54 protein-coding genes (1 of these 54 running past the window's edge) are annotated in these 56,603 nt (G+C 67.2%); 37 read left to right on the forward strand and 17 right to left on the reverse strand.

The genetic code is table 11. The annotated features are described in order from the left end of the window. The coding region (locus DIE21_RS28070; RefSeq protein ID WP_185640711.1) for a 2-oxo acid dehydrogenase subunit E2 at positions 1-240 on the forward strand (240 nt) is incomplete at its 5' end. A 282-nt stretch (positions 241-522) separates the two neighbouring features. Further along, positions 523-2,289: a dihydrolipoyl dehydrogenase gene (gene lpdA / locus DIE21_RS28080; RefSeq protein ID WP_124500734.1), complete on the forward strand. Its 1,767-nt coding sequence runs from the start codon at positions 523-525 to the stop codon at positions 2,287-2,289. 172 nt (positions 2,290-2,461) lie between these two features. Here the strand turns inward: lpdA and DIE21_RS28085 are convergent, their stop codons facing one another. Further along, on the reverse strand, positions 2,462-3,028 hold the full coding sequence (locus DIE21_RS28085) for a phasin family protein (protein WP_124500735.1): 567 nt from the start codon (positions 3,026-3,028) through the stop codon (positions 2,462-2,464). Positions 3,029-3,680: 652 nt separating this feature from the next. Between DIE21_RS28085 and pbpG the strand changes: the two genes are divergently transcribed. Next, on the forward strand, positions 3,681-4,829 hold the full coding sequence (pbpG, locus tag DIE21_RS28090) for a D-alanyl-D-alanine endopeptidase (RefSeq protein ID WP_124500736.1): 1,149 nt from the start codon (positions 3,681-3,683) through the stop codon (positions 4,827-4,829). A 103-nt stretch (positions 4,830-4,932) separates the two neighbouring features. Here pbpG and DIE21_RS28095 read toward each other — a convergent pair whose 3' ends face one another. After that, positions 4,933-5,742, reverse strand: coding sequence for an IclR family transcriptional regulator (locus tag DIE21_RS28095; protein WP_057925430.1), 810 nt, complete (start codon positions 5,740-5,742; stop codon positions 4,933-4,935). Between the two features lie 182 nt (positions 5,743-5,924). Between DIE21_RS28095 and DIE21_RS28100 the strand changes: the two genes are divergently transcribed. From DIE21_RS28100 to iscX, 12 genes are all read left to right on the forward strand, one after another. Further along, positions 5,925-6,647: a (Fe-S)-binding protein gene (locus tag DIE21_RS28100; RefSeq protein WP_124500737.1), complete on the forward strand. Its 723-nt coding sequence runs from the start codon at positions 5,925-5,927 to the stop codon at positions 6,645-6,647. Between the two features lie 34 nt (positions 6,648-6,681). Further along, the gene (locus DIE21_RS28105) at positions 6,682-8,094 is read left to right on the forward strand and encodes a lactate utilization protein B (RefSeq protein WP_124500738.1); all 1,413 of its coding nucleotides are present in this window, start codon (positions 6,682-6,684) and stop codon (positions 8,092-8,094) included. Positions 8,095-8,221: 127 nt separating this feature from the next. Beyond that, positions 8,222-8,449, forward strand: a complete 228-nt coding sequence (locus tag DIE21_RS28110) for a hypothetical protein (RefSeq protein ID WP_124500739.1) — start codon at positions 8,222-8,224, stop codon at positions 8,447-8,449. Positions 8,450-8,550: 101 nt separating this feature from the next. Further along, on the forward strand, positions 8,551-9,033 hold the full coding sequence (locus DIE21_RS28115; RefSeq protein WP_124500740.1) for a low molecular weight protein-tyrosine-phosphatase: 483 nt from the start codon (positions 8,551-8,553) through the stop codon (positions 9,031-9,033). Between the two features lie 117 nt (positions 9,034-9,150). Then, on the forward strand, positions 9,151-9,690 hold the full coding sequence (gene iscR / locus DIE21_RS28120) for a Fe-S cluster assembly transcriptional regulator IscR (RefSeq protein WP_009691731.1): 540 nt from the start codon (positions 9,151-9,153) through the stop codon (positions 9,688-9,690). A 63-nt stretch (positions 9,691-9,753) separates the two neighbouring features. After that, on the forward strand, positions 9,754-10,977 hold the full coding sequence (locus DIE21_RS28125) for an IscS subfamily cysteine desulfurase (RefSeq protein WP_124500741.1): 1,224 nt from the start codon (positions 9,754-9,756) through the stop codon (positions 10,975-10,977). A gap of 68 nt (positions 10,978-11,045) precedes the next feature. Next, positions 11,046-11,453 (forward strand): Fe-S cluster assembly scaffold IscU, encoded by a 408-nt coding sequence (iscU, locus tag DIE21_RS28130; protein WP_009691729.1) that lies wholly within the window; start codon positions 11,046-11,048, stop codon positions 11,451-11,453. A gap of 64 nt (positions 11,454-11,517) precedes the next feature. Beyond that, positions 11,518-11,841 (forward strand): iron-sulfur cluster assembly protein IscA, encoded by a 324-nt coding sequence (gene iscA / locus DIE21_RS28135; protein WP_011885413.1) that lies wholly within the window; start codon positions 11,518-11,520, stop codon positions 11,839-11,841. A 94-nt stretch (positions 11,842-11,935) separates the two neighbouring features. Next, positions 11,936-12,463, forward strand: coding sequence for a Fe-S protein assembly co-chaperone HscB (hscB, locus tag DIE21_RS28140; protein ID WP_034176899.1), 528 nt, complete (start codon positions 11,936-11,938; stop codon positions 12,461-12,463). Positions 12,464-12,517: 54 nt separating this feature from the next. Next, positions 12,518-14,386, forward strand: a complete 1,869-nt coding sequence (hscA, locus tag DIE21_RS28145) for a Fe-S protein assembly chaperone HscA (RefSeq protein ID WP_124500742.1) — start codon at positions 12,518-12,520, stop codon at positions 14,384-14,386. 88 nt (positions 14,387-14,474) lie between these two features. Continuing rightward, complete coding sequence (fdx, locus tag DIE21_RS28150; protein ID WP_124500743.1) at positions 14,475-14,816, forward strand: ISC system 2Fe-2S type ferredoxin; 342 nt, start codon at positions 14,475-14,477, stop codon at positions 14,814-14,816. A 77-nt stretch (positions 14,817-14,893) separates the two neighbouring features. After that, a complete protein-coding gene (iscX, locus tag DIE21_RS28155; RefSeq protein ID WP_124500744.1) occupies positions 14,894-15,103 on the forward strand; it encodes a Fe-S cluster assembly protein IscX in 210 nt (69 codons plus the stop codon). 128 nt (positions 15,104-15,231) lie between these two features. Here iscX and DIE21_RS28160 read toward each other — a convergent pair whose 3' ends face one another. The 5 genes from DIE21_RS28160 to DIE21_RS28180 all read right to left on the reverse strand — a co-directional run bounded on the left by DIE21_RS28160 (position 15,232) and on the right by DIE21_RS28180 (position 21,974). Then, entirely contained in the window at positions 15,232-15,975 is a 744-nt protein-coding gene (locus DIE21_RS28160; RefSeq protein WP_124500745.1) for a glycine zipper 2TM domain-containing protein, read from the reverse strand. A gap of 349 nt (positions 15,976-16,324) precedes the next feature. Further along, positions 16,325-17,851 (reverse strand): lysine--tRNA ligase, encoded by a 1,527-nt coding sequence (gene lysS / locus DIE21_RS28165; protein ID WP_124500746.1) that lies wholly within the window; start codon positions 17,849-17,851, stop codon positions 16,325-16,327. 75 nt (positions 17,852-17,926) lie between these two features. Beyond that, a protein-coding gene (prfB, locus tag DIE21_RS28170) for a peptide chain release factor 2 (protein WP_124500747.1) occupies positions 17,927-19,031 on the reverse strand; the annotation gives its coding sequence in 2 pieces (ribosomal slippage) (positions 17,927-18,949 and positions 18,951-19,031; 1,104 coding nt in all). 161 nt (positions 19,032-19,192) lie between these two features. Then, positions 19,193-20,890: a single-stranded-DNA-specific exonuclease RecJ gene (recJ, locus tag DIE21_RS28175; protein WP_124500748.1), complete on the reverse strand. Its 1,698-nt coding sequence runs from the start codon at positions 20,888-20,890 to the stop codon at positions 19,193-19,195. Between the two features lie 10 nt (positions 20,891-20,900). Beyond that, positions 20,901-21,974: a regulator gene (locus DIE21_RS28180; protein WP_185642857.1), complete on the reverse strand. Its 1,074-nt coding sequence runs from the start codon at positions 21,972-21,974 to the stop codon at positions 20,901-20,903. Positions 21,975-22,146: 172 nt separating this feature from the next. Here DIE21_RS28180 and DIE21_RS28185 point away from each other — a divergent pair, with 172 nt between their 5' ends. From DIE21_RS28185 to ftsB, 9 genes are all read left to right on the forward strand, one after another. Continuing rightward, on the forward strand, positions 22,147-23,400 hold the full coding sequence (locus tag DIE21_RS28185) for a lipoprotein-releasing ABC transporter permease subunit (RefSeq protein WP_124500750.1): 1,254 nt from the start codon (positions 22,147-22,149) through the stop codon (positions 23,398-23,400). Beyond that, complete coding sequence (lolD, locus tag DIE21_RS28190) at positions 23,393-24,151, forward strand: lipoprotein-releasing ABC transporter ATP-binding protein LolD (protein WP_409364655.1); 759 nt, start codon at positions 23,393-23,395, stop codon at positions 24,149-24,151. Before DIE21_RS28185 ends, lolD begins: the two co-directional genes overlap by 8 nt. 65 nt (positions 24,152-24,216) lie before the next feature. Next, a complete protein-coding gene (locus tag DIE21_RS28195; protein ID WP_124500752.1) occupies positions 24,217-25,005 on the forward strand; it encodes a TatD family hydrolase in 789 nt (262 codons plus the stop codon). A 57-nt stretch (positions 25,006-25,062) separates the two neighbouring features. Then, positions 25,063-27,552, forward strand: a complete 2,490-nt coding sequence (locus DIE21_RS28200; protein ID WP_124500753.1) for a DNA internalization-related competence protein ComEC/Rec2 — start codon at positions 25,063-25,065, stop codon at positions 27,550-27,552. A 229-nt stretch (positions 27,553-27,781) separates the two neighbouring features. Beyond that, on the forward strand, positions 27,782-28,627 hold the full coding sequence (locus DIE21_RS28215; RefSeq protein ID WP_124500754.1) for an alpha/beta fold hydrolase: 846 nt from the start codon (positions 27,782-27,784) through the stop codon (positions 28,625-28,627). A gap of 182 nt (positions 28,628-28,809) precedes the next feature. Continuing rightward, positions 28,810-30,468: a CTP synthase gene (locus DIE21_RS28225; protein WP_124500755.1), complete on the forward strand. Its 1,659-nt coding sequence runs from the start codon at positions 28,810-28,812 to the stop codon at positions 30,466-30,468. Continuing rightward, positions 30,465-31,319: a 3-deoxy-8-phosphooctulonate synthase gene (gene kdsA / locus DIE21_RS28230; protein WP_124500756.1), complete on the forward strand. Its 855-nt coding sequence runs from the start codon at positions 30,465-30,467 to the stop codon at positions 31,317-31,319. Before DIE21_RS28225 ends, kdsA begins: the two co-directional genes overlap by 4 nt. 106 nt (positions 31,320-31,425) lie before the next feature. Continuing rightward, a complete protein-coding gene (eno, locus tag DIE21_RS28235; protein ID WP_124500757.1) occupies positions 31,426-32,709 on the forward strand; it encodes a phosphopyruvate hydratase in 1,284 nt (427 codons plus the stop codon). Positions 32,710-32,791: 82 nt separating this feature from the next. After that, a complete protein-coding gene (gene ftsB / locus DIE21_RS28240) occupies positions 32,792-33,220 on the forward strand; it encodes a cell division protein FtsB (RefSeq protein ID WP_124500758.1) in 429 nt (142 codons plus the stop codon). Positions 33,221-33,314: 94 nt separating this feature from the next. Here the strand turns inward: ftsB and DIE21_RS28245 are convergent, their stop codons facing one another. The 3 genes from DIE21_RS28245 to DIE21_RS28255 form a co-directional block, all read right to left on the reverse strand. Next, on the reverse strand, positions 33,315-33,668 hold the full coding sequence (locus tag DIE21_RS28245) for a hypothetical protein (RefSeq protein ID WP_124500759.1): 354 nt from the start codon (positions 33,666-33,668) through the stop codon (positions 33,315-33,317). 140 nt (positions 33,669-33,808) lie between these two features. Next, positions 33,809-34,759, reverse strand: coding sequence for an Hsp33 family molecular chaperone HslO (gene hslO / locus DIE21_RS28250; RefSeq protein WP_124500760.1), 951 nt, complete (start codon positions 34,757-34,759; stop codon positions 33,809-33,811). Between the two features lie 25 nt (positions 34,760-34,784). Then, a complete protein-coding gene (locus tag DIE21_RS28255; protein WP_124500761.1) occupies positions 34,785-35,309 on the reverse strand; it encodes a gamma carbonic anhydrase family protein in 525 nt (174 codons plus the stop codon). 150 nt (positions 35,310-35,459) lie between these two features. Here DIE21_RS28255 and DIE21_RS28260 point away from each other — a divergent pair, with 150 nt between their 5' ends. From DIE21_RS28260 to DIE21_RS28305, 10 genes are all read left to right on the forward strand, one after another. Next, a complete protein-coding gene (locus tag DIE21_RS28260) occupies positions 35,460-36,311 on the forward strand; it encodes a ferritin-like domain-containing protein (RefSeq protein ID WP_124500762.1) in 852 nt (283 codons plus the stop codon). 184 nt (positions 36,312-36,495) lie between these two features. Continuing rightward, on the forward strand, positions 36,496-37,386 hold the full coding sequence (locus DIE21_RS28265; protein ID WP_124500763.1) for an alpha/beta fold hydrolase: 891 nt from the start codon (positions 36,496-36,498) through the stop codon (positions 37,384-37,386). 79 nt (positions 37,387-37,465) lie between these two features. Next, on the forward strand, positions 37,466-38,296 hold the full coding sequence (locus DIE21_RS28270; RefSeq protein ID WP_124500764.1) for a 3',5'-nucleoside bisphosphate phosphatase: 831 nt from the start codon (positions 37,466-37,468) through the stop codon (positions 38,294-38,296). Positions 38,297-38,366: 70 nt separating this feature from the next. Next, positions 38,367-38,999 (forward strand): L-threonylcarbamoyladenylate synthase, encoded by a 633-nt coding sequence (locus DIE21_RS28275; RefSeq protein WP_124500765.1) that lies wholly within the window; start codon positions 38,367-38,369, stop codon positions 38,997-38,999. Between the two features lie 45 nt (positions 39,000-39,044). Beyond that, entirely contained in the window at positions 39,045-39,707 is a 663-nt protein-coding gene (locus tag DIE21_RS28280) for a site-2 protease family protein (protein ID WP_124500766.1), read from the forward strand. Between the two features lie 8 nt (positions 39,708-39,715). After that, positions 39,716-40,918 carry a tryptophan--tRNA ligase gene (locus DIE21_RS28285; protein ID WP_124500767.1) on the forward strand — a complete coding sequence of 401 codons (1,203 nt, stop codon included), beginning with the start codon at positions 39,716-39,718 and terminating at the stop codon, positions 40,916-40,918. 9 nt (positions 40,919-40,927) lie between these two features. Continuing rightward, on the forward strand, positions 40,928-41,530 hold the full coding sequence (locus tag DIE21_RS28290) for a bifunctional 2-polyprenyl-6-hydroxyphenol methylase/3-demethylubiquinol 3-O-methyltransferase UbiG (RefSeq protein ID WP_124500768.1): 603 nt from the start codon (positions 40,928-40,930) through the stop codon (positions 41,528-41,530). A gap of 47 nt (positions 41,531-41,577) precedes the next feature. Next, positions 41,578-42,483 carry a 4-hydroxy-tetrahydrodipicolinate synthase gene (gene dapA / locus DIE21_RS28295; protein ID WP_124500769.1) on the forward strand — a complete coding sequence of 302 codons (906 nt, stop codon included), beginning with the start codon at positions 41,578-41,580 and terminating at the stop codon, positions 42,481-42,483. Between the two features lie 106 nt (positions 42,484-42,589). Continuing rightward, a complete protein-coding gene (gene bamC / locus DIE21_RS28300) occupies positions 42,590-43,735 on the forward strand; it encodes an outer membrane protein assembly factor BamC (protein WP_124500770.1) in 1,146 nt (381 codons plus the stop codon). Between the two features lie 4 nt (positions 43,736-43,739). Continuing rightward, positions 43,740-44,516, forward strand: coding sequence for an MBL fold metallo-hydrolase (locus DIE21_RS28305; RefSeq protein ID WP_124500771.1), 777 nt, complete (start codon positions 43,740-43,742; stop codon positions 44,514-44,516). Between the two features lie 309 nt (positions 44,517-44,825). Here the strand turns inward: DIE21_RS28305 and DIE21_RS38320 are convergent, their stop codons facing one another. Both DIE21_RS38320 and DIE21_RS28320 read right to left on the reverse strand, forming a co-directional pair. Beyond that, complete coding sequence (locus tag DIE21_RS38320; protein ID WP_011657350.1) at positions 44,826-45,071, reverse strand: hypothetical protein; 246 nt, start codon at positions 45,069-45,071, stop codon at positions 44,826-44,828. 54 nt (positions 45,072-45,125) lie between these two features. Next, entirely contained in the window at positions 45,126-46,346 is a 1,221-nt protein-coding gene (locus tag DIE21_RS28320) for a cupin domain-containing protein (RefSeq protein ID WP_124500772.1), read from the reverse strand. A gap of 32 nt (positions 46,347-46,378) precedes the next feature. On the opposite strand from DIE21_RS28320, the gene DIE21_RS28325 reads away from it, so the two are divergent. Continuing rightward, entirely contained in the window at positions 46,379-46,927 is a 549-nt protein-coding gene (locus tag DIE21_RS28325; protein ID WP_124500773.1) for a peptidylprolyl isomerase, read from the forward strand. Here DIE21_RS28325 and DIE21_RS28330 read toward each other — a convergent pair. From DIE21_RS28330 to DIE21_RS28345, 4 genes are all read right to left on the reverse strand, one after another. Then, complete coding sequence (locus DIE21_RS28330) at positions 46,907-48,178, reverse strand: hypothetical protein (RefSeq protein ID WP_124500774.1); 1,272 nt, start codon at positions 48,176-48,178, stop codon at positions 46,907-46,909. The two genes, DIE21_RS28325 and DIE21_RS28330, sit on opposite strands and share 21 nt — an antisense overlap. Next, complete coding sequence (gene mutS / locus DIE21_RS28335) at positions 48,159-50,816, reverse strand: DNA mismatch repair protein MutS (protein ID WP_124500775.1); 2,658 nt, start codon at positions 50,814-50,816, stop codon at positions 48,159-48,161. Before mutS ends, DIE21_RS28330 begins: the two co-directional genes overlap by 20 nt. Before the next feature lie 209 nt (positions 50,817-51,025). Next, positions 51,026-52,648 carry an NAD(P)/FAD-dependent oxidoreductase gene (locus DIE21_RS28340; protein WP_124500776.1) on the reverse strand — a complete coding sequence of 541 codons (1,623 nt, stop codon included), beginning with the start codon at positions 52,646-52,648 and terminating at the stop codon, positions 51,026-51,028. A 312-nt stretch (positions 52,649-52,960) separates the two neighbouring features. Beyond that, a complete protein-coding gene (locus tag DIE21_RS28345; protein ID WP_124500777.1) occupies positions 52,961-53,764 on the reverse strand; it encodes an inositol monophosphatase family protein in 804 nt (267 codons plus the stop codon). Between the two features lie 279 nt (positions 53,765-54,043). On the opposite strand from DIE21_RS28345, the gene DIE21_RS28350 reads away from it, so the two are divergent. Both DIE21_RS28350 and cysE read left to right on the forward strand, forming a co-directional pair. Continuing rightward, positions 54,044-54,865, forward strand: coding sequence for an RNA methyltransferase (locus DIE21_RS28350; protein WP_124500778.1), 822 nt, complete (start codon positions 54,044-54,046; stop codon positions 54,863-54,865). A 291-nt stretch (positions 54,866-55,156) separates the two neighbouring features. Beyond that, the gene (gene cysE / locus DIE21_RS28355; RefSeq protein WP_072437251.1) at positions 55,157-55,930 is read left to right on the forward strand and encodes a serine O-acetyltransferase; all 774 of its coding nucleotides are present in this window, start codon (positions 55,157-55,159) and stop codon (positions 55,928-55,930) included. A 31-nt stretch (positions 55,931-55,961) separates the two neighbouring features. Here cysE and DIE21_RS28360 read toward each other — a convergent pair whose 3' ends face one another. Beyond that, on the reverse strand, positions 55,962-56,603 hold the 3' portion of the coding sequence (locus tag DIE21_RS28360; protein WP_124500779.1) for a UDP-2,3-diacylglucosamine diphosphatase. Its footprint extends 159 nt past the window's final position; the window shows 642 of its 801 coding nt (coding positions 160-801); the start codon falls outside the window, past its right edge; its stop codon occupies positions 55,962-55,964.

A 56,603-nucleotide genomic window follows, 5' to 3' on the forward strand; every position in this document is an offset into this window, starting at 1 on the left:
TCGCTCGGCGGGATCGGCGGCACGAACTTCACGCCGATCATCAACGCGCCGGAAGTGGCGATCCTCGGGTTGTCGCGCGGCCAGATGAAGCCGGTGTGGGACGGCAAGCAGTTCGTGCCGCGGCTCACGCTGCCGCTGTCGCTGTCGTATGACCATCGCGTCATCGATGGCGCGGAAGCCGCGCGGTTCAATGCGTATCTCGGCGCGTTGCTTGCCGATTTCCGTCGCATCATTCTTTGATGAGCGGGGAGTGGGCTCGCGGGGGCGTGGGTTTTTTGGTTTGTTATCCACGCTCTGTCGTTGAACCTGTTTTGCTAACGGTCTATTAGCGTCGCCCCTGCGCGGGGCGGCGGTCACTTTTCTTTGTCTTCCAAAGAAAAGTAACCAAAAGAAAGGCGCGTCCTTGGGCGGACGGCAAAGGTGGTCCTGCCCAGGTTCGCGCTCTCTTGTCAGGCCGTCGTTGCGGGTTCTTTCTGCGGGTCTCTCCCTCTCTGTCTGCAGCTAATCAAGAAGGGGACAGTAATGAGTCTCATCGAAGTCAAGGTTCCGGATATCGGCGATTTCAGCGGCGTCGATGTCATCGAAGTCAACGTGAAGCCGGGCGACGTGATCGAAAAAGAGCAAACGCTCATCACGCTCGAATCGGACAAAGCCTCCATGGAAGTGCCCAGCGACGTCGCCGGCACAGTCAAGGAAATCAAGATCAAGGCCGGCGACAAGGTCTCGCAAGGCACGGTCATCGCACTCGTCGAAGCAGCGGCAGGCGCCGCCGCACCCGCGAAGGCACCGGAGCCGGCCAAGCCCGCAGCGGCTGCACCGGCACCGGCGGCCGCCGCCCCGGCACCCGCGCCGCAAGCCGGCAGCTACAGCGGCTCCGCCGACATCGAATGCGACATGCTCGTGCTCGGCGCCGGCCCCGGCGGCTACTCGGCCGCGTTCCGCGCAGCGGACCTCGGCATGAAGACGGTGCTGGTCGAACGCTACTCGACGCTCGGCGGCGTATGCCTGAATGTCGGCTGCATCCCGTCGAAGGCGCTGCTGCACACGGCACTCGTCGTCGAGGAAGCCGAGGCGCTCGCGGCGCACGGCATCTCGTTCGGCAAGCCGGAAGTCGATCTCGACAAGCTGCGCGACTTCAAGGGCGGCGTCGTCAAGAAACTGACGACGGGCCTCGCCGGCATGGCGAAGGCGCGCAAGGTCGACGTGGTCACCGGCGTCGGCGCGTTCATCGATCCGTATCACATGGAAGTGCAGGGCGAAAACGGCAAGAAGGTCGTCAAGTTCAAGCAGGCGATCATCGCCGCGGGCTCGCAGGCCGTGAAGCTGCCGTTCATGCCGGAAGACCCGCGCGTCGTCGATTCGACGGGCGCACTCGAACTGCGCCAGCTGCCCAAGCGCATGCTCGTGATCGGCGGCGGCATCATCGGCCTCGAAATGGCGACGGTGTACGCGACGCTCGGCGCCGAGATCGACGTGGTCGAAATGATGGACGGCCTGATGATGGGCGCGGACCGCGATCTCGTGAAGGTCTGGGAAAAGTACAACGCGAAGCGCTTCGGCAACGTGATGCTGAAGACCAAGACGGTCGGCGCGGAAGCCAAGGAAGACGGCATCTACGTGAAGTTCGAGGGCGAGAAGGCGCCGGCGGAAGCGCAGCGCTACGACCTCGTGCTGGTCGCGGTGGGCCGCAGCCCGAACGGCAAGACGATCGGTGCCGACAAGGCAGGCGTCGCCGTCACGGATCGCGGCTTCATCGACGTCGACAAGCAGATGCGCACGAATGTCCCGCACATCTTCGCGATCGGCGACGTCGTCGGCCAGCCGATGCTCGCGCACAAGGCCGTGCATGAAGGCCACGTCGCGGCGGAAGCCGCGCACGGCGAGAAGGCGTACTTCGACGCGCTGCAGATCCCGTCGGTGGCGTACACGGATCCGGAAGTGGCGTGGGCCGGCAAGACGGAAGACCAGTGCAAGGCCGAAGGCATCAAGTACGGCAAGGCCGTGTTCCCGTGGGCCGCTTCGGGCCGCGCGATCGCGAACGGCCGCGACGAAGGCTTCACGAAGCTGATCTTCGACGAGGAAACCCATCGCGTGATCGGCGGCGGCATCGTCGGCCTGAACGCGGGCGACCTGATCAGCGAAGTGTGCCTGGCCGTCGAGATGGGCGCGGACGCGGAAGACATCGGCAAGACGATCCATCCGCACCCGACGCTCGGCGAATCGGTCGGCATGGCCGCCGAACTGTACGAAGGCGTCTGTACGGACCTGCCGCCGCAACGCAAGAAGTAACGCAATCGGCACAGCCGGCCTCGCGCCGGCCATGAAAAACGCCGCCGCCCGGGACACCCGGACGGCGGCGTTTCTTTTGTCCGTGTCGCACCGACGACCGGATGCACGGATGTTCACGCGCCGGAAACAAAAAAGCCGCGCAGTGCGCGGCTTTTTCAGGAGCAGGGGACGCTTACGCGGCCGGCTTGCTCGAACGGCGCGATGCAGCAGCGCTGGCAGCCTTCGTCGCGACAGCGGCAGCCGCGTTGAAGTTCGTTTCGGCGATCTCGACGGCTTGCTTCGCAGCCTTCTGGACCGTTTCGTACGTGGTGTTCGCAGCGTTCAGTGCCGACTTCAGCGCGGCAACAGCCGTTTCCGAACCGGCCGGGGCGTTCTTCGCGACGTTGTCGACGAGGGCCTGGACCTTCTTGTTCTGCTCTTCGAATTGCGCTTCGGCAACCTTCGCGAACTCGGCTTGCGTCGCCGACGCGATTTCATACAGGTGACGGCCGTACGACAGCACCTTTTCCGCGACCGGTTGCGACAGGCTCGCTTGCAGCGCGATCAGTTCCTGTGCGTCCTTCACCGACAGCAGGCGCTGTGCGTTTTCCTGGCTCTCCGTCAGCGTCGACTTCACGACCTGCAGGTTCAGTTCGATCAGCTTTTCGACGCCTTCGAACGCCTTGGTCGTCAGACCGAACAGGCTTTCGAGGTTGGCTTTCTGTGCGGCGGCGATTTGCTCGGGGGTCAGCAAGGACATGTCAAGCTCCTGAAAAGCGATCGCGTCGATCGCAGGGTAAAGGGCACTACGCTGGGGAATCTCGGATGTGCGCGCTTTGTGCGACGCAGCAATGAGTCGTATTTTAGGGCAGAGAAAACAGTTGTCAAGCACTTTTTGTGCGTTGCACAATCGCGACAAATTATCGATAAAACAACAAGTTATCGCGGTCGTTCGGAATCGGTTTCACGCGCGATCCCACATGGTGCGCACCGGGCAGGGGCAGGCACGGCATACCATGATCATGCACAGGTAAACCTGACAGGGGTGTGGAACGTTATGCTTCTGTTCCTGTCGAAGAGCGCACCGTTTCAATGCGCGCGCCGTGGCGATGGGCCGCCGCCGCGGCCGAGACCTGTGCCACAGGCACGCCGAGCGCCGGATACGTACTTTCCCCGCTTTAAATCGTCGCCGAAGTGACGTTATCTCAATTAACCGTGTGGTAATCGGGAGACGGGTGCTGTCGGGCAGCGCATCCCATGAATTTTTTCGATGGGAGCGGGAAGGTTGATCGACTCATGGTCGGGCGACCCTTACATTCCGGTTTAACGACGATCGGTAAGTGCCTAATATTGCTCTTTTTTTCAGCTTTAACTACACTTGCGGAAACTCCGCCCGCTTTGTCCAGACCCCAATGAAAGCCGAATCGTTTTCACCGCGCAGATTGTTGCAGAGCATGACGCTCGGCACGGCTGTCTCGGTCGCCGTCGCCTTGCTGGCGACCGCCGCGTCCGTCACGCCCGCTGACGCCTTTGCCGCCACTGCGAACACTCACCAGGCCGCCAAGAAAGCCGCTTCCGCTTCGTCCACGAAGAAGAAGGTGAAGGCCGCCTCCGCAAAATCCGCCAACGTTGCGTCGGCCGATGCGCCTAAGGCATCGCGCAAGCGCGCGACGCTCGCGTCGAACGTGCACGGCCATCGCGGCGCGGTGCGCAAGGTGGCGTTCCAGCCGCGTCGCCCGACGGTCGGTCAGGCATTCGGCCTGCACGACACGCCGGACGCACTGGCGCTGCGCTCGAGCGTCGCGTACGTCGTCGACCAGAACACCGGCGAGCCGCTGTTCGACAAGAATTCGCACGCGGTCGTGCCGATCGCGTCGATCTCGAAGCTGATGACGGCGATGGTCGTGCTCGACGCGAAGGCGCCGATGGCCGACCAGATCGAGGTCACCGACGAAGATCGCGACTACGAGAAGGGTACGGGCTCGCGCCTGTCGGTCGGCTCGGTTCTGTCGCGCGAGGACATGCTGCACATCGCGCTGATGGCGTCGGAAAACCGCGCGGCTGCCGCGCTGTCGCGTTACTACCCGGGCGGCCGTCCGGCCTTCATCGCCGCGATGAACGCAAAGGCGAAGTCGCTCGGCATGAACGACACGCACTTCGAGAATTCGACGGGCCTGTCGAGCTCGAACGTGTCGAGCGCGCGCGACCTCGTGAAGATGGTCAATGCCGCGTACCAGTACCCGATGATTCGCCAGTTCTCGACCGATCGTACATACGACGTCAATACGGGCAAGCGCAACCTGGTCTACAACAGCACGAACGCGCTGATCCGCGGCAACGGCTCGTGGGACATCGGCCTGCAGAAGACGGGCTTCATCAACGAGGCAGGCGAGTGTCTCGTGATGCAGGCGACGATCCATGGCCGTCCCATGGTGCTGGTGCTGCTGGATTCGTTCGGCAAATATTCGCGCTTCGCCGACGCGGCGCGCCTGCGCAACTGGCTCGACGCCGGCGGCGGCGAGCGCCTGACGGCGGCCAACACGGCGAACGGCGGCACCTGATCGCGCCGCGGGGGTTCGCCGCCGCACCGGTCGCCGCAAGGAAAAAGCCCCGCAAAATCGCGGGGCTTTTTTCGTTCGGCCGCCATGCGGCGGGTAGCGCGGCTCACGCGTGCCGCTGCAGCCCTTCCGTATCTTTCGCGGGCGCGGGGCGGTAGCCGAGCGATTCGGAGATGGTCAGGGCGGTGCGGCTCAGCTGGCCGAGCCACGCGTCCTGCAGGCGGTCGGCCGGAGCCGATAGCGACAGGCCCGCGACGAGCTTGCCCGAGTCGTCATAGATGCCGGCCGCGATACAGCGCACGCCCAGCTCCAGTTCCTCGTTGTCGCGCGCGCACGATTGCTGGCGCACGAGCGTCAGCTCGCGCTCGAGCTTCGCGATGTCGGTAATGCTGTTCTGCGTATGGCCGGACAGCCCGGTGCGCGTCGCATAGGCGCGCACGCGCGACGTTTCGTCGACCGCGAGAAACAGCTTGCCGACCGAGGTCAGGTGCAGCGGCGCGCGGCCGCCGATCGCGCGGACGACCTGCATGCCCGAGCGCTCCGAATACGCGCGCTCGATATAGACGATTTCGTCGCCCTGGCGCACCGACAGGTTCACGGTCTGGCCGGTCAGGCGGTGCAGCTCGCGCATCGGCATCAGCGCCGCGTCACGCACCGACAGGCGCGCCTTCACGAGGTTGCCGAGCTCGAGCAGCCGCATGCCGAGCCGGTAGGTGCCGGGATCGGAACGGTCGACGAGGCGGCAGGTCACCATGTCGTTGAGGATACGGTGCGCGGTCGACGGATGCAGGTCGGTGCGCTGCGCAAGCTCCTTCAGGCTGACGGGGTCGCTGTGCGCGGCGAGCGCGTCCAGCAGCCGCATCATGCGTTCGATCACCTGGATCGACGTTTTGGAATCCGGGGTGGGTTGGCTCATGTCGGGGGAGAATCGGTTGACGCGTCAAGCGGTGTTGCGTCGATTGTATCTCGTATCGTGAAAAAAGCGAACGCCGTTCGAGGAAGTCCTCGTTTCCGGCCGTGCGCGCTTGCGTACGCGCCGGCGTTGGTCTTGCCGGCCAAACGGCGGATAATGAGAGCCGTTTTCTCGAAGGAGCGCGTATGCGAGTCGGTTTGTTCGTGACCTGCCTGGTCGACCTGATGCGTCCGGAAATCGGTTTTTCCGCGCTGAAACTGATTCGCGATGCCGGCTACGAGGTGTTCGTGCCGCCTGCGCAAACCTGCTGCGGCCAGCCTGCCTACAATTCGGGCGACCGCGCGCTCGCGCGCGACCTCGCGGAAAAGACGCTGCGCGAGTTCGAGCAGTTCGACTACGTCGTCGCGCCGTCGGGCTCGTGCGGCGGCATGATCCGCGCGCACTACGGCGACCTGTTCCGCGACGACCCCGAACTGATGGGACGCTATGCGCGGCTCCAGCAGAAAGTGTACGAACTGACCGATTTCCTCGCGAACGTCGCGAAGGTGACGCTCGCGCCCGGCGAATTCGCGGGCCCCGTCACCTACCACGACTCGTGTTCGGGCCTGCGCGAGCTCGGCGTGAAGGCGCAGCCGCGCGCGCTGCTCGCGCAGCGCGGCGTGGCCGTCACCGAGATGAAGGACTGCGAGCACTGCTGCGGCTTCGGCGGCACCTTCGCGGTCAAGTACGGCGACATTTCGGCGGCCATCGCGGACGAGAAATGCGCGAACGTGCGCGCCTCCGGCGCGGGCGCCGTGGTGCTCGGCGATCTCGGCTGCATGCTGAACATCGAAGGGCGGTTGCGCCGCACGGGCGACCGCGACACGCGCGTGCTGCACGTCGCGCAGGTGCTGGCGGGCGACGTCTGACGCCCGGTTCCGCTCACTTTTCCCCGATACCGCGATGCAAGTCCAATCGATGCATTTCAAGGCGCGTGCCGGCCAGAAGCTGGCCGACCAGCGCCTGCAGCAGAACCTGAAGAAGCTGTCGAGCAAGTTCGTGTCCGCGCGCGCCGACGCGATGACCGCAATCGACTTCCCGGCGACGCGCGCAGCGCTGAAGGCGCGCCGCAATCGTGCGCTGGAGAACCTCGACGTATGGCTCGAGGCGTTCGAGCGCGAGGCGACGCGGCGGGGCACGACGGTGCTGTTCGCGGAAACGACCGCGGACGCCGCGCGGCTCGTCGCCGACATCGCGCGGCGCCACGACGTGAAGAAGGTCATCAAGACGAAGTCGATGGTGTCCGAGGAAATGCGCCTGAACGCGGTGCTCGCCGAGATGGGCGTGCAGTCGATCGAGACGGACCTCGGTGAGTACATCCTGCAGATCAACGACAACGAGCCGCCGAGCCACATCATCGCGCCCGTCGTGCACAAGGACAAGGACGAGATCGCCGACCTGTTCGCGCGCACGCACCACCGCGAGCGGCTGACCGAGATTCCCGACATGACGCGCGAGGCGCGCGAGGTGCTGCGTCCGCATTTCCTGTCGGCCGACATGGGCGTGACGGGCGGCAACTTCGTGATCGCCGAGACGGGGTCGGTCGCGCTCGTCACGAACGAGGGGAACGAAGGGATGTGCACCGTGATGCCGCGCGTGCACGTCGCGGTGACGGGCATCGAGAAGGTGCTGCCGACGCTCGAGGATCTCGCGACGGCGATGCGTCTGCTGCCGCGCTCGGCGACCGGGCAGAAGACGTCGAACTACTTCTCGCTGCTCACCGGGCCGCGCGGCCCCGGCGACGAGGACGGCCCGGAGCACAACTACGTGGTGCTCGTCGACGGTGGCCGCACGGGGCTGATCGGCGGCGCATTCCAGGAGATGCTGCGCTGCATCCGCTGCGGCGCGTGCATGAACCATTGCCCGGTGTACCAGAAGGTCGGCGGGCACGCGTACGGATGGGTCTATCCGGGCCCGATGGGGTCGGTGCTGACGCCGAGCTACGTCGGCGTCGACCGTGCGCTCGACCTGCCGCAGGCCGCGACGCTGTGCGGCGAATGCGACAGCGTGTGCCCGGCCGGGATCCCGCTGTCGCACCTGCTGCGCACGCTGCGCGAGAAACAGGTCGAGCGGCATCTGCGACCGTGGCGCGAGCGCGCTGCGCTCGCCGCGTGGGGCTTTTTCGCGCGCAGGCCGGTGCTGTACGCGCTGGCGACCAAGCTCGCGGTGCGGGTCCTCGAGCGGCTCGGCGGCAGCGGCGGTACGCTGCGGCGCCTGCCGATGATGGGCGGCTGGATGGACACGCGCGACATGCCGACGCCGACCGGCCGCACGTTCCGCGAACTGTACGCCGCATCGCAAAGTCACCTCGGCTGACGACTGTTCATCGGGCGACAACAGTGCGTTCGCTATTTACACATTTATTTCGATAGGTGCGGTCTATAGAATCTTGCCTGTAGTCCCCGAAATCGGGTTTCGGGGCATGAGGTCAAGGAGCCGCATCATGAGAAAGACAATATCGATGTACTGGCCGCTGGCAATCGTCGTCCCGCTCGCCGCGCTCGCCTATCTGCACGCAATGGCCGACGCGCCGGCGCGTGGTCCGCTCGCCGTGCATCAGGCATCGGCCGAGCTGGCGCGCGCGGTGTCGTTCGGTCTGGTCGACGACGCGACGAAACCGTTGCCGGCCGCATCCGGCGACGTCGTGCTCGCCGCACCCAAGGCGCTGTAAGGCACGCCGCCGTCGCTTTGCACGGCGGCGCGATTTCGGGCGCCTTTGTATAATGGCGCGTTCTTCTCCCTCGCGGTTCTCCGCGGCTTTCCGATAGTGCGATGACCCGCGTTGCGATCTGTTTCGTCTGTCTCGGCAATATCTGCCGTTCGCCCACGGCGGAAGGCGTGATGCGCCACCAGGTGGACGCGGCCGGGCTGGCCGACCGGATCGCGATCGATTCGGCCGGCACCGGCGACTGGCACGTCGGCGAACCGCCCGACACGCGCGCGCAGGCGGCGGCCCGCACCCGCGGCTACGACCTGTCGACGTTGCGGGCGCGGCAGGTGAGCGCGGCGGATTTCGAGCGGTTCGACCTGCTGCTGGCGATGGATGAAGCCAATCTCGCGGAATTGCGCCGGCGCTGTCCGCCCGAGCTTCGCGACAAGGTGCGCCTGCTGATGGAGTTCGCGCCGGGCGCGGCCGAGACCGAAGTGGCCGATCCTTATTTCGGCGGCGCGCAGGGCTTCGAACAGGTGCTCGACCAGGTCGAGCGCGCGTGTGCGGGCCTGCTGGACACCCTCCGCAGCGGCGCCGCACGCTGATCGAGGCAAGGTATTCAGCGTGCTGCGAATACCCTGTCGCAGACATGGATACTTGACTAAAATCGTCAAATATTTATACTTGACCAAAATCGTCAAGATTGCAGTCCCCTAGACACCATGAGACTCACCACCAAAGGCCGTTTCGCCGTCACGGCGATGATTGACTTGGCACTGCGCCAGGAGCAGGGCCCGGTGACGCTTGCAGGCATCAGCCAGCGCCAGCGGATTTCGCTCTCGTATCTCGAACAGCTGTTCGGCAAGCTGCGCAGGCATGAAATCGTCGAATCCGTGCGCGGCCCGGGCGGCGGCTACAACCTCGCGCGCCGCGCGCAGGACGTCACCGTCGCCGACATCATCATCGCGGTCGATGAACCGCTCGACGCCACGCAGTGCGGCGGCAAAGGCACGTGCGACGGCTCGAAGCAGCCCGACGGCCATTGCATGACGCACGAGCTGTGGTCGACCCTGAACCAGAAAATGGTCGAATACCTCGATTCGGTGTCGCTGCAGGATCTCGTCGATCAGCAGCGCGCACGCGAGGGCGCACCTGCGGTGCTGCGCGACCGGCGCACGCCGGAGCCTGTCGCGGCGCCGGCCGAACCGGTGCGCACGATGCCGCTCGGTCCCAATTCGGTGTTCAACATCGCGAGTTCGTGAGCGCGAACGCGCCGCACACCCCATAACGCACATAGTCCCTGCACAGAATACCCGGAGCGACAGATGACCCAAGAGACTCTCCACCTGCCCATCTACATGGATTACAGTGCGACGACGCCGGTCGACCCGCGCGTGGTCGACAAGATGGTGCCGTACCTGCGCGAGCAGTTCGGCAATCCGGCGTCGCGTAGCCACGCGTACGGCTGGGATGCGGAGCGCGCCGTCGAGGAAGCGCGCGAACAGGTGGCCGCACTCGTGAACGCGGATCCGCGCGAGATCATCTGGACGTCCGGCGCAACGGAATCGGACAACCTGGCGATCAAGGGTGCCGCGAACTTCTACAAGGGCAAGGGCAAGCACATCATCACGGTGAAGACCGAGCACAAGGCCGTGCTCGACACCTGCCGCGAGCTCGAGCGCGACGGCTTCGAAGTCACCTATCTCGACGTGAAGGACGACGGCCTGATCGACCTCGACGTGTTCAAGGCCGCGCTGCGCCCGGACACGATCCTCGTGTCGGTGATGCACGTGAACAACGAGATCGGCGTGATCCAGGACATCGAGACGATCGGCGAGATCTGCCGCGAGAAGGGCATCGTGTTCCACGTCGACGCCGCCCAGTCGACCGGCAAGGTCGAGATCGACCTCGCGAAGCTGAAGGTCGACCTGATGTCGTTCTCGGCGCACAAGACCTACGGCCCGAAGGGCATCGGCGCGCTGTACGTGCGCCGCAAGCCGCGCGTGCGCATCGAAGCGCAGATGCACGGCGGCGGCCACGAGCGCGGGATGCGTTCGGGCACGCTGGCGACGCACCAGATCGTCGGCATGGGCGAAGCGTTCCGCATCGCGCGCGAGGAAATGGCGACTGAGAACGAGCGCGTCCGCATGCTGCGCGACAAGCTGCTGCGCGGCCTGTCGCAGATCGAGGAAACGTACGTGAACGGCGACATGGAGCACCGTGTCCCGCACAACCTGAACATCAGTTTCAACTTCGTCGAAGGCGAGTCGCTGATCATGGCGATCAAGGACGTCGCGGTGTCGTCGGGCTCCGCGTGCACGTCGGCGTCGCTGGAGCCGTCGTACGTGCTGCGTGCGCTCGGCCGCAACGACGAACTCGCCCACAGCTCGATCCGCTTCACGGTCGGCCGCTTCACGACGGAGCAGGACGTCGACTACGTGATCAACCTGCTGAACAGCAAGATCGCGAAGCTGCGCGAGCTGTCGCCGCTCTGGGAAATGCACCAGGAAGGCATCGATCTGTCGACGATCGAATGGGCCGCACACTGAACACCGCATTGAATACATTCGCGGGCGGATTTGCGCACGCAGACGTAACGAGTCAAGGAGTCTGAGTCATGTCATACAGCAACAAGGTTCTGGATCACTACGAAAACCCGCGTAACGTCGGTTCGTTCGCGAAGGACGACGACGCGGTCGGCACGGGCATGGTCGGCGCGCCGGCCTGCGGCGACGTGATGAAGCTGCAGATCCGCGTCGGCGCGGACGGCGTGATCGAAGACGCGAAGTTCAAGACGTACGGCTGCGGTTCGGCCATCGCGTCGAGCTCGCTCGTGACCGAATGGGTGAAGGGCAAGACGCTCGACGAGGCGCTGTCGATCAAGAACACGCAGATCGCCGAAGAGCTCGCGCTGCCACCGGTGAAGATTCACTGCTCGATTCTCGCGGAAGACGCGATCAAGGCAGCCGTGGCCGACTACAAGAAGCGCCACGACACCAAGGAAGGCGATCAGGCAGCGGCCTGAGCGGCATCGAGCGGCTTGTGAATGAACGCGGCGGGCCCGAGCGGCGCGCCGCGGCAAGGACATCATGGCAATTACACTGACCGAAAAAGCAGCACAGCACGTCCAGAAATACCTCGTCCGTCGCGGCAAGGGTGTGGGCCTGCGGCTTGGCGTTCGCACGACCGGGTGCTCGGGGCTCGCGTACAAGCTCGAGTATGTCGACGAGCTGGCTCCCGAGGATCAGGTGTTCGAGAGCCATGGCGTGAAGGTCGTCGTCGACCCGAAGAGCCTTGCGTACATCGACGGTACCGAGCTCGACTTCGCGCGCGAAGGGCTGAACGAAGGGTTCAAGTTCAACAACCCGAACGTGAAGGACGAGTGCGGCTGCGGCGAATCGTTCCGCGTGTGACGCGGTCTTCCGCGCGATGCGGGCAAGAGGCGGCACGGGCCGCCTTTTTAATGTGCGGCGTTTGCCGCGCGACGAACCGGAATTGAACGCGACGATGGTTTCGCTGAAAGACAGCCACTTCGATCTGTTTCACCTGCCGGCGCAATTCGCGCTCGACGAGGCGGCGCTCGACAGCGCGTATCGCACGGTGCAGACGCAGGTGCACCCGGACCGCTTCGCGGCGGCCGGCGACGCGCAAAAGCGCATCGCGATGCAATGGGCGACGCGTGCGAACGAAGCCTACCGCACGCTGCGCGATCCGCTGAAGCGCGCGACCTATCTGCTGTCGCTGCGCGGCGTCGACATCGGTGCTGAAAACAACACCGCGATGGAGCCCGCGTTCCTGATGCAGCAGATGGAGTGGCGCGAGGGCATCGAGGATGCCGCGGCCGCCCGCAACGTCGACGCGCTCGATGCGCTGCTCGCCGAACTGCGCGACGAAAAGCGCGTGCGCCTCGAGCGCCTCGGCACGCTGCTCGACAGCGCGGCCGACCAGGCCGCCGCCGAGGCCGTACGCCAGTTGATGTTCATCGAACGGGTCGCGTCGGAAGTGGGCGCGCAGATCGAGCGCCTCGAAACTTAACCGCGTGCCTCGCGGCACGCGCAGCAAACGGGCCGAGCGCCCGAACGAACCAAGATGGCTTTACTGCAAATTTCCGAACCGGGCATGGCGCCGGCGCCGCACCAGCGGCGACTCGCTGTCGGGATCGATCTCGGCACGACGAACTCGCTCGTCGCGGCCGTGCGCAACAGCGTGCCCGAAGTGTTGCCGGACGAGGCGGGCCGCGCGCTGCTGCCGTCGGTGGTCCGTTATCTGGAGAAGGGCGGCCGCCGCATCGGCCACGAAGCGAAGGAGCAGGCCGCGACCGATCCGCGCAACACGATCGTGTCGGTCAAGCGCTTCATGGGCCGCGGCAAGGCCGAGGTCGAAGGCGCGGCGAACGCGCCGTACGAATTCATCGACGCGCCGGGCATGGTGCAGATCCGCACGATCGACGGCGTGAAGAGCCCGGTCGAAGTATCGGCCGAGATTCTCGCGACGCTGCGTTACCGCGCGGAAGACACGCTCGGCGACGACCTGGTCGGCGCGGTGATCACGGTACCCGCGTATTTCGACGACGCGCAGCGCCAGGCGACGAAGGACGCCGCGCGTCTCGCGGGCCTCAACGTGCTGCGCCTGCTGAACGAGCCGACCGCGGCCGCGATCGCCTACGGTCTCGACAACGCGGCCGAAGGCCTCTACGCGGTGTACGACCTCGGTGGCGGCACGTTCGACCTGTCGATCCTGAAGCTGACGAAGGGCGTGTTCGAGGTGCTGGCCGCGGGCGGCGATTCCGCGCTCGGTGGCGACGATTTCGACCACGCGCTGTTCGGCCACGTGCTCGCGCAGGCCGGCATCGACGCGAAGGCGCTCGCGCCCGAGGACGTGCGCCTGCTGCTCGATCGCGTGCGGGTGCTGAAGGAAGCGCTGTCATCCGCGCCGCAAGCGTCGCTCGACGTGACGCTGTCGAGCGGTGCGCGCCTCGTGCAGACGATCTCGCACGACACGTTCGAGTCGCTCGTCGAGCCGCTCGTGCTGCGTACGCTGACGCCGACCCGCAAGGCCTTGCGCGACGCGCAGGTGAGCCCGGCCGACATCAAGGGCGTCGTGCTCGTCGGCGGCGCGACGCGCATGCCGGTGGTCCGCGACGCGGTCGCGCAGTATTTCGGCCAGCCGCCGCTCGTCAATCTCGACCCCGACCAGGTCGTCGCGCTCGGTGCGGCGATCCAGGCCGACCTGCTTGCCGGCAATCGCGGCAGCGGCGACGACTGGCTGCTGCTCGACGTGATTCCGCTGTCGCTCGGCGTCGAGACGATGGGCGGCCTCGTCGAGAAGATCATTCCGCGCAATTCGACGATTCCGATCGCGCGTGCGCAGGAGTTCACGACCTTCAAGGACGGCCAGACCGCGATGGCGATCCACGTCGTGCAGGGCGAGCGCGAGCTCGTCGCCGACTGCCGGTCGCTCGCGCGCTTCGAGCTGCGCGGCATCCCGCCGATGACGGCCGGCGCGGCGCGCATCCGCGTGACCTATCAGGTCGATGCGGACGGGCTGCTGTCGGTGTTCGCACGCGAGCAGCACTCGGGCGTCGAGGCATCCGTCGTCGTGAAGCCGTCGTATGGCCTCGCCGACGACGACATCGCGAAGATGCTCGAGGACAGTTTCAAGACCGCCGAGATCGATATGCGCGCGCGCGCGCTGCGCGAAGCGCAGGTCGAGGCCGAGCGGATGATCGAGGCGACGCAGGCGGCGCTGGCGGCCGACGGCGAATTGCTCGATGAAGCCGAACGCACGCAGGTGGACGCGCTCGTCGCGGCGCTGCGCACGATCGCTCAGGGCGACGACACGGACGCGATCGAAACCGCCACCAAGACACTGGCCGACGGCACGGACGAATTCGCGGCGCGCCGGATGGACAAGAGCATCAAGCGTGCGCTGGCGGGCCGACGGCTCGACGAGATCTGAACGAACGACCTGCACGCGGGCTGGCGACGGCCCGCGTGATATTGAACCGTGCGGCGCCAGCCGCCGCACCCTGACTGACGGAACGGACATGCCTCAACTGGTGGTGCTGCCTCACGTCGAACTGTGCCCGGACGGCGCAGTGATCGACGCGACGCCCGGCAAGAGTATTTGCGACAACCTGCTCGACAACGGGATCGAGATCGAGCATGCATGCGAGAAGTCGTGTGCATGCACGACCTGCCACGTGGTGATCCGCGAGGGCTTCAACGATCTTGAGCCGTCCGACGAGGACGAAGACGACCTGCTCGACAAGGCATGGGGCCTCGAGCCGACGTCGCGCCTGTCGTGCCAGGCGATCGTGACGGAAGATTCGGACCTGGTGGTCGAGATTCCGAAGTACTCGATCAACCACGCGAAGGAAAATCACTGACGGATCGGCGGGCCGGGCAGCGCGCAACGTGCGCGCCGTGCCCCGGTGGACTCGCCGCGTACACGGGAGAGCAGGCCATGAAATGGATCGATTCGCGCGAAATCGCCATCGCGCTGGCAGACAAGCATCCGGACGTCGATCCGCAGCGGATCAATTTCGTCGACCTGCGCCAATGGGTCATCGAGCTCGACGGCTTCACCGATGATCCGGCCCACTCGGGCGAGAAGATCCTCGAGGCGATCCAGGCCCACTGGATCGACGAATCCGACTTCGACGACGAAGACTGAGGTTCGCGCCGGCGCCCGCGCTGCGTTGCTCCCGCAAACGAAAAAGGCTCGTGATGCTTCACGAGCCTTTTTCGTTTCGAGTGCGCTGCGAGAGCCGTCGACGGACGGCCCCGGCGATGCGTGGAGCGTTACGAGCCGACCAGCGTGCCGTTCTCCACACGCACGCGCTGGCCCTGGCCGAACGGCGGCGCGTTGTGGTACGTGAACGTGCGCGTCGCGCCGCTTTCCATCTGGACCTGCACCTGGTAGTCGGTTTCCGCGCGCACCTGCTTCTCGACCTGGTTGCCGGCGAGACCGCCGCCGAGCGCGCCGATGATGGTCATCGCGGTGCGGCCGTTGCCGTGACCGAACTGGTTGCCGAGCAGGCCGCCGGCCGCGGCGCCGCCGACCGCGCCGATTCCCGAACTCTGGCCCGGCGTACGCGTCTGCGTAATCGCGACGACCGTGCCGCAGGTCTGGCAATAGGCCGGCTGCGCGGGTGCGGACGGCTGTTGCGCGTATTGCGGCGGTTGCGGTGCCGGCGCATGGCGGCGGTGCGTTGCCGCCGGGCGCGGCGCGGGCTTGGGTTCGGCTTGTGCAGCCGCCGCCTTCTCGGCAGCCGCCTTCTGCTGCGCGGCCTGTTCGGCTGCCTGCTGCTGCGCTTGCGCGGCCAGCGCGGCGCTGGCTGCCGCGGCCGTATCGACGGCCGGCTGCGACGCGATCAGCGCGGCCTGGGTCTGGCCGTTCTGCGCGTTATTGCTGCTGGCCTTCGGGAAGATGCCCGTGATCGCGGCGGTGGCCGCGAGGCTGGCGACGATGACGGTGCCTGCCGCGGTCGCGATGAGCGGGTGGAGGCGTTGCTTTTGCGGCGTGGTCTGATTCTGGTTGTCCATTTTTCTCTCCGGTGTCGATCCGGCTCGCATGTTGGTGCTGGTCGGATCCCACGCTCGGGAGCGATCAGACTCGGCGTTCCGGCGCCTCGTTCTGGTCCCGTGGTCATGCGTGGTGACGCAACAGGAGTGTCTTCCACGGGCGAGCGGCGCACCGTATCAAGGTGTAACGAATTGCAGCGGGGAACCGGCGGTCGCTACCGGGAAAACCCGGGGAAGGCCGTCGCGACAAGTAGATAAAATGGGGGAGGATCGAGGGCCGGCGGACGCCGGCAGGCGGGATTTACGCGTGGTTACAAAGCCGGCACGTATGCGCCGGCCGCGGGGCGCGACGCATACGTGGGCACGGGCGTCAGTCTTCGCGGCGCAGGTGCGGGAACAGCAGCACGTCGCGGATCGTCGGGCTGTCGGTCAGCAGCATCACGAGACGGTCGATGCCGATCCCGCAGCCGCCCGTCGGCGGCATCCCGTGTTCAAGCGCACGGATGTAGTCGGCGTCGAAGAACATCGCTTCCTCGTCGCCGGCATCCTTCTGCTCGACCTGCTTCCGGAAGCGCGCGGCCTGGTCTTCCGGATCGTTCAACTCCGAGAAGCCGTTCGCGATCTCGCGGCCGGTCATGAACAGCTCGAAACGCTCGGTGATGCCCGGCACCGTATCCGATGCGCGTGCGAGCGGCGACACTTCGACCGGGTAGTCGATGATGTAGGTCGGCTCCCACAGCTGCGATTCGGCGGTTTCCTCGAACAGCGCAAGCTGCAGCGCGCCGATACCGGCGTTCAGGAAGGCCGGCTGCGACACGTCGACGCCGAGACGCTTCAGTTCGGAGCGCAGGAACGCGTCGTCCGACAGCTGGCCATCGGTGTACTGCGGCGCGTACTTCTGGATCGCCTGCGTGATCGTCAGGCGATGGAACGGCTTTGCGAGGTCGAGCTCGCGGCCCTGGTACTGGATCGTCGCGGTGCCGAGCGCATCGATCGCCGCCTGGCGGATCAGCTGCTCGGTGAAGTCCATCAGCCAACGGTAGTCGGTGTACGCGGCGTAGAACTCCATCATCGTGAATTCCGGGTTGTGGCGCGGCGACACGCCTTCATTCCGGAAGTTGCGGTTGATCTCGAACACGCGTTCGAAACCGCCGACGATCAGGCGCTTCAGGTACAGCTCCGGCGCGATGCGCAGGAACATCTGCATGTCGAGCGCGTTGTGATGCGTGACGAACGGCTTGGCCGCGGCGCCGCCCGGGATCGGGTGCAGCATCGGCGTCTCGACTTCCATGAAGTCGGCGTTGTCCATGAAATTGCGGATCGACGCGATGGTCCTGGTGCGCGCACGGAACGTGTCGCGCGTTTCCGGCGTGACGATCAGGTCGACGTAGCGCTGGCGATAACGCATTTCCTGGTCGGCGAGGCCGTGGAACTTGTCCGGCAGCGGGCGCAGCGCCTTCGACAGCAGGCGCAGTTCCTTGCACTGGACCGACAGCTCGCCCTTGTTGGTGCGGAACAGCACGCCGCGCGCGGCGACGATGTCGCCGAGGTCCCACTTCTTGAATGCGTCGTAGGTCTCCGCGCCGACATCGTTCGGCGTCACGAAGAACTGGATCTGGCCCGACCCGTCCTGCACCGTCGCGAAGCTCGCCTTGCCCATCACGCGCTTGAGCATCATGCGCCCGGCAACCGACACCTCGACCGGGTTCGCTTCGAGCGCGGCCTTGTCCGAGTCGGCGTATTTCGCCTGGAGATCGGCGGCGTGATGCGTCGGCCGGAAATCGTTCGGATAGGCGATGCCTTGCTCGCGCAGTGCGCGCAGCTTCTCGCGGCGCTCGGCGATGATCTGGTTTTCGTCCGCGGCGACGGCGGGCTGCGTTTGGGTCGGTTCGGTCATGATGGTCGGAATTCGGAGTGGGTGCGGCAACGCAACGGGAAGGGCGGCGCGACCGGAGGGGCCGCGCCGCGGCGCTTACACGCCCTGTTTGAGGCTCGCGCTGATGAAGTCGTCGAGATCGCCGTCGAGGACGGCTCGCGTGTTGCTCATTTCGACGTTGGTGCGCAGGTCCTTCACGCGGCTCTGGTCGAGCACGTACGAACGGATCTGGTGGCCCCAGCCCACATCGGTCTTGCTCGATTCGAGCTTGTCCTGCTCGGCCTGGCGCTTGCGCATCTCGGCTTCATACAGGCGCGACTTCAGCATCGCCATCGCTTCGGCACGGTTGCGGTGCTGCGAGCGGTCGTTCTGGCACTGCACGACGATGCCGGTCGGCATGTGCGTGATCCGCACCGCCGAGTCGGTCTTGTTGATGTGCTGGCCGCCCGCGCCCGATGCGCGGTACGTGTCGATGCGCAGGTCGGCCGGATTGACCTCGACTTCGATCGAGTCGTCGATTTCCGGATACACGAACACCGACGAGAACGACGTGTGGCGGCCGCCCGACGAGTCGAACGGCGACTTGCGCACGAGGCGGTGGATGCCCGTTTCGGTGCGCAGGAAGCCGTATGCGTATTCGCCCGTGACCTTGACCGTCGCGTTCTTGATGCCGGCGACGTCGCCGTCGGACTCTTCGAGCACTTCGGCCTTGAAGCCCTTGCGTTCGCAGTAGCGCAGGTACTGGCGCAGCAGCATCGACGCCCAGTCGCACGCCTCGGTGCCGCCGGCGCCGGCCTGGATGTCGATGAAGCAGTTGTTCGGGTCGGCCGGGTTCGAGAACATCCGGCGGAATTCGATGTCGCCGACGCGCGCTTCGAGTTTCTTCGCGTCGTCTTCCGATGCGAGCAGCGTATCCTCGTCACCTTCCTCGCGAGCCAGCTCGAACAGGTCGAGTGCATCGCGCAGGTCGCTATCGAGCACCGTCAGCGTCGTGACGACGCCTTCCAGCAGCTTCTTCTCGCGGCCGAGTGCCTGGGCGTTCTTCGAATCGTTCCAGACGTTCGGGTCTTCGAGTTCCTTGTTGACTTCGATCAGACGCGCAGATTTGGCGTCGTAGTCAAAGATACCCCCGAAGCTCGCCCGCGCGGTTGCGCAGGTCGAGCAGGGAGCTTTCGATCGCGTTGAGACGTTCCGCTTCCATGATCGTTCGCTGTTCTTGCTTCGTAAAAAAGCGGAATTATAGCCGATCGGCAGGGTGTCCCGGTGACGCGGAATATGCTTGCATGCGCGCCGCGGCCTCGTCCGGCGCGGCGCGCATGCGGCCCGCGAGCGCCGCAGGCCGGGTGGCCGGGCGCGCGACGCTCAGCCGGCCGCGTGCTCGACGATCAGCTGGACGCGCGTCACGCCGTTCCACGTGTCGGCCACGAGGCGATATGCGATCAGCGCGCTCGCCGGCAGCGGCTCGGTGTGATTGAACCAGATTGCGTTCAAGCGCTGGCGGCCGCGCGCCAGCTGCAGCTTCAAGTGCTTTTCCTTCACGAGCGACTGCGACACGACGTCGAACTCGCCGGAGAAAAGCGGGGCCGGAAAGCCCTGGCCCCAGACGGCTTCGTCGAGCAGCCCGACGAACTGCGGTGTGAAATACGCTTCCTCGAGTTCGCCGTCGGTCTCGATCACGCGCGCGAGCGCGTCGTCGGACAGCCACTCGCGCGCGACGGCCTCGAACGCGGCCGCGAAGCGCGGCACGTTGTCGGTGTCGAGCGTGAGGCCGGCGGCCATCGCGTGGCCGCCGAACGCGACGATCAGGTCGGGCTCGCGCTTCGATACAAGATCGAGCGCATCGCGCAGGTGGAAGCCGGGAATCGAGCGGCCCGAACCCTTGACCCGCGTGCCGGCTTCGTCGGCATGCGCGAACGTGAACGACGGACGGTGGAATTTCTCCTTGAGCCGCCCCGCGACGATGCCGATCACGCCCTGGTGCCATTCGGGATTGAACAGCGTGATCGTGCACGCGTCGGCCGGATCGACGTCGGCGAGGTCGGCGAGCGCCTGCTGCTGCATGCCGGCCTCGATCTCGCGGCGCTCGCGGTTCATCACGTCGAGCTGCTGCGCGAGGTCCCACGCGCGGCCGATGTCGTCGGTGATCAGGCATTCGATGCCGAGCGACATGTCGGAGAGCCGTCCGGCGGCGTTCAGGCGCGGGCCGAGGCCGAAGCCGAGGTCGAAGCCCGACGCGGTGCGCGCCTCGCGGCCGGCCGCGCGGAACAGCGCGGCGATGCCCGGCTGCATGCGGCCGTTGCGGATGCGCTGCAGCCCCTGCGCGACGAGCACGCGGTTGTTGCCGTCGAGCCGCACCACGTCGGCGACGGTGCCGAGCGCGACGAGGTCGAGCAGCCCGTCGAGGCGCGGTTCGGCCTCCTTGCTCGCGAATGCGCCGCGGCGGCGCAGCTCGGCGCGCAGCGCGAGCAGCACGTAGAACATCACGCCGACGCCGGCGATGTGCTTGCTCGGGAATGCGCAGCCGGGCTGGTTCGGGTTGACGATCGCGCGCGCGGCGGGCAGCGCGTCGCCGGGCAGGTGGTGGTCGGTCACGAGCACGTCGATGCCGCGTGCGTTGGCGGCCTCGACACCCGCGACGCTCGCGATCCCGTTGTCGACCGTGATCAGCAGGTCGGGCTTGCGTGCGGCCGCGAGCTCGACGATCTCGGGCGTGAGCCCGTAACCGTATTCGAAGCGGTTCGGCACCAGGTAGTCGATTTGCGCGCCGAACATCCGCAGGCCGCGCACCGCGACCGCGCAGGCGGTCGCGCCATCGCAGTCGTAGTCGGCGACGACCAGGAGGCGCCGCTTGTCGGCGATCGCGTCGGCGAGCAGCGACGCGGCGTCGGCGCAGCCTTTCAGTTCGGTGGGCGGCACGAGGCGCGCGAGCGCGGTCTCGATGTCGGTCGGGGACTGCACGCCGCGCGACGCATACAGGCGCGCGAGGACGGGATGCAGGCCGTGGCGCGCGAGCGCTTCGGCGTCGGCGGGCGCGACGGGGCGGGTAACGATCCGGGTCATTCGGGTTGGGTTATTCGAACAGGGAGGCCAGCGCGCGGCGGCGCCAGAACTTGCGCAGGTCGCCGCGCGTCGCATGCAGCGTCACGGAGCTGGTGTCGCCGCACAGCGTGAAGTCGACGCTCGCCAGCTTGCCGTTGCGCAGCGCGGCGAGGGACGGCGCGAACCAGTCGCGCTCGAGCGCGGCGAGCGCGTCGTGCCAGCGAGCCCAGTCCTGTTCGATGAACGGGGCGGACAGCGTCGGCAGCTCGACGAGCGTCGCGCCGGCGGCGGGCAGCGCATCGAATGCGGCCGGCACGGCGCCGGCCTCGGCCTGCGCGGCGCGCGCGAGGCCGAGCGCCGCGGGCGACGTGGACAGCACGCGCGCGAACGGCTTGCCGACCGGCTTCAGTGTGCCTTGCGCGTGGAACCAGATCGAATTGACGGCGGGCAGCCCGCGCGCTTCGCGCGCTTCGTTGACCGGATGCTGGAACCACGCCATCTGCACTTCGTTCTGCAGCTTCATCCACATCCGCGAACGTTCGCCGGTGTGCGCTTCGTGCGGCAGCCAGATCTCGATGTTGCGGCCGCTCGCGCGCAGCGGCGCGGCGCCGGCGAGGCGGGCGAGCTGCTCGCTCGACAGGTACCAGCGAGCCGGCTGCGGCGCTTCCAGCCGCACGCCGAGCTCCTCGATCAGCGGGCGCGCGACCGCCAGCAAGGCGGCCGCGTCGCCGTCCTCGAGCGCGAGGCTCGCCGGATCGACGAGCACGAGGTGATCGTGCGCGATTTCGACGTGGACAGGCTCGACGCACGCCCAGGCCTGCGTGCCGGGGTCGCCGCCGTCCGCCAGCAGCATGTAGGGCGCGAGCGGCGCCTCGTCGGCGGCGTTGCCCTGGGTCGCGCCGAACTGGCGGGCCAGCCAGCGCTCGTGCGGCAGCGTGCGCTGGAAGTCCTCGCCGGCCACGCGCTCGACGAGGCTTGCGCGGGCGAGCAACTTTTCGAGCGCGGGGCTGTCCAGCGTGTGCAGGGACGAGGCCGCATCGGCCGCCGACGGCAGCGCGAACGGAACGAGAAAATGGAGGCGTCGGTCGTGCATGATGGTGCGCATTGTATGGCAAACTGCGCGCGTGATCGGGCCGGCTAACGGCCCGATCGGGCTCGATTGGGCCCGATTGCGTCCGGCGGCCGCTTTTTCGGCCGCGCCCGGGCGGCCGGCCGCCGCCGGACGGCGCTCCGGGCGCGGGCCGCCATCCCCGCCGTAACCAGCAGAAAGGATTCGCTTGAAACTTCCGTACGAATGGCAGATCGGCTGGCGCTACACGCGCGCCGGCAAACGCACGACCGGCAACGGCTTCATTTCCTTCATCGCGCTCGTGTCGATGCTCGGGATCGCGCTCGGCGTCGCGGCGCTGATCGTCGTGCTGTCCGTGATGAACGGCTTCCAGAAGGAGGTGCGCGACCGCATGCTGTCGGTGCTCGCGCACGTCGAGGTGTTCTCGCCGACCGGCTCGATGCCCGACTGGCAATTGACCGCGCAGGAAGCGCGCCGCAACCCGTCGGTGACCGGCGCGGCGCCGTACGTCGACGCGCAGGCGCTGCTCACGCGCCAGGACGCGGTGAGCGGCGTGATGCTGCGCGGCATCGAGCCGTCGCTCGAGCCGCAGGTGTCGGACATCGGCAAGGACATGAAGGCGGGCCAGCTGACCGCGCTCGTGCCCGGCCAGTTCGGCATCGTGCTCGGCGACGCGCTCGCCGGCAACCTCGGCGTGACGGTCGGCGACAAGGTCACGCTCGTCGCGCCCGAAGGCACGATCACGCCGGCCGGCATGATGCCGCGGCTCAAGCAGTTCACGGTGGTCGGCGTGTTCGAATCGGGCCACTACGAATACGACAGCACGCTCGCGATGATCGACATCCGCGATGCCGAGGCGCTGTTCCGGATGTCCGCGCCGACCGGCGTGCGGCTGCGGCTTACCGACATGCAGAAGGCGCCGCAGGTCGCGGTCGAGCTGTCGCATACGCTGTCGGGCAGCCTGTACATCCGCGACTGGACCCAGCAGAACAAGACCTGGTTCTCGGCCGTGCAGATCGAGAAGCGGATGATGTTCATCATCCTCACGCTGATCATCGCGGTCGCCGCGTTCAACCTCGTATCGTCGCTCGTGATGACGGTGACCAACAAGCAGGCCGACATCGCGATCCTGCGCACGCTCGGCGCGCAGCCGGGCTCGATCATGAAGATCTTCGTCGTGCAGGGCGTGACGATCGGCTTCGTCGGCACCGCGTCGGGCGTCGCGCTCGGCTGCCTGATCGCGTGGAGCATTCCGTGGCTGATCCCGATGATCGAGCATCTGTTCGGCGTGCAGTTCCTGCCGCCGTCGGTGTACTTCATCAGCGAGCTGCCGTCCGAGCTCGTCGCGGGCGACGTCATCAAGATCGGCCTGATCGCGTTCGCGCTGTCGGCCGTCGCGACGCTCTATCCGAGCTGGCGCGGCGCGAAGGTGAAGCCGGCGGAGGCGCTGCGCTATGAATGACCGCGCGACCGCATTCGCGGATTCACGACAACCCATCAGACAGGATTCGGCAGGTATGCAGGAATACGTGCTTCAGGCGCGCGGGATCACGAAGGCGTTCGTGCAGGGCGGCTTCAACGTGCAGGTGCTCAACAACGCCGAGCTGACGGTGCGGCGCGGCGAGAAGCTCGCGGTCGTCGGCGCGTCGGGCTCCGGCAAGAGCACGCTGCTGCACGTGCTGGGCGGCCTCGACGAACCGGGCGCGGGCGAAGTGTCGCTGCTCGGCAAGCCGTTTACGCAGCTCGCCGAGCGCGAGCGCAACGAGCTGCGCAACCGCGCACTCGGCTTCGTCTACCAGTTCCATCACCTGCTGCCGGAATTCACCGCGCTCGACAACGTCGCGATGCCGCTGCGCATTCGCCGGATGACGACCGAGGATGCGCGCGAACAGGCGCAGGCGATGCTCGAACGCGTCGGTCTCGGCCCGCGTGCGAAGCACCGGCCGGGCGAGCTGTCGGGCGGCGAGCGGCAGCGCGTCGCGATCGCGCGCGCACTGGTGACGAAGCCGGCCTGCGTGCTCGCCGACGAGCCGACCGGCAACCTCGACGGCACGACGGCCGATACGGTGTTCAACCTGATGCTCGAATTGTCCGAGACGCTCGAAACGAGCTTCGTGATCGTCACGCACGATCCCGAGCTCGCCGCGCGCTGCGACCGCATCATGCGCTTGCGCGACGGCGTGCTGCACGAGGAGCCGGCGCTGCCGGTGTGAACGAACGCCTCCACCGTGCCGCGGGGTGAGTCCCGGCGTTGCGGCGAGGGCGCAGGAAAGCCGCCATGTGGATCGATACGCATTGCCATCTCGATGCCGCCGAATTTGACGGCGACCGCGACGCGGTCGCGCAGGCGGCGCGCGCGGCCGGCGTGTCGCGCATCGTGATCCCGAGCGTCGGGCGCGACAACTTCACGACGGTGCGCGAACTGGCGCAGCGCACGCCGGGCGCGGTCTATGCGCTCGGCATCCACCCGATGTATACGCCGCACGCGCGCGACGAGGATCTCGACCGGCTGCGCATGGAGATCGAGGCGAGCCTCGACGATCCGCGCTTCGTCGCGATCGGCGAGATCGGTCTCGACTACTTCGTGCCGGGGCTCGACGAAGCGCGGCAGCAATTCTTCTATCAGGGGCAGCTCAAGCTCGCGCGCGAATTCGACCTGCCGGTGCTGTGCCACGTGCGCAAGTCGCAGGACCGCGTGCTGGCCGGGCTGCGCCGCTTCGGCGTGCGGCGCGGCATCGCGCATGCGTTCAACGGCAGTTTCCAGCAGGCCGACGCCTATCTCGCGCAGGGGCTGCATCTCGGTTTCGGCGGCAACGCGACGTTCGGACGCGCGTTGCAGATCCGCCGGCTCGCCGCGCAGTTGCCGCTCGATGCGATTGTCGTCGAGACGGACGCGCCCGACATCGCGCCCGAGTGGGCGTACAAATCCCGCAACACGCCCGACCAGGTGCCGCGCATCGGCGACGTGCTCGCCGAGCTGCGCGGGATCGACGCACACGCGCTGTCCCTATCCACAACGGCTAACGCGCTCGCCGCGCTGCCGCGCCTCGCACTTTCGTCCGCATAATCGTTGCCGGAAGGCGCCGTCTCGACAACGGCGGCGTCAGGTCGACGAGGAGGCGCGATGCGCGTGTGGTGGATCGCGTTCGCGCTCGGCGTCGTCGTGCTGCAGCGGCAGGCGGCGTTGCCGGGCGCGGGCGGCTGGACTGGCGGGGCGGCCGTGCTGGCCGGTTGCGGCGCGCTGCTCGGATGGTCCGCGCGGCGCCGTCGAACCCGTGCGATCGTCGCGCTCCGGTGGATGCTGTGCGCAAGCGCCGCCTGTGCGATCGGATTCGGCTATGCGGCCGCGCGCGCCGAATGGCGGCTGCGTGACAGCCTGCCCGTCGAGCGGGAAGGGCGCGACATCGTCGTCACGGGCGTGATCCGCGGGTTGCCGGTGATCGACGACACTGGCGCGCGACTGTTGTTTGCCGTCGAATCGAACGACGCAGGGCTCGCCCGTTTCCCGCCGGTGATCCGGTTGTCATGGCGCACGTACGGCGCGGCCGACGCACGCGACACGATTCCCGATTTGCGCGCCGCGCAGCGCTGGCGTCTCGTGGTGCGCCTGAAGCGCCCGCATGCCGAGGCGAATCCCGGCGTGCGCGACAGCGAGGCGGCGTGGCTCGCCGCGGGCATTCGTGCAATCGGCTATGTCGTCGCGCCCGAGCGGGCGGAATTGCTTGACGCGTGCGCATCGGGATGGCGCGCGTCGATCGATCGGCTGCGCGACGCGCTGCGCACGCGTATCGGCGACGCGCTCGGCGGCGGCGCGCGCCATCGCGGCATCGTGACCGCGCTCGCGGTCGGCGATCAATCCGGCATCGGCGACGACGACTGGCGCGTGCTGCGCAATACGGGCACGAGTCATCTGGTCGCGATCTCGGGCCTGCACGTCGGGCTCGTCGGCGCGATTGCAGCCGCGATCGTGTCGATGGTCTGGCGGCGTCTGCGCTGGCGTGGCCGGGCCGCGGCGCTCGTGATGCCGGCGCCCTACGTGGCTTCGCTGGCGGCGCTGACGGCCGCCGCCGGGTATGCGGCGCTTGCCGGCTTCAACGTGCCGGCGCAGCGCGCGTGGTGGATGATCGCGGCCGGCGCGGCTGCCTATCTGGCCGGACGCAGCGTGCCGACGTCCGCGGTGTTGTGCGCGGCGCTCGGCGGCGTGCTGCTTGCCGATCCGTGGGCGGTGCTGTCGGCCGGGTTCTGGCTGTCGTTCGGGGCGGTCGCCGTGATCCTGATGGCGGTGGCGGGCTGGCGCGCGGTGCGCGCGTTCGACGGCGACGACAGTGCGCCGGATGGCGCCGCTGCGGTCGACCGCCGGCGCCGGCTGCGCGCATGGTGTACGCGTGCCGGGCGCCGTATCGCGGAGGCGACGCGCGTGCAGTATGCGGTGACGATCGGCCTCGCGCCGCTGACGGCCGCGTGGTTCGCGCAGATATCGGTATCGGGCCCGTTCGGCAATGCGTTTGCGATTCCGTGGGTCAGTTCGGTCGTGACGCCGATCGTGCTCGCCGGTATCGGGTTGCCTGCGCCGTTGGACGCGTGTGCATTCCGGCTCGCGCATGCGGCGCTCGAACCGATGATGGTGCTGCTCGGGCACCTCGCCGACTGGCCTGCCGGCGTGTTCTGGCTGCGCATGCCGGACTGGCCGGTGCTGGCGCTTGCGTGCGTGGGTGTCGTGTGGGCATTGATGCCGCGCGGCTGGCCGCTGCGCTGGGCAGCGCCGATGACGTGGCTGCCGCTGGTCGCGCCGGCGCCCGATGCGCCGCCGCCCGGCGGCTTCCGGCTGACCGTGCTCGACGTCGGGCAGGGCGCGGCGGTACTGGTCGAGACCGCGCGCCGGACCTTGCTGTTCGATGCGGGGCCGGGGGCGGAGTCGACCCATGCCGGTACGCGGATCGTTGCGCCGTCGTTGCGTGCACGCGGAATCCGGACCGTCGATTCGCTCGTGCTCAGCCACGCGGATGCCGATCACGCGGGCGGTGCGGAGGCCGTCTATGCGGCCGCCGAGGTCCGCCAGCTGCTTGCAGGCATTGCGCCGCAGCACCGGCTGTGGCGCGACGCGCAGGCGGCTGGCGTGGCGGATCGGCTGCCTTGCACGGCCGGGCAGCGGTGGACCTGGGACGGTGTCGCGTTCACGATGCTGTGGCCGCCGCGCGTCGCGGGCGCGGGGCCGTCGAACGAACGGTCGTGCGTGCTGCGCATCGACGCGGGCGGCACGTCGGCACTGCTGACGGGCGACATCGAAGCGCGCGCCGAGCGGCGGTTGGTGGCCGGCTCGCGCGATGCACTGGCCGCGCAGATCCTCGTCGTTCCGCACCATGGCAGCCGCACGTCGTCGGTCGAGCCTTTCCTCGATTCGGTCGGGCCGCGCGTCGCGGTATTTCCTGTAGGCTATCGCAATCGCTTCGGGCATCCGCACCGGACCGTCCTTGCGCGCTATGAGGCGCGCGGGATTCCGCTGCCGCGCACCGATTGCGACGGGGCCGTGCGGTTCGACGTCGCGCCGGCGGGCGGCGGTTTCGCGTTCGAGCGTTACCGCGATGCGCAGCGACGGTACTGGATGGACCGGTGATCGGCGTGAGGGCGCGCGCCAAGAAAAGAACCGGGGTAGGCGCTGAAGTGCCAACTTCCGTCGACCGCGAAGCATGGGACGGGGGTAAGTGCTAAAGCACTAACTCCGGTCGACCGCGAAGCATGGGACCGGAGTAAGCGCTAAAGCGCCAACTCCGGTCGACCGCGAAGCATGGGACGGGAGTAAGTGCTAAAGCACTAACTCCCGTCGACAAAGGAGACATCGGCGTTTGAAGGACATCCTCCACTTCTCGCATGCGAACGGTTTTCCGGCATCGACGTACCGGACGATCTTCGCCGAGCTGGCAGACGACTACGAGCTGCGCTACATCGAGCGCATCGGTCACGATCGCCGCTACCCGGTGACGCGCGACTGGCCGCATCTCGTCGAGCAACTGCTCGACGACATCGGCGGCCGCTACGAGCGCCCGGTCTGGCTCGTCGGCCATTCGCTCGGCGGCTACCTGTCGCTGATGGCCGCGCTGAAAAAACCGCAATGGGTGCGCGGCGTGGTGATGATCGATTCGCCGATCATCGCCGGATGGCGCGCCGGCGCATTGCGCGCAAGCCAGTGGGCCGGACTCGACGAACGGCTGTCGCCGGCGGCCGCGACGCGCAACCGGCGCACGCGCTGGGTGAGCCGCGACGAAGCCTGGCGGCACTTTCACGAGAAACCCGCGTTCGCCCGCTGGGACGAGCGGATGCTGTCCGACTACATCGACTACGGCATTCCGCAGGCGGGCGCCGACGGCGAACGCGCGCTCGCCTTCGACCGGCAGGTCGAATACCTGATCTACCGGACGTTGCCGCACACGCTCGGCCCGCGGCTCGCGCACGGCGCGCCGGTGCCGCTCGGTTTTCTTGCCGGCACGCGCTCGCGCGAAGTGCGGCAGGTCGGACTCGATGCGACGCGCCGCGCGGCGCGCGGGCGCATCGAGTGGCTCGAGGGCAGCCACCTGTTCCCGATGGAGCGGCCGATCGAGACGGCCCGCGCATTGCAGCGGATGCTGAATTCGCTGAAGGCGGCGGATGGCGGCGTGCCGCATGACGGCGTGGCGCTCGCGAGGCGCGCCTGACGCCTGATGCATCGTCCGGCGCACCGCGTCCCGCATGCGCGGTTGCACCGACCGGCCCGCCGGTTTGCCCCGGGCGCGCACGGCTGGCGCGGCGCAGCGCGAAAGGGCGGGATCATCGCGTCGATTGCTGAGAGAAGGGCGGGCTTTACGGTATAATCCGTTTTTCCCGCGAGCATCCAGCGATGACCAAATATGTTTTCGTCACCGGCGGCGTAGTTTCCTCCCTCGGCAAGGGTATTGCCGCCGCCTCCCTCGCCGCGATCCTCGAATCGCGCGGTCTGAAAGTCACCCTCCTCAAACTCGATCCCTACATCAACGTCGACCCCGGCACGATGAGCCCGTTCCAGCACGGCGAAGTGTTCGTGACGGAAGACGGAGCGGAGACCGACCTCGACCTCGGCCACTATGAGCGCTTCATCAGCACGAAGATGCGCAAGGCCAACAACTTCACGACCGGCCAGATCTACGAATCGGTGATCCGCAAGGAACGCCGCGGCGACTATCTCGGCAAGACCGTGCAGGTGATCCCGCACATCACGAATGAAATCCAGGCGTTCATCGAGCGCGGGGCGGCATCGGCTACCTGCGGCGAGCCGGACGTCGCGATCGTCGAGATCGGCGGCACGGTCGGCGACATCGAGTCGCTGCCGTTCCTCGAGGCCGCGCGCCAGATGAGCCTGCGCCTCGGCCGCAACAGCGCGTGCTTCGTGCACCTGACGCTCGTGCCGTACGTCGCGACGGCCGGCGAGCTGAAGACGAAGCCGACCCAGCACAGCGTGCAGAAGCTGCGCGAGATCGGCATCCTGCCGCACGTGCTGCTGTGCCGCGCGGATCGCCGCATTCCGGACGACGAATCGAAGAAGATCTCGATGTTCTCGAACGTGCCCGAAGACGCCGTGATCTCGGTGTGGGACGCCGACAGCATCTACAAGATTCCGCAGATGCTGCACGACCAGGGCCTCGACCGGATCATCTGCGAGGAGCTGAAGCTGTCGCCGAAGGACGCCGACCTGAGCATGTGGTCGGAGCTCGTCGAGAAGCTGGAGAACCCGAAGCACGAAGTGACGATCGGCATGGTCGGCAAGTATGTCGATCTGACCGAGTCGTACAAGTCGCTGATCGAGGCGCTGCGCCACGCATCGCTGCATACGTCGACCAAGGTCAACATCGAGTACATCGATTCGGAAGAGATCGAGACGAACGGTGTCGACAGCCTGAAGCACCTGGATGCGGTGCTCGTTCCGGGCGGTTTCGGCCGTCGCGGCACGGAAGGCAAGATCGCGGCGATCCGCTACGCGCGCGAGTCGAAGGTGCCGTACCTCGGCATCTGTCTCGGCATGCAGCTCGCGGTGATCGAATTCGCACGCGACGTCGTCGGCCTGAAGCAGGCGAACAGCACTGAATTCGAGCCGGACACGCCGGAACGCGTGGTCGCGCTGATCACCGAGTGGTACGACCGCGACGGCAAGGTCGAGACGCGCACCGAAGAGTCGGATCTCGGCGGCACGATGCGCCTCGGCTCGCAGCGCTGCCCGATCAAGCCCGGCACGATGGCCGAAGAGATCTATGGCAAGGATGTGAACGAGCGCCATCGCCACCGTTATGAAGTCAATAACCGCTTCGTGCCCCAGCTCGAAGCCGGCGGCCTTATCATCAGCGCCCGTACCCCGAGCGAGGATCTGCCGGAAATGATGGAGCTGCCGCGTTCGATGCACCCGTGGTTCGTCGGCGTCCAGTTCCACCCGGAATTCACGTCGACGCCGCGCGACGGCCATCCGCTGTTCAAGTCGTTCGTCGAAGCCGCGCTCGCCAACAAGCAAGCGCGCGGAGTGAAAGCATGAAGCTGTGCGATTTCGAGGTCGGTCTCGACCAGCCTTTCTTCCTGATCGCGGGTACCTGCGTCGTCGAATCGGAGCAAATGACGATCGACACGGCAGGCCGCCTGAAGGAGATCTGCGAGAAGCTGAACGTGCCGTTCATCTACAAGTCGTCCTACGACAAGGCGAATCGCAGCTCGGGCAAGTCGTTTCGCGGCCTCGGAATGGACGAGGGCCTGCGGATCCTCGGCGAGGTGAAGCGCCAGCTCGGCCTGCCGGTGCTGACCGACGTGCATTCGATCGAAGAGATCGAGCAGGTCGCGTCGGTCGTCGACGTGCTGCAGACGCCCGCGTTCCTGTGCCGCCAGACCGACTTCATCCAGGCGTGCGCACGCTCGGGCAAGCCCGTCAACATCAAGAAGGGCCAGTTCCTCGCGCCGCACGACATGAAGAACGTGATCGACAAGGCGCGCGACGCGGCGCGTGAAGCCGGTCTGTCGGAAGACCGCTTCATGGCGTGCGAGCGCGGTGTCTCGTTCGGCTACAACAACCTCGTGTCCGACATGCGTTCGCTCGCGATCATGCGCGAGACGAGCGCGCCGGTCGTGTTCGACGCGACCCACTCGGTGCAGCTGCCGGGCGGGCAGGGCACGAGCTCGGGCGGCCAGCGCGAATTCGTGCCGGTGCTCGCACGTGCCGCGGTCGCGACGGGCGTCGCGGGCCTGTTCATGGAAACGCACCCGAATCCGGCCGAAGCGAAGTCGGACGGCCCGAACGCGGTGCCGCTGAACCGGATGAGCGCGCTGCTGGAGACCCTCGTCACGCTCGATCAGGCGGTGAAGCGCAATCCGTTCCTGGAAAACGATTTCAACTAAAGATCGAATGAACCTTGCGGCGGCTTCGCGCGTCTGTAGCGAAAGCAGTGTCGGCACGCGTGCCGTCGCAGTTTGAAGAATCCATCGTCATTCTCAGAGGAAACCCATGAGTGCAATCGTAGATATCATCGGCCGCGAGATTCTGGATTCGCGCGGCAACCCCACCGTCGAATGCGACGTGCTGCTCGAATCGGGCACGATGGGCCGCGCGGCGGTGCCGTCGGGCGCGTCCACCGGCTCGCGTGAAGCGATCGAACTGCGCGACGGCGAAACCGGCCGCTACAACGGCAAGGGCGTGCTGAAGGCCGTCGAGCACATCAACACCGAAATCTCCGAAGCCATCATGGGCCTCGACGCGTCGGAACAGGCGTTCCTCGACAAGACGCTGCTCGAGCTGGACGGCACCGACAACAAGTCGCGCCTCGGCGCGAACGCGATGCTGGCCGTGTCGATGGCCGTCGCGAAGGCAGCCGCTGAAGAAGCCGGTCTGCCGTTGTACCGCTACTTCGGCGGCTCGGGCGCGATGCAGCTGCCGGTCCCGATGATGAACATCGTCAACGGCGGCGCGCACGCGAACAACAGCCTCGACATCCAGGAATTCATGATCGTCCCGGTCAGCCAGCCGACGTTCCGTGAAGCTCTGCGTTGCGGCGCGGAAGTGTTCCACGCGCTGAAGAAGATCCTGAGCGACCGCGGCATGAGCACGGCAGTCGGCGACGAAGGCGGTTTCGCACCGAACTTCGGCAGCAACGACGAGTGCCTGTCGACGATCCTGCAGGCGATCGAGAAGGCCGGGTACCGTGCGGGCGAAGACGTGCTGCTCGCGCTCGACTGCGCGGCATCCGAGTTCTACCACGACGGCAAGTACCAGCTCGCGGGCGAAGGTCTGCAACTGTCGTCGGCCGAATTCACCGACTACCTCGCGACGCTCGCCGACAAATTCCCGATCGTGTCGATCGAGGACGGCATGCACGAAGGCGACTGGGAAGGCTGGAAGCTGCTGACCGAGCGCCTCGGCAAGAAGGTGCAGCTCGTCGGCGACGACCTGTTCGTCACGAACACGCGCATCCTGAAGGAAGGCATCGAGAAGGGCATCGCGAACTCGATCCTCATCAAGATCAACCAGATCGGTACGCTGACCGAAACGTTCGCGGCAATCGAAATGGCGAAGCGCGCGGGCTACACGGCCGTGATCTCGCATCGCTCGGGCGAAACGGAAGATTCGACGATCGCGGACATCGCGGTCGGCCTGAACGCCGGTCAGATCAAGACGGGTTCGCTGTCGCGCAGCGACCGCATCTCGAAGTACAACCAGCTGCTGCGCATCGAGGAAGATCTCGGCGATATCGCGAGCTACCCGGGCAAATCGGCTTTCTATAACCTGCGCTAACGCGCTACTATCGGGTTCGTCATCTCGACGCCGCTCTGTGCATGTCGCGCGGAGCGGCGCTTCTTATATCTGCGTCTTCTACATGCGGCTTGTCACTGTCGTCCTGATTGCCTTGCTGGCGCTCATTCAGTACCCCCTATGGTGGGGACACGGCGGCTGGTTGCGGGTGCACGAATTGCGTCAGCAACTCGGCGACCAGTTGCAGAAGAATGCGGACGAGAAGCTGCGCAATGAGCGGATCGCGGGCGAAGTGCAGGATTTGCAAGGCGGCACCGCGGCCATCGAGGAGCGTGCGCGCTACGAGATGGGCATGGTGAAGGACGGCGAAGTATTCGTGCAGTTCGTGTCGCCGAATGCGCCGGCCGTGCCGTTGAACAACGCGCCTTCGAACACGACGTCGACGCGCGGTGCCGTGTCTGCGGCGCCCGTACGTGTCGTGCCGAACCCGCAGTCGATCGCGAAGCCGTCACGGCATCACGGCGGCGAGAAGGGCAAGGCCGCGCATCACTGAGCGCGGTAGTCCGAATCATTGAACAAGCGCGGGAAATGCCGCGCTTTTTTATTTCCTGCCGGTTTTCAATCGACTCGATCGGCGCGGTGAAGCATTACCACCACCAGCCCGGGTAGCCATAGCCGATGCCGGTGCCCCACCGGTTTCCCCAACCGCCGCTGTAATAGCCGCCGTAGACGGTCACGGGCGGCGGCGCGTAATACGCCCAGGCGCGCGCGGCGGCCTCGGCCGCCATCGCGTTGTTCTGCTCGCGCAGCACCTGCCGGTCGATCTCGTCGTAGCGTTTGCGCTCCGCGCTCGACAGCGCTGGCGGCTGGCCGCCCGATGCGCCCGGTTCGGGCAGGCGGCTCAGGATCGTCGACGAAGGCGGCTGCACCGCGCAGCCGGCGAGGGCCAGCGTGCCGGCGGCGACGCCGGTCAGGACGAAGGTGCGGAACGGGCGATTCATGTGTTTCTCCAGCAGCGCGCCGACAGCGGAAAGCGGCTTGCGCCGAAGGCCGGGCCTGCGGCGCCTGAGCCGTGCGTGCGACGCTCGTGCGTCATTATGCGCCCGCGCCCGCGCCCGCGTCGCGGGCACGGGCGCGCGGCTCAGTGACGCTGGTCGGTCGCGGGCGTGATGCCGGTCGCGAGTCCCGGCGCGGCGAACAGCTGCGCGACGTCGACGGGATCGAATTCGTAGCGCTGGTTGCAGAATTCGCAGTGGATCTCGACGTGACCGCGCTCGACGATCACGCTGTCGACTTCTTCGCGGCCGAGCATGCGCAGCATCGCGCCGACCTTCTCGCGCGAGCACGAGCACTGGAAGCGCGTGCCGGCCGGTTCGAAGTGCTGCACGTTTTCCTGCCAGAAGAGCCGGCGGAACACGACTTCCGGTTCGACCTCGAGCAGTTCCTTCGCGGACAGCGTGCCGCCGAGCGTGCAGACGCGCTCCCACGTGTCGGCGTCCGTCTCGGCGTTGCGCGGCACGATGCCGCCGTCGCCTGGAAGCTTCTGCAGCAGCATGCCGACCGCGCGGTCGCGATCGGCCGCGAGCCACAGCCGCGTGTCGAGCTGCTCCGAATGGTGCATGTACTGTTCGAGCATCTGCGACACCGATTCGAGCGGACCGTCGACGCCGTTCAGCGGCACGATGCCCTGGTACGGCTGCTGGCCCGGCAGTTTCTCGGCCGGGTCGAGCGTGATCACGCAACGGCCGTGGCCGCTCGCGTTGACGAGCGACGCGAAGCTGGTGTCGTCGCCGATCGTCTGCGCCGCGTCGCCGGCGAACTTGGCCGTGGCCCGCATCGACAGGTCCGAGCCGCACTGGACGACCAGCATCTGGACCGGCCCGTCGCCGAAGATCTGCATGATCAGGGTGCCGTGAAATTTCAGGTTCGCGGACAGCAGCGCACACGCGGCCATCATCTCGCCGAGCACCGTGCGCACCGGGGCAGGGTAGTCACGGCGGGAAAGCACCTCTTGCCACGTGTTGCGCAGCGACACGATCTCGCCGCGCACGGGTGCCGAATTGAACATGAATTTCTGTAACTGGTCGCTCACTCTTCTTCCTTGAAATCCGCGCGAATCACCCGATCCGCACGAGTTGCTCCTTGAAATGCGCACGCCGCTCGACGTACGTCTTCGCATTTGCGCGCAGCCGCGCGATGTCGTCTGCCGACAGCTCGCGCACGACTTTCGCCGGGGCGCCGACAATCAGCGAGTTGTCCGGGAACGTCTTGCCTTCCGTCACGACCGCGCCGGCACCAACCAGACAGTTGCGGCCGATGACCGCGCCATTCAAGACCACCGCCTGAATCCCGATCAGCGACCCTTCGCCGATCGTGCATCCGTGCAGCATCGCCTGGTGCCCGATCGTCACGTTTTCGGCAATCGTCAGGGGAAAGCCGGGGTCCGTGTGCAGGACCGCGCCTTCCTGGACATTGCTGCCGGTGCCGACCGTGATCGTCTCGTTGTCGCCGCGGATCGTCGCGCCGAACCATACGCTCGCGTTTTCCTCGAGCACGACCTTGCCGATGATGGCCGCCGTATCGGCGACGAATACGCTTTCGTGGATCGTCGGGGCCGTCTCGCCCAGTTTGTAGATCGTCACGGAGTCTCCTGGTCTCTTCGATGATGGGCGCCGGTAGAATGGCGCGTCTGGCGTGCCGTGCGCATTGCGTCGCGGCACAAACACTTATTGTAAACCGTCACGCGCATGCGCTCCCGCGATGCGCGCGGACGGTGCCCCCGTTTGACGAGCATGGAGCCTTCTTCTTTCACCGCTGCGCCGCGCTGCGTGCGCCGCGCGGCGCTCGACGCGCTGCGGATGTCCGAGCCGGCCGCCAAGGCCGCGCGGGTCCGCGCGTTGTACGACGCGCTGCTGGCCGGGCAGGCCGCGATCGCGCCGGCGCTCGACCTGGGCGAGCCGGCCGACCTGCCCGGCCGTCCGGCGCGCCCGCCGCTCGTCGAGCCGCGCCAGCTCGAGCGCCGCAGCATGCGCTCGCCCGCGGGGCGCGCGGTGCTGCTGCACGCGCTCGCGCATATCGAATTCAATGCGATCAACCTCGCGCTCGACGCCGTGTGGCGCTTCGCCGGGATGCCGGACGCGTTCTATGCGGACTGGCTGAAGGTCGCGGCCGAGGAGGCCTGTCACTTTGCGCTGCTGTCCGACCGGCTGGCCGGGTTCGGGCATGCGTACGGCGATTTCCCCGCGCATAACGGGCTGTGGGAGATGTGCGAGCGGACCAAGGCCGACGTGCTCGCGCGGATGGCGCTCGTGCCGCGCACGCTCGAGGCGCGCGGGCTCGACGCGTCGCCGCCGATCCGCGCACGGCTCGTGCAGGCGGGCGACGACGCATCCGCGGCGATCCTCGACGTGATCCTGCGCGACGAGATTGGCCATGTCGCGATCGGGAATCGCTGGTTCCGGCACCTGTGCGACGAGGCCGGCCGCGATCCGGTGCCCACCTACCGCGAACTCGCCGAGCAGTACCATGCGCCGCGGCTGCGCGGGCCGTTCAATTTCGACGCGCGTCGCACCGCGGGATTCGAGCAGGCGGAGCTGGACGAACTCGCCGCGCAGGACGCGGCGGACGGCAAGCCGGCGAGTTAGGGCGGCTACGCGGTGCGAAAGCCGGCGCCGGCCGGCCATGCGACCGTTCGGCGCCATTCCTGGGGTACCCGATGCGGCGGCTCCCTGTCGCTAGAGACGCTAGAGAACTGCCTCGACTGCCGGCCGCCGGAACGGAAGCGTCGTCGCTATAATCGAACGATCATTCTTTTTTCTGGCGGTTGCAATGAGTGCCTCGAGTTCTGTTTCCGATTTCGTCACGGTGCGCGGCGTCAAGCTGCATGTGCGGCGCTGGGGCCGGCCCGATGCGCCGACGCTGTTCATGCTGCACGGCTGGATGGACGTCGCGGCATCGTTCCAGTTCGTCGTCGACGCGCTCGCGGGCGACTGGCAGGTGATCGCGCCGGATGCGCGCGGCTTCGGCCTGTCTGACTGGCCGGTCGCGCGGCAGGGCGGTGGTCATTACTGGTTCCACGCGTACCTGGGCGACCTCGATGCGCTCGTCGATCACTATGCGCCGACTGGCGAAGTGAACCTGATCGGGCACAGCATGGGCGCGAACGTCGTGTGCCTGTACGCGGGCGCGCGGCCGGAGCGCGTGCGGCGCGTGGTCGACCTCGAAGGGTTCGGGCTCGCCCCCGCTCGGGCCGAGCAGGCGCCGCGCCGGCTGCGCGGCTGGCTCGACGAACTGCGCGAGCCGCCGGTGCTGCGCCCTTACGCGTCGCTCGACGACGTGGCGGCCCGGCTGATCAAGACCAATCCGCGGCTCGATCCGGGCCGTGCCGCGTTCCTCGCCGCGCACTGGTCGAAGCGCGGCGACGACGGTCTGTACCACCTGCTGGCGGACCCCGCGCACAAGATGGCGGGCCCGCTGCTGTACCGGCTCGACGAGGTGATGGCCGTCTGGAAGCAGGTGCGTGCGAAGGTGCTGCACGTCGAGGCCGTCAATTCGCCGACGCTCGCATACCTCGCGGGCGACATCCCGCTGCCGGAGTTCAAGGCGCGCTTCGGCGCGTTCCCCGACTGGCGCGAAAAGCTCGTCGACGATGCCGGTCACATGGTCCATCACGACCAGCCGGAGCAGATCGCGGCGCTGATCGAGGCGTTCTGCGCGTAGCCCGGCGGCAGCAGCAGGGCAGGCGGGCGGCGCAATTGCCGCGTTGCAGTAGAATGAAGCCTCACCTGCCATACCGACGATGAACGCTGATCTCCACTGCCATTCGAATGTTTCCGACGGGTTGCTGTCGCCTGCCGACGTCGCGCGCCGCGCCCATGCCGGCGGCGTGACCCTCTGGGCGCTGACCGACCACGACGAGATCGGCGGCCAGGCGGCGGCGCGCAGCGAGGCGGAGGCGCTCGGGATGCGTTACCTGGGCGGCGTCGAGATCTCGGTCACGTGGGCGTCGCGCACCGTGCACATCGTCGGCCTCAACATCGATCCGTCGAACCCGGCGCTCGTCGATGGCCTCTATCGCACGCGCCACGGCCGCGCCGCCCGTGCGCGGGCGATCGCCGCGCAGCTCGAGACGCTCGGCATTCCCGGCGCGTACGAAGGCGCGCTGAAGTACGTCTCGAATCCCGACCTGATCTCGCGCACCCACTTCGCGCGCTTTCTCGTCGAGAACGGCCACGCCGCATCCACTTCCGACGTGTTCGACCGCGTGCTCGGCGACGGCAAGCCCGGATTCGTCCCGCACCGCTGGGCGACGCTGTCCGACGCCGTCGCATGGATTCGTGCGGCGGGTGGCGACGCCGTGGTCGCGCACCCGGGCCGCTACCGCTATACGCCGGTCGAATTCGACGCATTCTTCGCCGAATTCATCGATCTCGGTGGCCGCGCGATCGAGGTCATCACGGGCAGCCACACGCCCGATCAGTACCGCGAATACGCGGACGTCGCGCGCCGCTTCGGCTTCGAGGTGTCGCGCGGTTCGGATTTCCATGCGCCGGGCGAGGGCCGCATCGAGCTCGGCAGCCTGCCGCCGTTGCCGCCCGACCTGAAACCGGTCTGGGAGCGCTGGCTCTGACGCGCAGCGGCCGCTTGCCGTTCGCGCTGCCGTCGGCGCGCATCCGACTTCTCCCTCTTTACGTGTCCCCATGTCCCAGTTCTTCAGGATTCATCCGGATAATCCGCAGCCGCGCCTGATCAAGCAGGCCGCGGACATCGTCAGCAAGGGCGGCGTGATCGCGATGCCCACCGACTCGAGCTACGCGCTCGCGTGTCACCTCGACGACAAGGACGCGGTCGAGCGCGTGCGCCGCATTCGCGGCCTCGACGAGAAGCAGCACCTGTCGCTGCTCGTGCGCGACCTGTCGGAACTGGCCAACTTCGCGATGGTGGACAACCGCCAGTACCGGCAGATCAAGTCGGTGACGCCGGGCCCGTACGTGTTCATCCTGCAGGCGACCAAGGAAGTGCCGCGCCGGCTGTCGCACCCGTCGCGCAAGACGATCGGGCTGCGCGTGCCCGATCACGCGATCACGCTCGCGCTGCTCGAATCGCTGGGCCAGCCGCTGCTTGGCACGACGCTGATCCTGGCGCCGGACGACGAGCCGCTCAACGATCCCGAGGACATCCGCGCGCGGCTCGAAAAGCAGGTCGATCTCGTGATCGACGGCGGTGCGTGTCCGCGCGAGCCGTCGACGGTGATCGACCTGACGGGCGACGAGCCGCAACTCGTGCGAGCGGGGCGCGGCGCGCTCGAACCGTTCGGGCTGTCGGCCGCGTAAGTGCCGATCATTTTTGCGCGAGTGCGCTTGTTACAATAACGCGATATGAATGCTTCCCTGATACAGACCATCGCCGTCTACGCGCTGCCCGTGATCTTCGCGATCACGCTGCACGAGGCCGCGCACGGCTATGCCGCGCGCCTGCTCGGCGACAACACCGCCTACATGATGGGGCGCGTGTCGTTCAACCCGATGCGCCACATCGATCCGCTCGGCACGATCGCGATCCCGCTCGCGATGTATTTCCTGACCGGCGGCGCGTTCCTGTTCGGCTATGCGAAGCCGGTGCCGGTATCGTTCGGCAACCTGCGCGACCCGCGCTGGGGCAGCCTGTGGGTGTCGCTCGCGGGCCCGGCCTGCAACTTCGTGCAGGCACTGATCTGGGGCGTGCTGACCATCGTGCTGCCCGCGGCTGGCATCGACGAGCCGTTCTTCACGCGGATGGCCTATGCGGGCGTCAGCGCGAACCTGGTGCTCGGCGTGCTGAACCTGTTTCCGCTGCCGCCGCTCGACGGCGGCCGCATCCTGGCGGCGCTGCTGCCGCCGAAGCAATCGATCGCGCTGTCGCGCATCGAGCCGTACGGTTTCATCATCGTCCTCGTGCTGGTCGCGACGGGCGTGCTGACGAACTTCTGGCTGCGGCCGCTCGTGAACGCCGCGGCCGGCGTGCTGAGCGCCATCCTGTCTCCATTCGCCTCGCTTTTCTAACGACAATCATGTTCCCAGATCGTATTTTCTCCGGCATGCGACCCACCGGGTCGCTGCACCTCGGCCACTACCACGGCGTGCTGAAAAACTGGGTGAAGCTGCAGTCCGAGTACCCGTGTTTCTTCTGCGTGGTCGACTGGCATGCGCTGACGACGCACTACGAAACGCCCGAGGTCATCGAGAAGAACGTGTGGGACGTGCTGATCGACTGGCTCGCGTCCGGCATCGACCCGGCGCAGGCGACGCTGTTCATCCAGAGCAAGGTGCCCGAGCATGCGGAACTCGCGCTGCTGCTCGGCATGAGCACGCCGCTCGGCTGGCTCGAACGCGTGCCGACCTACAAGGAGCAGATGGAGAAGCTGAAGGACAAGGACCTGTCGACCTACGGCTTCCTCGGCTACCCGGTGCTGATGGCGGCCGACATCCTGCTGTATCGCGGCTCGCTCGTGCCGGTCGGTGAAGACCAGGTGCCGCACGTCGAGATGACGCGCGAGATCGCGCGCCGCTTCAACTACCTGTACGGCCGCGAGCCGGGCTTCGAGGAGAAGGCGCTCGAGGCCGCGAAGAAGCTCGGCGGCAAGCGCGCGAAGCTCTATCACGAGCTGCGCAATGCGTACCAACAGGAGGGTGACGACGAGGCGCTCGAACAGGCGCGCGCGATGCTGCAGGAATCGCAGAGCCTGTCGATGAGCGACCGCGAGCGCCTGTTCGGCTATCTCGAAGGCGCGCGCAAGATCATCCTGGTCGAGCCGCAGGCGCTCTTGACCGAAGCGTCCCGGATGCCGGGCCTCGACGGCCAGAAGATGTCGAAGTCGTACGGCAATACGATCGGCCTGCGCGAGGATGCGGAGACGATCACGAAGAAGGTCCGCACGATGCCGACCGATCCGGCGCGCGTGCGCCGCACCGATCCGGGCGATCCCGACAAGTGCCCGGTGTGGCAGCTGCACCAGGTCTATACGGACGAGACGACGCACAAGTGGGTGCAGAACGGCTGCCGCTCGGCGGGCATCGGCTGCCTCGACTGCAAGCAGCCGGTCGTCGAAGGGATCCTGCGCGAACAGCAGCCGATGCTCGAGCGCGCGCAGAAGTACATGGACGATCCGTCGCTGCTGCGCGCGATCGTCGCGGACGGTTGCGACAAGGCGCGCAAGCACGCGGTCGAGACGATGCGCGACGTGCGCGAGGCGATGGGCCTGTCGTACACCTGACCTGACGGCATGCGCGAACCTGTCATTGCCGCCGCGGGCGGCCACGTCGCCCAGACCGAGCCGTCGCGCTGGGTCGCCCGGTGGTCGCGGCTCGTTCCGGCGGGCGGCGCGGTGCTCGACGTCGCCGCGGGCGGCGGCCGCCATGCGCGCTGGTTTGCGTCGCACGGGCATCCGGTCGTCGCGCTCGACCGCGATCCGGCCGCGCTGGCCGCATTGCGGGCGATTCCCGGCGTCGACGCGCGCGACGCCGATCTCGAGGGCGCGCCCTGGCCGCTGCCGGCCAATGCGTCGTTCGCGGCCGTGATCGTCACCCATTATCTGCATCGTCCGCTCTGGCCCCATCTGCTCGATGCGGTGGCGCCGGGCGGCGTGCTGATCTACGAAACCTTCGCGCAAGGAAACGAAACGGTCGGCAAACCGTCCAATCCCGCGTTCCTGCTCGCTTCGGGCGAGCTGCTGGACGCGGTGCGCGGCCGCCTGCGGGTGGTCGCGTACGAGGACGGATTCGTCGCCGCGCCGCGCGAAGCGTTCGTGCAGCGCATCTGCGCGGTACGCGAGGGTGCGACCCCGACGGCGGGGGCGGGAATTCCACGTTACGAACTGCCCGGCTAATCCGCTACAATCTCAACGTTTACCGGTACATCAATCAATCGCGTTTCATGGCTAACGGCACCCAAGACGGCATTCAAATCCGCGGCAGCATCCCCGCGATCGTCACCCCGATGCTCGAAGACGGCAGTCTCGACCTGCCGGCGTTTCGCAAACTGATCGACTGGCACATCGAGGAAGGCACCGACGCACTCGTCGTGGTCGGCACGAGCGGCGAGTCGGCAACGCTCAACGTCGAAGAGCACATCCTGATGATCCGCACGGCGGTCGAGCATGCGGCGAAGCGCATCCCGATCATCGCTGGCGCGGGCGGCAATTCGACCGCGGAGGCGATCGAGCTGACGAAGCACGCGAAGGCCGTCGGCGCCGACGCGACGCTGCAGGTCGTGCCGTACTACAACAAGCCCACGCAGGAAGGGATGTACCGGCACTTCAAGGCGATCGCCGAAGCGGTCGACCTGCCGGTGATCCTGTACAACGTGCCGGGCCGCACGGTCGCGGACATGGCGCACGAGACCACGCTGCGCCTCGCGCAGGTGCCGGGCATCATCGGCGTGAAGGAAGCGACGGGCAACATCGATCGCGCCGCGCACCTGATCAAGGCCGCGCCGAAGCATTTCGCGATCTACAGCGGCGACGATCCGACCGCGATCGCGCTGATGCTGCTCGGCGGCCACGGCAATATCTCGGTGACGGCGAACGTCGCACCGCGCGCGATGAGCGACCTGTGCCGCGCGGCGCTGGCCGGCGATGTCGCGACGGCGCGCGAGCTGCACATGAAGCTGCTGTCGCTGCACAAGAACCTGTTCATCGAGGCGAACCCGATTCCGGTGAAGTGGGCGCTGCAGGCGATGGGCAAGATGCAGGGCGGCATCCGCCTGCCGCTCACGCCGCTCGACGCGCGCTGCCACGATGTCGTGCGTTCGGCCCTCGTCGAGGCCGGCGTTCTCGCCTGATGCACAGGCGGCCGCGCCCTGCGGCCGCCGACCCCTCATCAACCCGCACCGGCCGGCTCCGTCCGGCGCCGCTCCTGACGAGCGTTCTAGCAAGACGAAGGATTTCATGAAACGTTTCGCCTTTTCCTCTCGCGCCATCCAGGTTTCGGTGGTGGCGCTGGCGCTGGGCGCGCTCGCCGGCTGCGATACGCTGAACGACTATCTGGCTCCTGACCGGGTCAACTACAAGAACACGGGTTCGGCGCCGCCGCTCGCGGTGCCGAGCGACCTGAAGCCGGTGCCGACGACCCAGCAGTTCGTCGCACCGCCGAGCAACGCCGGTCTCGGCACGCTGCCGCCGCGGGCGACGACGGCCGCAGGCAACGCGACCGACGGCGTCCCGAGCGCGCAGGATCCGCTCGGCATGCATATCGAGCGCGACGGCGACCGTCGCTGGCTCGTGGTGGATGGGCGCACGCCCGAGCAGCTGTGGCCGATCCTGAAGGAATTCTGGCAGGAGAACGGCTTCTCGCTGAAGACCGACGCACCGTCGACCGGCATCATGGCCACCGACTGGGCCGAGAACCGCGCGAACATTCCCGACGACTGGTTCCGGCGCACGATCGGCAAGGTCATCGACTTCGCGTACTCATCCGGCACGCGCGACCGTTTCCGTACGCTCGTGAACCGCACGCCGAACGGCAACACCGACATCTCGATCACGCACAGCGCGATGGAGGAAATGATGGTCGGCCCGCAGGGCGGCACGTCGTCGCGCTGGGAAGAGCGTCCGCGCAACCCGGTGCTCGAGGCCGTGTTCCTGTCGAAGCTGATGCAGAAGTTCGGTCTGAGCGACGCGCAGGCGAAGCAACTGCTGACCGATGCGCGTCCCGCGACAGCGCCGGCGCAGGTCAGCGACACGAGCAGCGGCGCCGCGACGCTGCAGCTCGCGGAATCGTTCGACCGCGCATGGCTGCGCGTCGGGCTCGCGCTCGACCGCACCAACTTCGCGGTCGACAATCGCGACCGCGAGAAGGGCCTGTACACGGTCCGCTACGCGAACACGATGGAAGAGCTCAAGCGCGACGGGCTGTTCGGCAAGCTGTTCTATGGCGGCCCGTCGGCGGCCAAGCCGGGCAAGGAATACCTGGTCAACGTGCGCGCGCAGGGCAACGGCGGCACGCAGGTCGCGGTGGTCAACGCGAACGGCCAGGTCGACAACTCGTCGGACGCGCAGCGGATCATTTCGCTGTTGCACGCCCAGCTGAACTGACCGCGTGCGCTTCGCCAGCCTCGGTAGCGGCAGCGAAGGCAACGCGCTGGTCGTCGAGGTCTCGAGCGGCACGACGACCACCCGCGTGCTGCTCGACTGCGGTTTTTCAGCGAAGGAGGTCGAGCGCCGCCTCGGCCGCCTGAATCTCGGCATCGACGATCTCGATGCGATCCTCATCACCCACGAACACAGCGACCACGTCGGCAGCGCGCTGACGCTCGCGCGGCGCGGGTCGTTGCCGCTCTACATGAGCTGGGGCACGGCGCGCGCGGTGGGCGCGGACGAGGCCGATGTCGATCTCCACGTGTTGTGGGGCGACGAGACGGCCGCGATACGCGATCTGGCCGTGATGCCCTATACGGTGCCCCACGACGCGCGGGAACCGCTCCAGTTCGTCTTCATGGATGGTTGCCGCCGGCTCGGCGTGCTGACCGACGTCGGGATGGCCACACCGCACATCACGGCCGTCCTGAGCGGTTGTGACGCGCTGGTGCTCGAATCCAACCACGATACCGCGATGCTGGCCGGGAGCCGTTATCCGCAGTCGCTGAAGGCGCGGATCGGCGGCAATCACGGCCACCTGAGCAACGATGCTGCCGCCGGCATCCTCGCGTCGCTCGAACGCAGCCGCCTCCAGCACCTGGTCGCCGCGCACCTGAGCCAGCAGAACAACCGGCCCGAGCTGGCCCGCCAGGCGTTGGCCGGCGTGCTGGGAACGGACGGGGAGGACGTGGTCGTGGCCACGCAGGACGCGGGCTTCGACTGGCTCACGCCAGGCTGAGCGGCGCGGGAGAGGGCGGAACGGCACCGGGTTGCCGGGCGCGACGTGCGTGCGGAACCGACAGGCATAAAAAAACCGGCCCGAAGGGCCGGTTTTTTTTCAGCTGATGCTGAGGCTTACTGGCTTGCGCCCGAAGCCGGAGCAGCCGTCGCTGCCGAAGCAGCCGACGCCACAGCAGCAGCTGCGTCGCTCGCAGCAGCCGTCGCCGACGAAGCAGCAGCCGAAGCGTCGCTCGCAGCACCAGCAACTGCCGAAGCAGCCGTCGAAGCAGCAGCAGCTGCGTCGCTTGCAGCCGACGAAGCAGCTTGATCAGCGCTCTTGTTGCAAGCAGCCAGTGCAACAGCAGCCAACAGGGAAGCTACGAGGAGGGATTTCTTCATGATCACGTCCTTTTATGGTTAAAGGTAAGCAACAGCGCGAAACAATACCGGTAATGTGCTCCAACACCGACCTGGGCCGCTGGTGGAGACGCACTTCTAGAGCGTGAATCTTCCCTACGGCTTGGGCGGAAATTATATGCACTTTCCTATCGACCGTCGACAAATGCGGGGTCAATACGTTGTCTTTCCCATACAGAATTTGATCTGCACGGGCATACGGGACGACTCACTAAATCCGGTTTCCGACCCGTATCCAGCCCGCACAATACCACTCGTGCAGCAAGGCTGTCATTGAGGGAACCCGGGATAGTGTTACAAACCGTTTCGCCTCCATGTGGCGCAGATTGGCCAGTTCGGGCAGCCATTCGCTGGCTTGCTCGAGCGGTTCTTCCTCGCCATTAATGAAGTACGAGCGCGCGTTATACATCAATGCGGCCCTTCTGTCGAGATACACGCCTCGGCGTGACGCCTGCGTGACGAACGCGGCCTCGGACAGCGGGCGTGCCGGCGGCTCGAATACGACGTTCGATTTCGGCTCGCTCAGGTAGCAACCGAGGAATTCGGCGACGTCGCGCTTGCGCCAGCGGATCGCATCGACGATCTCGGCGACACGCTCGACCATCGCCGGCGGCAGTTGCGCAGGCGCGTCGACCGCCGGCTGTTTCGGGTCGCGATAGAGCGCGTCGCCGCGCTCGTCACGCAGGCCGCCGCGTTCCGCGAGGTAGTACAGGAATTGTGCGCCCAGTTCGCCGGCGGACGGGGCCCGAAAGCCGATCGAGCAGGTCATGCATTCGCCTTCGGCCACGCCGTCGTGCGCGATGTGCGGCGGCAGGTACAGCATGTCGCCCGGCTCCAGCAACCATTCGTCGCTCGGCTCGAAATGCTCGAGAATCTTCAGCGGCACGTCCGGCTGCAGCGACAGGTCCTTCTGCGCGCCGATGCGCCAGCGGCGGCGGCCCTCGACCTGCAGCAGGAACACGTCGTACGAGTCGAAGTGCGGGCCCACGCCGCCGCCGTCCGTCGCGTACGAAATCATCAGGTCGTCGAGGCGCGCGTCCGGGACGAAGCGGAAGCGGTCGAGCAGCGCGCGTGCCGCGTCGACGTGCAGGTCGAGCCCCTGGACGAGCAAGGACCAGGACTTGCGCGACACGGCGGGCAGCGCGCCCGGCTCGAACGGACCGTGCGCCAGTTGCCACTTGTTACGAAAATGGGTGATCAGTCGCGATTCGGCATCATAGTCGGCTGCCAGCTCGAACAGCGCGTCGCGCGTGACCGGCGGCTTCACGCCGGGGATCGCCTGGCGGATCAGCAGCGGCTTCTTCTGCCAGTAGCGGCGCATGAACTGCGCTGGCGAGAGACCGCCGAGCAGCGGCGTGGGAAGATCGGAGGGCGGCGCGCCGAGCGGGGTGGCAGCGGCATCCCGCGGTTCGGCTTGAGACCGGTTGCGCATCGTATAATGAGATTTGTATTTGGGAGAATTGGATGAAAATCGCAAAAAACACCGTCGTGTCGGTCACTTACAAGCTGTCGGATGCGCAAGGCAATCTGATCGAGGAAAGTGACGAGCCGATGGTCTATCTGCACGGCGGCTATGATGGCACGTTCCCCAAGATCGAGGAACAGCTCGACGGCCACGAGCCCGGTTACCAGGCGCAGATTCAGCTCGAGCCGCAGGACGCGTTCGGCGACTACGATCCCGAACTCGTGAAAATCGAGCCGCGCGACCGTTTTCCCGAGCCGCTCGAAGTGGGCATGCAGTTCGAAGGCACGCCGGAAGACGGCGACGAGGAAGTGGATTCGCTGATCTACACGGTCACCGACGTCGCCGAAGACAAGGTCGTGCTCGACGGCAACCACCCGCTCGCGGGCATGGCGCTGCGTTTCGCGCTCACGGTCAAGGACGTTCGCGAAGCGACCGAGGACGAGATCGAGCATGAGCACGCGCACGGCGCGGAAGGCCTCGAAATCGTCGACGAAGACGAGGACGAAGACGAGGACGGCGACACGCCGTCAGGGCGTACCCTGCACTGAACTGGCAGGCAGGCCCGGCGCCGGCCCTGAAGCAGGGGGCGGCGCGGGCCACGAGGCGCCGCCCGGCGTCGTGCCGTCGCCCTGCAGCGGCGGCGCGACCGACGACGAGTCGGGCAGTGCCGGCAAGGCCGGGATTTCGGGCATCTGCGGCAGCGGGACATCGTCACGCGGCACGGCCGGCAGCGTGGGCGGGATCGGCAGGTTCTTCGGGACGTCCTGCAAGCTGACATTGAAGATCGTCTGACGGGCCGGCGACACGCTGACCTTCACCCATTGATTCGCCGGATGACGCGGTCCGATCGCGACGCGCGTCACATTTCCCACCAGCACACCGTCGTCCGCATGCAGCGGGCGATCGATCAGGAAGCCGTTCGCAAGCGGCTCGCTGCTCGCGTGCATCACCAGGATCGGGCCGCGGAAAGTCGCTGCCGCCTTCACCAGCGTTCGTTTCAGCTCACGGAAGCCGTCGCGGACGCGCGGCCGGTTGAAGCGCAGCCATGCAAAGCGTTCGGCGCGCTCATAGCGATCGAATTGCGGATCGCCTTCGAAAATCACCACCATTGCGCGCGCTTCGCGCCGCTTCGCATATTCGGCCGCATGGTCGATCCAGAAGCCGTTCGCGATGATGCGGTCCTCGAATTCGCCGTTGCGGCCGCCGGCCGTCAGGTAATGGTTGTTCGGCGCCGGTGCGTTCAGCGCGACGTAGACGACGTCGTCGTGCATCCAGCGCGCGTTTTCGCGATAGGGCCGGAACCGCGCGACTTCGCTTTCGCGCGTGATCTGCAGCGCGCCGGGGTCGGGCAGCGCTGCGTCGGCAAGCAGCGTCTGGCGCAGGAAGTCCAGGCGTTCGACCGGGTCGTAGCCACCGCCGGCCGCCGTATTGCACGTCACCCAGTCGTCGTGGCCGGGAATGAACACGAGCGGCACGCGCGACGCGTCCAGGATCGCGCCGCGCTGCGTGTACAGCGAGTCGCGGCACGCTTCCTTCGCACCCTTGAGGTCGCCCGCATAGACGACGAAGGCCAGGTTGCGCTCGCGCGCGATCGACTCGAACAGCCGCTGAGCGGCCGGCTCGTCGGCCGGCACGTCGATCACGCCCGACACGACCGCGAACGAGTAGGGTGCGGCGGCACGCTTGGGCGGCGCCGCCAGCGCGCCGGCCTGCGTCAGCACGAGCACCGCCGCGACCAGCGCGGCGGCGGCGCGGGCCGGCCGGCCCGGCGGGACGCGTTTACGCGTGCCCGTCGGCATCGTGCGAGCGGAGGAGCGTGCGCAGCTCGTACAGCAGGTCGAGTGCTTCGCGCGGCTTGAGGTCGTCGGGATCGATGTCGCGCAGCTTTTCGAGCGCCGGATGCGGGATATCGGACGGCGCCGGCGCTTCCGCGCATTCGAATTCGTCGGCCGTGGCGGGCGGCGCGCTGAACAGGTCGAGCTGCGGCGTGTGCTGCGTGGCCGACTGCTGTTCGAGATACGCGAGATGCTTGCGAGCGGCGCGGATCACCGGCGCCGGCACGCCCGCGAGCTGCGCAACCTGCAGCCCGTAGCTCTGGTTCGCCGGGCCTTCGTTGACCGCGTGCAGGAACACGATGCCGTGGCCGTGCTCGACGGCCGACAGGTGGACGTTCGCAGCTTGCGGAAATTCGGCCGGCAATTGCGTCAGCTCGAAGTAGTGTGTCGCGAACAGCGTGTAGCAGCCGTTTTGCGCCAGCAGGTGGCGCGCAATGGCCCACGCAAGCGCGAGGCCGTCGAACGTCGACGTGCCGCGGCCGATTTCGTCCATCAGCACGAGGCTTTGCGGCGTCGCGTCGTTGAGGATCGCGGCGGCTTCGGTCATCTCGACCATGAAGGTCGAGCGGCCACCGGCGAGGTCGTCGGCCGCGCCGATCCGCGTGAAGATGCGGTCGATCGGGCCGAAGCAGGCCGACTTCGCGGGCACGTAGCTGCCGACGTATGCCATCAGCGCGATCAGCGCCGTCTGCCGCATGAACGTCGACTTGCCGCCCATGTTCGGGCCGGTGATCAGCAGCAGCTTGCGCTCGGCGCCGAACCGGCAGTCGTTCGCGATGAACTGCTCGACCTGCGCTTCGACGACCGGATGGCGACCCTGTTCGATCTCGATGCCGATTTCGTCAGTGAAGGCGGGGGCGACCCAGTCGAGCGTGCGGGCACGCTCGGCGAACGCGGCGAGCACGTCGAGCTCCGCGAGCGCCGACGCGACGCGCTGGCACTCGGGGATGAACGGCAGCAGCGCCTGCAGCACGCCGTCGTACAGCGCGCGCTCGCGGGCCAGCGCGCGCTCCTGCGCGGACAGCGCCTTGTCCTCGAAGGTCTTCAGTTCGGGCGTGATATAGCGCTCGGCGTTCTTCAGCGTCTGGCGGCGGCGATAGTCGTCGGGTACCTTGTCGGTCTGGCCGCGCGTGACCTCGATGTAGAAGCCGTGCACCTTGTTGTATTCGACGCGCAGGTTCGCGATGCCGGTGCGGGTGCGCTCGCGCGCCTCGAGATCGATCAGGAATTGGCCGCAGTTCTCGGAGATGTCGCGCAGCTCGTCGAGTTCCGCGTCGTAGCCGCGCGCGATCACGCCGCCGTCGCGCACCATCGCGGCCGGCTCGGGGGCGATCGCGCTCGTCAGCAGGTCGAGGCATTCGGCGGGCGGCGCGAGTGCCGCGTCGACGCGCATGAGCGCATCCGCGTTGGCGACGATCGCGCTGATGCGCTCGCGCAGTGCCGGCAGCGCGGCGAACGTATCGCGCAGGCTCGACAGGTCGCGCGGCCGCGCGGACAGCAGTGCGAGGCGCCCGGTGATCCGCTCGACGTCGGCGATCTGGCGCAGCGCGCTGCGCAGTGCGTCGAGGCTCGCGTTCGCGGGCGCATCGAGCAGCGCGCCGATCGCTTGCTGGCGCGACTGCGCGGCGACCGACGCGCGCGGCGGATGATGCAGCCAGTGACGCAGCAGGCGGCTGCCCATCGTCGTGCAGCAGGTGTCGAGCAGCGAGTACAGCGTCGGCGATTCGGTGCCGCGCAGCGTTTCGGTCAGCTCGAGGTTGCGGCGGGTCGCCGGATCGAGCCCGATGTATTCCGTTTCGTTCTCGACCTTCAGGCTGCGCACGTGACGCAGTTGCTGGCCCTGCGTGGCTGCCGCGTACAGTAGCAGCGCGCCCGCGGCGCCGCACGCGCTCGTCAGCGAATGCGCGCCGAAGCCGTCGAGGCCGGCGACGTCGAGCTGGTCGCACAGGCGCTGCGTGCCCGATGCGATGTCGAAGTGCCATGCCGGCACGCGCTTGATCGCGCCGGCGCCCGCGGGCACCGCGTCGGTCGTGCCGTCCGCCGTCAGGATCTCGGCCGGGCGGATGCGTTCGAGCGCGGCGCCGAGCTGGTCGGGTTCGATTTCGGCGAGCCGCAGCGCGCCGCTCGCGAGGTTCAGCCACGCGAGGCCGATGTTGACCGCGACGCCGCGCTTGTTGTGGCCCGTGCACATCGCGAGCAGGTAGACGTCGTTCTTGTCGGACAGCAGTGCGGCATCGGTCAGCGTGCCGGGCGTGACGACGCGCACGACCTTGCGCTCGACCGGCCCCTTCGACGTGGCGGGGTCGCCGATCTGCTCGCAGATCGCGACCGATTCGCCCATCTTCACGAGCTTCGCCAGATACTGTTCGACCGCGTGATGCGGGACGCCGGCCATCTTGATCGGCGTGCCGGCCGATGCGCCGCGCTGCGTGAGGGTCAGGTCGAGCAGGCGCGCGGCTTTCTCCGCGTCTTCGAAGAACAGCTCGTAGAAGTCGCCCATCCGGTAGAAGACGAGCGTGTCGGGGTGATCGGCCTTGATGCGCAGGTACTGCTGCATCATCGGAGTGTGGCCAGCAAAGGCCTCGGGCGACAGCGTGGTCATAGATCCGGCGTAAAGTTGTTGCTTGAGTTGCCCGAGTTTACCAGTGGCTTCGGTGCACAAGCGCGAAGTTCGCCGTTCGGCCAGTTGTCGGAGATCGCGATAGGCGGCGGTCAGCCCGATACGGCGATTTGATGTCGTTCCCGGGCAGGCATTGAAATGCCGGCGTCACCCGGCGCACGGACCTTCGTGCGCCGAGTCTCGCCAGCCAGTCAGGACGCGTGCGCCGACATCAGATCGAGCGCCACCGCCTGCGCGACTTCGATACCGTCGATGGCCGCCGAGTAGATGCCACCCGCATACCCGGCGCCTTCACCGGCCGGATACAGCCCTTCGACGTTCACGCTCTGGTAATCGTCCTTGCGTCGAATGCGGATCGGCGACGACGTGCGCGTCTCCACGCCGGTGAGCACCGCATCGTGCATCGCGAAGCCCGCGATCTTCTTGTCGATCTGTGGCAGCGCTTCACGAATGGCTTCGATCACGTAGTCGGGGAGCGCGGTGCTGAGATCGGTCGGGCGCACGCCCGGCTTGTACGACGGCACCACGGAGCCCAGCGACGTCGACGGCCGGCCGGCGATGAAATCCCCGACCAGCTGGCCCGGCGCGCTGTAATCGCCGCCGCCGAGTTCGAACGCGCGCTCTTCCCACTTGCGCTGGAACGCGATGCCCGCGAGCGGGCCGCCCGGATAGTCTTCCGGCGTGATGCCGACGACGATGCCCGCGTTCGCGTTGCGCTCGGCGCGGGAATACTGGCTCATGCCGTTGGTGACCACGCGGCCCGGCTCGGAGGTTGCCGCGACCACCGTGCCGCCCGGGCACATGCAGAAGCTGTAGACCGCGCGTCCGTTGCTGCAGTGATGGACCACCTTGTAGTCGGCCGCGCCGAGTTGCTTGTGGCCCGCAAACTTGCCGAAGCGGCTGCGATCGATCACCCCTTGCGGATGTTCGATCCGGAAACCCAGCGAGAACGGCTTCGCTTCGACGTAGACGCCGCGATCGTGCAGCATCTGGAACGTGTCGCGCGCGCTGTGGCCCACGGCCAGCACGACGTGGTCGCAGCGGAGCGTTTCGCCGTTCGACAGCTTCAGCGAGCGCACCTTGCCCTGATCGATGTCGATGTCCTCGACCCGGGTTTCGAAGCGCACTTCGCCGCCCAGTTCGTGGATGTTCGCGCGCATCTTTTCCACCATGCTGACGAGGCGGAACGTGCCGATGTGCGGCCGGCTCAGATACAGGATGTCTTCCGGTGCGCCGGCCTTGACGAATTCGTCGAGCACCTTGCGACCGTAGTGGTGCGGATCCTTGATCTGGCTGTACAGCTTGCCGTCGGAAAACGTCCCGGCGCCGCCTTCGCCGAACTGCACGTTGGACTCGGGATTGAGGACGCTCTTGCGCCACAGGCCGAAGGTGTCCTTGGTGCGCTCGCGCACGGCCTTGCCGCGTTCGAGGATGATGGGGCGGAAACCCATCTGCGCGAGGATCAGGCCCGCAAACAGGCCGCACGGCCCCATGCCGATGACGACCGGGCGCAGGAAGTCGCCGTGCTCGGGCGCCTTTGCGACGAAGTGGTACGCCATGTCGGGCGTGACGCCGCAATGCGGCGTGCCGGCGAGTCGTGCAAGCACGGCCGCTTCGTCCTTGACCTCGACATCGACGATATACGTGAGCTTGATGTCGGAGCGCTTGCGCGCATCGTGCGCACGGCGGAACACCGTATAACGGAGGAGGCCGTCTGCCGCCACGCCAAGTTCCTCGAGGCGCGCGCGAATCGCGGCTTCCAGGGCGCTCTCGGGGTGGTCGAGCGGGAGTTTAAGTTCGCTTAGCCGTAACATGAATATTCGGATACGGTCGCCACGAAGTCGTGGCGGTGTTGAGACGGGCGGGGGCCGGCGTGCAGGCCGCGTGCGCTGCCCGGGCATCCCGGAAGCCGATCATTCGCCATCGGAAAGCGCGGTAGGCGCGGTACGCGCGGCGGCACACCCAGGCCGGACCACTCGGCAATGTCGGGACGGACGCCTGAAGCAACCCCTGCGTAGAGAAGATTACCTTGCCTCCCGGACAACCGGAAGGCAACGCGCGCTCCATCGTGACGGTGCCGGCGAGTGGTTGATGCGAAAGCCGCGCCGCACGGGCGCGGCCCTGGCTTACTCCGCTGCCGGATGCAGGCGGCTGTAGCGGTTCAGGATCGGGATCATCTGCGCGTAGATCTTCGGGTTCGCCGCGACGATCTCATGGCGATGCAGGAAGTCTGCGTCGCCCGTGTAGTTGCCGACGAGGCCGCCGGCTTCGGTGATCAGCAGGCTGCCCGCCGCCATGTCCCACACGTTGATGCCTTGCTCGAAGAACGCGTCGAGACGGCCGGCCGCGACGTTCGCAAGGTCGAGTGCGGCCGCGCCCGGACGGCGCAGGCCCGTACAGGCCTGCGTCATTTCGGTGAACAGTCGCGCGTATGCGTCGAGGCCGTCCTTCTCGCGGAACGGGAAGCCCGTGCCGACCAGCGCGTCTGCCAGGCGGTCGCGGCGGCCCACGCGGATGCGGCGGTCGTTCAGGTACGCGCCGCGGCCGCGGGTGGCCGTGAACAGGTCGTTCTTGTTCGGATCGTAGACGACGGCCTGCGTGACGACGCCCTTGTGCTCGAGCGCGATCGACACGCAGTAGTACGGGAAGCCGTGGATGAAGTTGGTCGTGCCGTCGAGCGGATCGATGATCCACTTGAATTCGGATTCGTTCTCCGATTCGCCCGATTCTTCCGCGAGGATCGCATGGTCGGGGTAGGCGGTCTTCAGCGTCTCGATGATCGCCTCTTCGGCGGCCTTGTCCACTTCGGTGACGAAGTCGTTCTGCTGCTTCTTGCGGATCTCGATCAGGTCGAGGTCGAGGGAGGCACGGTTGATGATCTGTCCGGCGCGGCGCGCAGCCTTGACAGCAATGTTGAGCATGGGATGCATGAGCCTGGATCCTGTAGCCGGCGGCACGGGCCGCCACGAAGTGGAACACGCCGCCTGGAACGGCGCAAACGTGCCGGGCGGGATGAGACGCGAATTGACAAAGAGCGGGGTACGACCCGCGCCGCACGGGATGCGACGCGTAAACACATGATTTTACCCGATTTTCGAGCGTTTCAGGTGGCCCGAGTGCGGGGAAACCCCACTGGCCGTCCGGACGAGTGGGTTTGCCGGGGCGAAGGCGATACCATACTGCCATTCCGATGAGCCGAGTCGTATGTAGTGGAAACTCCGCAGAACCCCGCCGCGCCGTCCGAACCGGGCGCGGCCATGTCCCGGCTGCCGTCCGGCGGCTTCACGTCCACCCGTTTCGTGCTCGTCGAGCCGAGCCACCCCGGCAACGTCGGCGCGGCCGCTCGCGCGCTGAAGACGATGGGTTTCTCCAGGCTCGTGCTGGTCGCGCCGCGCGTGCCGCACGTGCAGAGCGACCCCGAGGCGATCGCGATGGCGAGTGGCGCCGACGACGTCCTGGCGTCCGCGCATGTCGTGCCCACGCTCGGCGACGCGCTGTCCGGCGTCCACTGGTCGATCGCGCTGACCGCGCGCACGCGCGAATACGGGCCGCCGCGCCTTGCGCCGCGCGCGGCCGCCGAGCAGGCGTGCATGCAGGTCGGCACCGGCGACATCGCGCTCGTGTTCGGCAACGAGCGCACGGGCCTCGCGAACGAGCACGTCGAGCAGTGCAGCGTGCTCGCGCACATTCCGGCGAATCCGGCCTACAGCTCGCTGAACCTCGCGCAGGCCATACAGGTGCTCGCGTATGAGCTGCGCGTCGCGTTCCTGGAGCAGGGGGGCGAGCCGCACCAGGCGCAGGCCGAGGCCGGCACGCTTGCGCAGAGCGACGAGATCGAGCGGATGTACGCGCACCTCGAGAACGCGCTGATCGCGCTCGATTTCCTCGACCCGCGCAACCCGAAGAAGCTGATGCCGCGGTTGCGGCGCCTGTTCGCGCGCACCGGTCTCGAGCGCGAGGAAGTCAACATCCTGCGCGGCATCGCGAAGCACATCCTGCTGAAGTCCGGTACGCCTGACGGCGACGCGTAAGCGGCCGGACCGTCGGCTGCCGGGCGCTCAGGCGTTCGGTGCTGCTGCATATCCGCCTGCGCGGCCGCGTTGTATCGGCCGTCCGATGGCTGCGCCCCGGCACGCGCGAATCCACGCGGATCGTGCTGCCCGAGTCACAACAAGGGTCCCGCGCGAATACCCGCGCCGCCGGCGGGGTGAACGCGCGACGTTGTGCGGCCGGGCGCGAGTGGCCCTACAATCGCCGGACGTCATAAGCAAATTACCCGGCGCGATAACGGCCGGCCTTTTCCCCCCAGCCCAGACCAGATCATGTTCACAAGACTGCGCGAAGACGTTGCGACGATTCGCGAGCGGGATCCCGCCGCTCGCAGTGCCTGGGAAGTGCTGACCTGTTATCCGGGGCTGCACGCGCTCGTGCTGCATCGTTTCGCGCATGCGTGCTGGCGCGCGAAACGCTACTGGCTCGCACGTTTCGCGTCGCAGGCCGGGCGCTTCCTGACGGGGATCGAGATTCACCCGGGCGCGACGATCGGCCGGCGCGTGTTCATCGATCACGGGATGGGTGTCGTGATCGGCGAAACCGCGATCATCGGTGACGACTGCACGATCTATCAGGGCGTGACGCTCGGCGGCACGTCGCTCACGCGCGGCGCGAAGCGCCATCCGACGCTCGAGGCCGGCGTGATCGTCGGCGCGGGCGCGAAGGTGCTCGGCGGTTTCACGGTCGGTGCGGGCGCGAAGATCGGTTCGAACGCGGTCGTCGTGAAGCCGGTACCGGCAGGCGGCACCGCGGTCGGCAATCCGGCGCGCATCGTGATGCCGGCGCAACCGAAGCCGCAGCCCGAGCGCGCCGCGTTCTGCGCATACGGGATCACACCGAACGCGGACGACCCGATGTCACTCGCGATTCACGGGCTGATCGATCACGCGGCGAAGGAAAGCCGGCGCGTCGACGAGATCGTCGCGGCGCTCGAGCGACTCGGCACGCATCTGGAAACGTTGCAGGGCGCGGACGCGGCGCGCCTCGACCTGCGCAGGCTGTCGGCGGTGCTGGAAGGCAAGGCGGTCGAGCGCCAGTCGTAACGCGGCGCTGCCGCCAGCGCCGCCGATCGCGTCAGTCGAGCGGCATCGCGTGGATGCCTTCGGCGTCGACGCGCAGATAGCCACCGCGCCGCATGCCGTGGTCGAGATCCCAGTCGGGCAGTACCCAGCGAATCCCGCCTGGTTCGACGTGGCACGCGGGGCGATGCGTGTGGCCGTGAATGATCACGCTGGCGCGGCTCTTCCGGAACAGCGCGGCCACGCCTTCACGCGTGACGTCGTAGATCGCCGAAACCGGGCGCATCCGGCCCGCTTCGCTGTTCGAGCGCATCCGCTGCGCGAGCGCGCGGCGCCAGCGGAACGGCCAGGCGAGAAACAGTGCCTGCGCGACGCGATTGCGGGCAAACCGGCGAAATACCTGATAACCGCGATCGGCCGTGCATTGCGCGTCGCCGTGGGCGAGCACGATGCGCTGGCCGAACGCCATGATCAGCGCCGGGTCGGGCAGCAGCATCGCGCCGGCCGCCTTCATGAAGCGCCGGCCGAGCAGGAAATCGCGGTTGCCGTGCATCACGTAGAGTGCGATGCCGCGCTCGGAGAACGTATGCATCAGCGCGGCCATGCGTGCCGCGAACGGATCGTCGTCGAGCACGTCGTCGCCGATCCAGTATTCAAACAGGTCGCCGAGGATGAACACCGAGTCGGCGCTGTCGGC

This window comes from Burkholderia sp. Bp9140 (assembly GCF_003853425.1).
Classification (GTDB): domain Bacteria; phylum Pseudomonadota; class Gammaproteobacteria; order Burkholderiales; family Burkholderiaceae; genus Burkholderia.

Excerpts from the sequence above, each read along its gene's own strand:
- dapA (WP_124500769.1), top strand. The coding sequence starts at position 41,578 with ATGGCTAACGGCACCCAAGACGGCATTCAAATCCGCGGCAGCATCCCC.
- fdx (WP_124500743.1), top strand. The coding sequence starts at position 14,475 with ATGCCTCAACTGGTGGTGCTGCCTCACGTCGAACTGTGCCCGGACGGC.
- iscA (WP_011885413.1), top strand. The coding sequence starts at position 11,518 with ATGGCAATTACACTGACCGAAAAAGCAGCACAGCACGTCCAGAAATAC.
- lolD (WP_409364655.1), top strand. The coding sequence starts at position 23,393 with ATGAATGACCGCGCGACCGCATTCGCGGATTCACGACAACCCATCAGA.
- ftsB (WP_124500758.1), top strand. The coding sequence starts at position 32,792 with ATGCGGCTTGTCACTGTCGTCCTGATTGCCTTGCTGGCGCTCATTCAG.
- DIE21_RS28345 (WP_124500777.1), bottom strand. The coding sequence starts at position 53,764 with ATGCATCCCATGCTCAACATTGCTGTCAAGGCTGCGCGCCGCGCCGGA.
- pbpG (WP_124500736.1), top strand. The coding sequence starts at position 3,681 with ATGAAAGCCGAATCGTTTTCACCGCGCAGATTGTTGCAGAGCATGACG.
- DIE21_RS28270 (WP_124500764.1), top strand. The coding sequence starts at position 37,466 with ATGAACGCTGATCTCCACTGCCATTCGAATGTTTCCGACGGGTTGCTG.
- iscR (WP_009691731.1), top strand. The coding sequence starts at position 9,151 with ATGAGACTCACCACCAAAGGCCGTTTCGCCGTCACGGCGATGATTGAC.
- kdsA (WP_124500756.1), top strand. The coding sequence starts at position 30,465 with ATGAAGCTGTGCGATTTCGAGGTCGGTCTCGACCAGCCTTTCTTCCTG.
- lpdA (WP_124500734.1), top strand. The coding sequence starts at position 523 with ATGAGTCTCATCGAAGTCAAGGTTCCGGATATCGGCGATTTCAGCGGC.
- DIE21_RS28225 (WP_124500755.1), top strand. The coding sequence starts at position 28,810 with ATGACCAAATATGTTTTCGTCACCGGCGGCGTAGTTTCCTCCCTCGGC.
- lysS (WP_124500746.1), bottom strand. The coding sequence starts at position 17,851 with ATGACCGAACCGACCCAAACGCAGCCCGCCGTCGCCGCGGACGAAAAC.
- DIE21_RS28195 (WP_124500752.1), top strand. The coding sequence starts at position 24,217 with ATGTGGATCGATACGCATTGCCATCTCGATGCCGCCGAATTTGACGGC.
- DIE21_RS28330 (WP_124500774.1), bottom strand. The coding sequence starts at position 48,178 with ATGCCGACGGGCACGCGTAAACGCGTCCCGCCGGGCCGGCCGGCCCGC.
- iscX (WP_124500744.1), top strand. The coding sequence starts at position 14,894 with ATGAAATGGATCGATTCGCGCGAAATCGCCATCGCGCTGGCAGACAAG.
- DIE21_RS28110 (WP_124500739.1), top strand. The coding sequence starts at position 8,222 with ATGAGAAAGACAATATCGATGTACTGGCCGCTGGCAATCGTCGTCCCG.
- DIE21_RS28285 (WP_124500767.1), top strand. The coding sequence starts at position 39,716 with ATGTTCCCAGATCGTATTTTCTCCGGCATGCGACCCACCGGGTCGCTG.
- DIE21_RS28100 (WP_124500737.1), top strand. The coding sequence starts at position 5,925 with ATGCGAGTCGGTTTGTTCGTGACCTGCCTGGTCGACCTGATGCGTCCG.
- DIE21_RS28245 (WP_124500759.1), bottom strand. The coding sequence starts at position 33,668 with ATGAATCGCCCGTTCCGCACCTTCGTCCTGACCGGCGTCGCCGCCGGC.
- mutS (WP_124500775.1), bottom strand. The coding sequence starts at position 50,816 with ATGACCACGCTGTCGCCCGAGGCCTTTGCTGGCCACACTCCGATGATG.
- iscU (WP_009691729.1), top strand. The coding sequence starts at position 11,046 with ATGTCATACAGCAACAAGGTTCTGGATCACTACGAAAACCCGCGTAAC.
- DIE21_RS28265 (WP_124500763.1), top strand. The coding sequence starts at position 36,496 with ATGAGTGCCTCGAGTTCTGTTTCCGATTTCGTCACGGTGCGCGGCGTC.
- recJ (WP_124500748.1), bottom strand. The coding sequence starts at position 20,890 with ATGACCCGGATCGTTACCCGCCCCGTCGCGCCCGCCGACGCCGAAGCG.
- DIE21_RS28085 (WP_124500735.1), bottom strand. The coding sequence starts at position 3,028 with ATGTCCTTGCTGACCCCCGAGCAAATCGCCGCCGCACAGAAAGCCAAC.
- DIE21_RS28275 (WP_124500765.1), top strand. The coding sequence starts at position 38,367 with ATGTCCCAGTTCTTCAGGATTCATCCGGATAATCCGCAGCCGCGCCTG.
- DIE21_RS28320 (WP_124500772.1), bottom strand. The coding sequence starts at position 46,346 with ATGCGCAACCGGTCTCAAGCCGAACCGCGGGATGCCGCTGCCACCCCG.
- DIE21_RS28280 (WP_124500766.1), top strand. The coding sequence starts at position 39,045 with ATGAATGCTTCCCTGATACAGACCATCGCCGTCTACGCGCTGCCCGTG.
- DIE21_RS28180 (WP_185642857.1), bottom strand. The coding sequence starts at position 21,974 with ATGCGCACCATCATGCACGACCGACGCCTCCATTTTCTCGTTCCGTTC.
- DIE21_RS28095 (WP_057925430.1), bottom strand. The coding sequence starts at position 5,742 with ATGAGCCAACCCACCCCGGATTCCAAAACGTCGATCCAGGTGATCGAA.
- hscB (WP_034176899.1), top strand. The coding sequence starts at position 11,936 with ATGGTTTCGCTGAAAGACAGCCACTTCGATCTGTTTCACCTGCCGGCG.
- DIE21_RS28105 (WP_124500738.1), top strand. The coding sequence starts at position 6,682 with ATGCAAGTCCAATCGATGCATTTCAAGGCGCGTGCCGGCCAGAAGCTG.
- cysE (WP_072437251.1), top strand. The coding sequence starts at position 55,157 with ATGTTCACAAGACTGCGCGAAGACGTTGCGACGATTCGCGAGCGGGAT.
- DIE21_RS28160 (WP_124500745.1), bottom strand. The coding sequence starts at position 15,975 with ATGGACAACCAGAATCAGACCACGCCGCAAAAGCAACGCCTCCACCCG.
- hscA (WP_124500742.1), top strand. The coding sequence starts at position 12,518 with ATGGCTTTACTGCAAATTTCCGAACCGGGCATGGCGCCGGCGCCGCAC.
- DIE21_RS28200 (WP_124500753.1), top strand. The coding sequence starts at position 25,063 with ATGCGCGTGTGGTGGATCGCGTTCGCGCTCGGCGTCGTCGTGCTGCAG.
- DIE21_RS28125 (WP_124500741.1), top strand. The coding sequence starts at position 9,754 with ATGACCCAAGAGACTCTCCACCTGCCCATCTACATGGATTACAGTGCG.
- DIE21_RS28325 (WP_124500773.1), top strand. The coding sequence starts at position 46,379 with ATGAAAATCGCAAAAAACACCGTCGTGTCGGTCACTTACAAGCTGTCG.
- DIE21_RS28260 (WP_124500762.1), top strand. The coding sequence starts at position 35,460 with ATGGAGCCTTCTTCTTTCACCGCTGCGCCGCGCTGCGTGCGCCGCGCG.
- DIE21_RS28115 (WP_124500740.1), top strand. The coding sequence starts at position 8,551 with ATGACCCGCGTTGCGATCTGTTTCGTCTGTCTCGGCAATATCTGCCGT.
- eno (WP_124500757.1), top strand. The coding sequence starts at position 31,426 with ATGAGTGCAATCGTAGATATCATCGGCCGCGAGATTCTGGATTCGCGC.
- DIE21_RS28290 (WP_124500768.1), top strand. The coding sequence starts at position 40,928 with ATGCGCGAACCTGTCATTGCCGCCGCGGGCGGCCACGTCGCCCAGACC.
- bamC (WP_124500770.1), top strand. The coding sequence starts at position 42,590 with ATGAAACGTTTCGCCTTTTCCTCTCGCGCCATCCAGGTTTCGGTGGTG.
- DIE21_RS28340 (WP_124500776.1), bottom strand. The coding sequence starts at position 52,648 with ATGTTACGGCTAAGCGAACTTAAACTCCCGCTCGACCACCCCGAGAGC.